The sequence below is a fragment of the Veillonella dispar genome, assembly GCF_937975875.1.
In the GTDB taxonomy this organism is placed as follows: domain Bacteria; phylum Bacillota; class Negativicutes; order Veillonellales; family Veillonellaceae; genus Veillonella; species Veillonella dispar_B.
On the sequence record NZ_CALJSP010000171.1, the window covers coordinates 1 to 42,881 of the forward strand.

General features: G+C 39.1%; 36 protein-coding genes and 1 pseudogene. 7 read left to right on the forward strand and 30 right to left on the reverse strand.

Annotated elements, in window-relative coordinates:
- Window positions 1–15 precede the first annotated feature (15 nt).
- A complete protein-coding gene (locus tag Q7P05_RS08375) occupies window positions 16–1,116 on the forward strand; it encodes a metal ABC transporter permease (RefSeq protein WP_303931601.1) in 1,101 nt (366 codons plus the stop codon).
- A gap of 209 nt (window positions 1,117–1,325) precedes the next feature.
- Here Q7P05_RS08375 and Q7P05_RS08380 read toward each other — a convergent pair whose 3' ends face one another.
- From Q7P05_RS08380 to Q7P05_RS08445, 14 genes and pseudogenes are all read right to left on the reverse strand, one after another.
- Window positions 1,326–1,814, reverse strand: coding sequence for a GNAT family N-acetyltransferase (locus tag Q7P05_RS08380; RefSeq protein WP_303931602.1), 489 nt, complete (start codon window positions 1,812–1,814; stop codon window positions 1,326–1,328).
- A gap of 135 nt (window positions 1,815–1,949) precedes the next feature.
- Window positions 1,950–2,369 (reverse strand): annotated as a pseudogene (locus Q7P05_RS08385) (GNAT family N-acetyltransferase).
- 14 nt (window positions 2,370–2,383) lie between these two features.
- Window positions 2,384–3,457 (reverse strand): hypothetical protein, encoded by a 1,074-nt coding sequence (locus Q7P05_RS08390; protein ID WP_303931603.1) that lies wholly within the window; start codon window positions 3,455–3,457, stop codon window positions 2,384–2,386.
- Window positions 3,458–3,497: 40 nt separating this feature from the next.
- Entirely contained in the window at window positions 3,498–3,959 is a 462-nt protein-coding gene (locus Q7P05_RS08395; RefSeq protein WP_303931605.1) for a GNAT family N-acetyltransferase, read from the reverse strand.
- Between the two features lie 20 nt (window positions 3,960–3,979).
- Window positions 3,980–4,282 (reverse strand): hypothetical protein, encoded by a 303-nt coding sequence (locus Q7P05_RS08400; RefSeq protein WP_303931607.1) that lies wholly within the window; start codon window positions 4,280–4,282, stop codon window positions 3,980–3,982.
- Window positions 4,283–4,284: 2 nt separating this feature from the next.
- Window positions 4,285–4,608, reverse strand: a complete 324-nt coding sequence (locus tag Q7P05_RS08405) for a hypothetical protein (protein WP_303931608.1) — start codon at window positions 4,606–4,608, stop codon at window positions 4,285–4,287.
- A 129-nt stretch (window positions 4,609–4,737) separates the two neighbouring features.
- Entirely contained in the window at window positions 4,738–5,247 is a 510-nt protein-coding gene (locus Q7P05_RS08410; RefSeq protein WP_303931609.1) for a hypothetical protein, read from the reverse strand.
- Between the two features lie 108 nt (window positions 5,248–5,355).
- Window positions 5,356–5,772 (reverse strand): hypothetical protein, encoded by a 417-nt coding sequence (locus Q7P05_RS08415; protein ID WP_303931611.1) that lies wholly within the window; start codon window positions 5,770–5,772, stop codon window positions 5,356–5,358.
- A 164-nt stretch (window positions 5,773–5,936) separates the two neighbouring features.
- Window positions 5,937–7,790 (reverse strand): ATP-binding protein, encoded by a 1,854-nt coding sequence (locus Q7P05_RS08420; RefSeq protein ID WP_303931612.1) that lies wholly within the window; start codon window positions 7,788–7,790, stop codon window positions 5,937–5,939.
- Window positions 7,790–8,926: an SIR2 family protein gene (locus Q7P05_RS08425; RefSeq protein WP_303931613.1), complete on the reverse strand. Its 1,137-nt coding sequence runs from the start codon at window positions 8,924–8,926 to the stop codon at window positions 7,790–7,792. The genes Q7P05_RS08420 and Q7P05_RS08425 overlap by 1 nt, the downstream gene beginning before the upstream one ends.
- A gap of 125 nt (window positions 8,927–9,051) precedes the next feature.
- Window positions 9,052–10,494 carry an NERD domain-containing protein gene (locus tag Q7P05_RS08430; RefSeq protein ID WP_303931615.1) on the reverse strand — a complete coding sequence of 481 codons (1,443 nt, stop codon included), beginning with the start codon at window positions 10,492–10,494 and terminating at the stop codon, window positions 9,052–9,054.
- A 230-nt stretch (window positions 10,495–10,724) separates the two neighbouring features.
- Window positions 10,725–12,260, reverse strand: a complete 1,536-nt coding sequence (gene guaA, locus Q7P05_RS08435; protein ID WP_295867676.1) for a glutamine-hydrolyzing GMP synthase — start codon at window positions 12,258–12,260, stop codon at window positions 10,725–10,727.
- Window positions 12,261–12,517: 257 nt separating this feature from the next.
- Complete coding sequence (locus Q7P05_RS08440) at window positions 12,518–12,715, reverse strand: DUF362 domain-containing protein (protein ID WP_178884269.1); 198 nt, start codon at window positions 12,713–12,715, stop codon at window positions 12,518–12,520.
- Window positions 12,716–13,054: 339 nt separating this feature from the next.
- Window positions 13,055–14,209 (reverse strand): Cof-type HAD-IIB family hydrolase, encoded by a 1,155-nt coding sequence (locus tag Q7P05_RS08445; RefSeq protein WP_303931618.1) that lies wholly within the window; start codon window positions 14,207–14,209, stop codon window positions 13,055–13,057.
- A gap of 149 nt (window positions 14,210–14,358) precedes the next feature.
- On the opposite strand from Q7P05_RS08445, the gene Q7P05_RS08450 reads away from it, so the two are divergent.
- Window positions 14,359–14,685 carry a hypothetical protein gene (locus Q7P05_RS08450; protein ID WP_303931620.1) on the forward strand — a complete coding sequence of 109 codons (327 nt, stop codon included), beginning with the start codon at window positions 14,359–14,361 and terminating at the stop codon, window positions 14,683–14,685.
- Here the strand turns inward: Q7P05_RS08450 and Q7P05_RS08455 are convergent.
- The gene (locus Q7P05_RS08455) at window positions 14,678–15,859 is read right to left on the reverse strand and encodes an amidohydrolase (RefSeq protein WP_178884263.1); all 1,182 of its coding nucleotides are present in this window, start codon (window positions 15,857–15,859) and stop codon (window positions 14,678–14,680) included. The genes Q7P05_RS08450 and Q7P05_RS08455 overlap by 8 nt on opposite strands.
- 173 nt (window positions 15,860–16,032) lie before the next feature.
- Here Q7P05_RS08455 and Q7P05_RS08460 point away from each other — a divergent pair, with 173 nt between their 5' ends.
- Together Q7P05_RS08460 and Q7P05_RS08465 are read left to right on the forward strand one after the other, a co-directional pair.
- Window positions 16,033–16,815 (forward strand): basic amino acid ABC transporter substrate-binding protein, encoded by a 783-nt coding sequence (locus Q7P05_RS08460; protein WP_039969510.1) that lies wholly within the window; start codon window positions 16,033–16,035, stop codon window positions 16,813–16,815.
- Window positions 16,816–16,999: 184 nt separating this feature from the next.
- Complete coding sequence (locus Q7P05_RS08465; protein ID WP_303931622.1) at window positions 17,000–19,369, forward strand: tetratricopeptide repeat protein; 2,370 nt, start codon at window positions 17,000–17,002, stop codon at window positions 19,367–19,369.
- A gap of 113 nt (window positions 19,370–19,482) precedes the next feature.
- Here Q7P05_RS08465 and Q7P05_RS08470 read toward each other — a convergent pair whose 3' ends face one another.
- The 7 genes from Q7P05_RS08470 to Q7P05_RS08500 form a co-directional block, all read right to left on the reverse strand.
- A complete protein-coding gene (locus Q7P05_RS08470; RefSeq protein ID WP_303931624.1) occupies window positions 19,483–20,739 on the reverse strand; it encodes an inverse autotransporter beta domain-containing protein in 1,257 nt (418 codons plus the stop codon).
- A 62-nt stretch (window positions 20,740–20,801) separates the two neighbouring features.
- Complete coding sequence (locus tag Q7P05_RS08475; protein WP_303881090.1) at window positions 20,802–22,067, reverse strand: inverse autotransporter beta domain-containing protein; 1,266 nt, start codon at window positions 22,065–22,067, stop codon at window positions 20,802–20,804.
- Between the two features lie 24 nt (window positions 22,068–22,091).
- Window positions 22,092–23,222 (reverse strand): inverse autotransporter beta domain-containing protein, encoded by a 1,131-nt coding sequence (locus tag Q7P05_RS08480; RefSeq protein ID WP_303931625.1) that lies wholly within the window; start codon window positions 23,220–23,222, stop codon window positions 22,092–22,094.
- Window positions 23,223–23,885: 663 nt separating this feature from the next.
- The gene (gene ileS, locus Q7P05_RS08485; protein ID WP_303931627.1) at window positions 23,886–26,720 is read right to left on the reverse strand and encodes an isoleucine--tRNA ligase; all 2,835 of its coding nucleotides are present in this window, start codon (window positions 26,718–26,720) and stop codon (window positions 23,886–23,888) included.
- Window positions 26,721–27,191: 471 nt separating this feature from the next.
- Complete coding sequence (locus tag Q7P05_RS08490; RefSeq protein WP_024066823.1) at window positions 27,192–27,827, reverse strand: DUF805 domain-containing protein; 636 nt, start codon at window positions 27,825–27,827, stop codon at window positions 27,192–27,194.
- Window positions 27,828–28,045: 218 nt separating this feature from the next.
- Window positions 28,046–28,615 carry a DUF805 domain-containing protein gene (locus tag Q7P05_RS08495; RefSeq protein ID WP_195186299.1) on the reverse strand — a complete coding sequence of 190 codons (570 nt, stop codon included), beginning with the start codon at window positions 28,613–28,615 and terminating at the stop codon, window positions 28,046–28,048.
- 1 nt (window position 28,616) lies between these two features.
- Window positions 28,617–29,540, reverse strand: a complete 924-nt coding sequence (locus tag Q7P05_RS08500) for a DUF805 domain-containing protein (RefSeq protein WP_195186300.1) — start codon at window positions 29,538–29,540, stop codon at window positions 28,617–28,619.
- A gap of 166 nt (window positions 29,541–29,706) precedes the next feature.
- Between Q7P05_RS08500 and Q7P05_RS08505 the strand changes: the two genes are divergently transcribed.
- Window positions 29,707–29,997, forward strand: coding sequence for a hypothetical protein (locus Q7P05_RS08505; RefSeq protein ID WP_302858127.1), 291 nt, complete (start codon window positions 29,707–29,709; stop codon window positions 29,995–29,997).
- 138 nt (window positions 29,998–30,135) lie between these two features.
- Here the strand turns inward: Q7P05_RS08505 and trpA are convergent, their stop codons facing one another.
- The 6 genes from trpA to Q7P05_RS08535 form a co-directional block, all read right to left on the reverse strand.
- The gene (gene trpA / locus Q7P05_RS08510) at window positions 30,136–30,927 is read right to left on the reverse strand and encodes a tryptophan synthase subunit alpha (RefSeq protein WP_156719401.1); all 792 of its coding nucleotides are present in this window, start codon (window positions 30,925–30,927) and stop codon (window positions 30,136–30,138) included.
- Window positions 30,920–32,113 carry a tryptophan synthase subunit beta gene (gene trpB / locus Q7P05_RS08515; RefSeq protein WP_303931630.1) on the reverse strand — a complete coding sequence of 398 codons (1,194 nt, stop codon included), beginning with the start codon at window positions 32,111–32,113 and terminating at the stop codon, window positions 30,920–30,922. Before trpB ends, trpA begins: the two co-directional genes overlap by 8 nt.
- A gap of 138 nt (window positions 32,114–32,251) precedes the next feature.
- Window positions 32,252–33,778 carry an indole-3-glycerol phosphate synthase TrpC gene (gene trpC, locus Q7P05_RS08520; RefSeq protein ID WP_303931632.1) on the reverse strand — a complete coding sequence of 509 codons (1,527 nt, stop codon included), beginning with the start codon at window positions 33,776–33,778 and terminating at the stop codon, window positions 32,252–32,254.
- Window positions 33,779–33,781: 3 nt separating this feature from the next.
- Complete coding sequence (gene trpD / locus Q7P05_RS08525; RefSeq protein ID WP_105089615.1) at window positions 33,782–34,792, reverse strand: anthranilate phosphoribosyltransferase; 1,011 nt, start codon at window positions 34,790–34,792, stop codon at window positions 33,782–33,784.
- A 15-nt stretch (window positions 34,793–34,807) separates the two neighbouring features.
- A complete protein-coding gene (locus Q7P05_RS08530; RefSeq protein ID WP_005387556.1) occupies window positions 34,808–35,374 on the reverse strand; it encodes an aminodeoxychorismate/anthranilate synthase component II in 567 nt (188 codons plus the stop codon).
- Window positions 35,374–36,843: an anthranilate synthase component I family protein gene (locus Q7P05_RS08535; RefSeq protein ID WP_303931636.1), complete on the reverse strand. Its 1,470-nt coding sequence runs from the start codon at window positions 36,841–36,843 to the stop codon at window positions 35,374–35,376. The genes Q7P05_RS08530 and Q7P05_RS08535 overlap by 1 nt, the downstream gene beginning before the upstream one ends.
- Before the next feature lie 590 nt (window positions 36,844–37,433).
- Between Q7P05_RS08535 and Q7P05_RS08540 the strand changes: the two genes are divergently transcribed.
- A complete protein-coding gene (locus Q7P05_RS08540) occupies window positions 37,434–39,647 on the forward strand; it encodes an SEL1-like repeat protein (protein WP_105089612.1) in 2,214 nt (737 codons plus the stop codon).
- 49 nt (window positions 39,648–39,696) lie between these two features.
- Window positions 39,697–40,875 (forward strand): MFS transporter, encoded by a 1,179-nt coding sequence (locus tag Q7P05_RS08545; RefSeq protein WP_105089611.1) that lies wholly within the window; start codon window positions 39,697–39,699, stop codon window positions 40,873–40,875.
- Window positions 40,876–41,038: 163 nt separating this feature from the next.
- Here Q7P05_RS08545 and dcuC read toward each other — a convergent pair whose 3' ends face one another.
- A complete protein-coding gene (gene dcuC / locus Q7P05_RS08550) occupies window positions 41,039–42,292 on the reverse strand; it encodes a C4-dicarboxylate transporter DcuC (RefSeq protein WP_105089610.1) in 1,254 nt (417 codons plus the stop codon).
- A gap of 108 nt (window positions 42,293–42,400) precedes the next feature.
- On the reverse strand, window positions 42,401–42,881 hold a 481-nt coding region (locus tag Q7P05_RS08555), incomplete at its 5' end, for a M20/M25/M40 family metallo-hydrolase (RefSeq protein WP_303931640.1).

A 42,881-nucleotide genomic window follows, 5' to 3' on the forward strand; every position in this document is an offset into this window, starting at 1 on the left:
CATAGGAGGTGCCCCATGACAGTACATACAGAGATTTTACTCATAGCCATCGCAGTATCCATCGCGTGTGCTATCCCTGGTGTATTCCTCGTGCTACGTCGCATGTCTATGATGGCCGACGCCATTACGCACACCGTATTCCTCGGCATCGTTCTCGCTTTCTTTGTAACGAAAGATTTAAACTCGCCCTTGCTATTAGTAGGGGCAACCGTAGTCGGCGTAGGAACGGTGTGGCTTACAGAGATGATTCATAACACGGGCCTCGTCAACGAAGACGCGTCCATTGGTATCATATTCCCGCTCCTCTTCTCCATTGCCATCATCCTCGTCAGTCTCTACAGCGGCAACGCACACCTTGACGTAGATACGGCGCTTCTAGGGGAAATCGCGTTCGCTCCATTCGACAGATGGATTGTAAACGGTACCGACTTAGGTCCCGTATCACTATGGATTTCCCTAGGGGTAGCGGTCATCAACCTCTTATTAGTTATGCTCTTCTACAAGGAATTGCAACTATCTACCTTCGATCCACTATTAGCAGGGCTCTTCGGCTTCATGCCTGCCCTCATCCATTACGTGCTGATGACCATGGTATCCCTTACCGTGGTGGCTTCATTCCAAGCGGTTGGTGCTATCCTCGTTATCGGCCTCATGATCGGACCTGCGGTTATCGCTTATTTATGGACGGACTCTGTGAAAGCCATGCTCACTAGCAGTATCATCATCGGCATTATCTGTGCCGTCATCGGTACTGAAGTCGCTTTCACCCTAGACGTATCCATTGCAGGCGCTATCGCAACAACGATCGGTCTCGCATTATTAATTGCCGTTATTGGCACGCCAAAGACAGGCTATATTGCAACCTATCTTCGCCAACGCCACTTGCGTCGTCACTATCGAGAAACGATGATGCTCTGCCACATCTATACCCATATGAATACACCTGTGGCGGCCATTGAAAATGGTATCGGCACCATTCACGAACACTTGAACTGGAAGCCAGACTATACACACCAAGCCGCATCACACCTTAAGAAACAAGGCTTGTTGTATGTAACAAATGGATACTATATGCTGACCGATAAAGGCGTGGCGCAAGTTAAAGAAATTATTTAATCAACCATATGGATTTTGGTATACACAATAATAGGCAAATCCATATAGTCTAATTAAAGTAATTGTAGAAACTTAATATTTTTCCCAACAAAAAAGAAGCTGAAATCAATGCTGTACTGCAAAGATTTCAGCTTCTTTTATATGGGAACTATTATATTCAGTTTTATTGTAAAACCACAAATAGTTAATCCCTACTTATTTCTAAGCACCTAAAATACGATTCGCATTTGGTACCATTTGGCACCGCCATGATCCGACTCTGATTCGCCTTCATTTACAAAACCAAACTTGGCATAATAGGGAATCTTTTCTTCCTTACAGGTTAAAATGACGCCCTTCCGTTTTTCCTCTCTCGCAAGGTCGATAAATTCCTCAATTAACTTACCACCTACACCGCGGTTACGGTATTCTGGCAATGTATTTAGACCAAATATCATTTGCCATGCACCATGGGGATTATGTAAGGAAGCATCGGCGAACATCTCATCCGTCAAGACTTCATCATCCGTTACAAAGCCATCGATAAAACCAATAGGAGTATCGCCGTCAAAAGCAATTAAAAACTGACCTGCATAATGATCTAATCGCTCCTTAAAAGCCTCACGAGGCGCCGCCTCAGCAGGCGGGAAACAAGTTGCTTCAATATGTGTCACTAAATCTAAATCAGCGGTTGTCGCTTTTCGTATTAAAATATCCATATTTTTCTCCATCGCATCTACATATCCGTTTTAGTATATACTGTTTACATAACAAAGGCTACACGTAACTCTATGTACGTGTAGCCTTTTATTAACAATTTGACCACTTACTTGCTATATAGATTATCCGACCACTTATCTTTTCGTATATTTAGGTACATTCCGATACTGCATCGGCAATGAATCTTCTTTAATTTTAAATCCATGCTTCTCGTAAAATGGTGTATTCTTGCTATCACCAATCATAACATTAATGTACAAGTAAGACTTGTAAGCCTCTTTCACCATTTCTAACAAATGACCAGCAATACCACGGCCATGATAATCAGGATGAACCAGCACATAATTGATGAAGCATACCAACTCGCTATCATCCATGACACGAATAAGACCAACTAAACGGTCACCATCCCATGCAGAAATCACACGAGAGGAATTCATGAGCGCCTTGTGTAATCAATCAGGATATTTACCTACCACCCAACGAACAGACAGAAACAAATCTGCTACTTGCTGGGAAGTAAAATTTTTTTCTTCAGTATACTTAATAGTCATAAAAAACCTTCACATTATCTAAACGTCCAAGGATTTCTTAAAGTAGCAGCCTTATTAAAGGTTAATGTGCATAGTGTAGGATTTTCACTATCTAAGTAAGCAATAAAAACAATTTTATCAATCATTTTTTCTTTTACCATCATCGCCTTTACAGCGTCTTGATGTATATATTGACGAAGCAATTCAGGAAGAGTAAACCGAATACTAAGGCTAGGACTCTCAGAATTATTAATAATTGGTACTATAATCCATTCATCGGGCTTTTCTGGATTAAAATGTATTGAAACGTCCTGATGTGGATTAGTTTTCAATAACTCATTAAATTCTGAATTAGCTAGTAGAGGAATCAAATATACACTATTTATTGTAGCCAAATATATAAATTGATTTTCAATATTATTCTTTAAATCCATTATCAGATTTTTCAAATCAATATCAAATAAAGACTCATCCCAACAATAAGAAGATCTCCTATGATATGCCACTTCATCACGAATTAATTCTGAAAACGCCATTTTAAAACTATTAAATTGAGTATCATCTATATCTGAATTATCCATCAATGCATCTATTATTTGTTGAATGAGGTCTATGATATCTTTATATACATCACTAGATAAATCAATTAAATGTATTTTATGAGCAATTGCATAACGTTGTGCAGGATCTGAAAAACCAGATGTAGAAAAGATAGCATAATGATATTGATAACGTTTAACAGATAATTGCTCTGTACTCAAATTTACAGTAGTGTAGTTAGTATTAATATCATTTAAAATACCAACGCCCACTCTAACTCTATCAATACCAACTTTTGTGTTTGCATAACACTTTGCTTCCACAAATAAGCGCAAAGGATATACAAAGGGAGGCGTCATTTTAAAAGTCCCCAATGTGTCAAACTGATGATAACCTCCACGTCCTCGAACATTTAAACCATTATGTTTACTTTCTATTTCTTGTTCGCCATGCGGTACACCAGGTTCATAAGGAATATTGCACTCTGTAATTACTTCATAACCATTCACTTCAATAAGTTTTGATAATACTATCTCTAAAAGGTATCCTTTTGCCTGCTGTTTATTCATGCTAAAGCTCTCCTAAATTATAAGTGCAAAACATATTTCGCTACAATATCTTGCTCATATAGATAACATCGTCCATAGGGTTATGATAATACGGCTCGCATTCAACAAAGCCATGCTTCTTATACAAATGGATCGCTGCTTGCAACGGTTCAATTGTATCTAGCACCATTTCTTTATATCCAGATGCCTTAGCATGGTCCATAATACTTTCAATCAGACGATCACCGAGAGCATGACCACGACCCTCGGGACGCACATAGAGGCGTTTCATTTCACAACTGGTATCACTATTCTGATAATACGCCACCATGCCTAGCACTATCTCATTTTCATCAATAGCTACCAATAACTCACCATTAGGCGCCGTATATTTATCAGCAATATCTGCCAATTCTTTATCTAAATTTTGAAAGGATAAATCGCGGCCAAGCCATTCTGTGTATTCTATAATTAACGCTTTTACCTGATCTAAATAGGGGTTTCCATCAACAATCTTAATCATTTCAACTCCAATAATAGTGATTACTTTAACTTTCGCATCTCACGGATAAACGCCTCTGCCTCTTGTAGGTTCTTAGGGAACTCAAAATAAATACATTGCTCAAGTCCACAATAAGGATTTCGGAAGTCATAGCCGCTCAACAACAAATACTCGATAATCTTCCATTCTTTCTCATTAGATTTTTTAGGAGCCTTGAACTTCTCGTTCACAAAGTACATTTTACATTTACAAGTAGGGCAGGTTTTATTTGTATTAAACAACTCGTAGTTTGTCCCCTCTGACAAGGAGATCCGGCAGTTTACACATACATTTTTATAGCCCATAGCTATTTACTCCCATACGGTTTATGTTGAAAGATTTCTTTTACAATCCCTTCACCAACAATATTTCCGCCTTCTATGATAAAGAACTCTGTACCTACTTGCAGGGCCGAATAATCTACAGTTTCATGCAGTGGCAACGCATTAGCTCCTATTTGTTTATCAAAAGTAACATCCTCACCGTCAATAAAGTTGATCTCAAGATGTTCATCAGTGCCTTTTATAACAATATGAGGACTATACTTTCCATTATTTAAATTTGGTGGACTCGTTTTCTTTTTGCTAAAAAAGGTAACAGTGCAACTAATCGTAAAATCTAAATTACTCATATTAGGCCTCATTGATTACATATACCATATTGACTGTAAAGTATATCCGAGTAAAAACTAAATTGCTCTATGTTAAGATTATCTAATCAATCTAGAACCTTTTTAAAATTTCCTTATCTTCTTTATATTTTAACTAAAAAGACTTTTATAAAGCGCCTTAATTTCTCGTCCGTATTTCACTGCACCGGGAATATGCAATCTTTTATAATAGTCTTCTAATATTTCTGGGTGATTTTTCAAAATATCAAATTCAATCATATACAAAGCAATACTTGTTATAGAATATTTTCCTATTTCAAGTATAGTTGATTTATCTTCTCTATCTAATTCTTCGCCTTTCGTAAAATCCCCATCAGGATATTCTTCACAAGTTTCATTACTGTATTGCCAAAAGGCTTTACTCCAAAGAATCAGTGCTTTACGATTGTATTCTATTAATTGCTCAAAAAACTGCATTAACTCTTTCTCAGAATATAACTGGCAATTAAACCCTTCTAATAAGAATTGCCTTTGATTCAATCGATTTCTTAGTTCTTGAATTTCTATACTTTGTAGTTCTTTATTAAAGTTATCAGGCCCTAATTCCTCTATAATATCTAAATATATAGGGCTATCTAAAATTTCTTTTAAAGCTTTCATATTCTTACGTCCTTACAGAATTAACTCCTTTCATGATAAAGAACTCCGTATCTCCTTTTAGAATAAAGTAATTTACAATTTCAAAAACTAACAACATATCAACTCATATTAGTCCTCATCTATTACATATACCATATCACCTGTAAAGTATATGTTCATTATACAGTGAACGGGATTACCTCCAGTCCATAACCATCCTTGAAATACAGCACGTCCCCAATTATAGGTCTCCGTAATGACCTCAAACTCACTTTCACTATACTCCTGTTGATACTGTGGCAACTCAATTCTTTTACCTGTGAAAGTATCTAATATTGTACTATTAAAGACGAGAATTTCTAGATCATCAATATCACATTTCTCAAATACAATCTTAGCCTTATGAGTCTGTTCATCACCATGCTCATAGAAAAAAATATAATCAAAGGTAAAAATTAAATTACCATCTGCGTATTCTATTTTCTGTGCTCTTGCATCGTGGAGAGAATACTTGGAATACTCGCCAAAAGATTTTATTGTTTTCATAGAACCTCGTTACACAACTAATCCTATCAACGCAAACTACTTACCCAATTAGCCAATTAAAAAATCTTTTTTCCTTTATCCAATAGCAGGTACATTGTAGTACTTGTTTTACAAAAATAAGGTGATAACCAAACAATATCACTACATTCTATAAGAATAAAAAATTATTCAATATACCATTTTTCTGATATTTTAGCATTACCACTATCAGTTGCAGGATTTGCTTGATCAAATTGCGTTAATGTTGGTAAATTAATCGCACTACCAAAAACCAGTGCATTACCTGTTTGAATGTATGTAAGTCTATCAATCATATTGTTATTTACATATGGAACCATCTTAGATAAGTATTGTAAATCATCCGGATTTTGTACACGATGTATAATAAAGTTACTACATTGAGATACAACTGTTTTTGACAACTCACTAGGGCGCTGAGAGGATATTCCCAAGAGCATTCCAAATTTACGACCTTCTTTTGCAATTCTCTCAAAAATATTATATCCAATCACACCATAATTTGTATCATTCTTTATAAATCTATGTGCTTCTTCAATTATAAAGTTAATTGGGGTTTCCGCCTTTACTTCACCCCCCTTTAAATAATCCAATATAAGCTTTGCTAAAACTTTCGTAACTACCTCCGCTGATGAATCATCTAAAGAACTAATATCAAGATCTACAATTTGATTTTCGCCCAACAAGCTTTTAATATACTCTTCAACAGTATTAAACTCTGTCTTTGAAAAAATACGCCCTTGAACTCCATCTTGTAAGCTTTGTAAGCGAGTCATTAGTGTCGATGTATATTCTTGTATTCTTTGTGAACTAATACTCCCTTCATATAAAGTTGCAAACTCAACAGCTTTAATAAAATCAGATAAACTATATGGAACCATAGCTTTCAGAATATTATCTGATATTTCTTGCGCATTTAAAAAAGTCATTAAAAAAGAAATAACCCCTGCTTCATCTATCATAGAACCATAATTAATACCAATTAAATCACCTAATGTTTTATCATCTTTTATAATTGAGCTCATACTAATATCATTTGTTTTAAATTTTGTAACTATAGCTTTAAGTTTATCGGACTTAGATGGTGAGGTATCTGAACTTTGAATAATACCAAGTAAAGTAGATGCTAATATATGATTTTTAATATTAACATCATCTACTTCACAATTATAAAATATTCGAGCAATATCAATTGCCCTTTTTAATACAGGTATTTGTGTTTTTTCTGAAGCATGTAACAAAGTAGCCCAATCATCAGCTGATAATGCCCATACGGGTATTTCAAACTTCTTTTCACCAACCTCATCAGTGCTCATAAGGGAATGTTTTATATTAGAATTAAGCTCATTTAATTTTGAAAAAGCTTTATTATACTCTCCATTCGAATCAATAATTACAAACTTAGCTCCTTTTGCAGAATAATTTTGTTTTTCAAAAATATTTTGTAAAATTTTTGCAATAGTATTTGACTTCCCAGATCCAGTATTTCCAAAAACAGCAAAATGAAAACCAAAGAATTTATCAATATTAACTTTAACTTCATAATCAGGGAAAACAACAGATTTCCCTATGGTAAGTAAAATTTTCCTTGTACTATCAGTTTCCTCCGATACTCTTATCTCTTCTTCACCAACTTCAAGCATAGTAATTAATTCTTTTTGAGAAATCATATAAACAGTTGAAAAAATTAATGGCATTTTAGAAACACCGAAGCAAAATTTGTCGCCTACTATTTCTCCTAATAAATTAAGATATATTTGCCTTTTACTATTAGGTCTAGCCAATTCATTAACATTAGCTGACTGAACTTTCTCATCCACACCAATGATTTCCGCAATAATAGTTCTGCCAATTTCATAAATTGATACATATGATCCTACTTCACCAATAAAAAGTATTCCATCAATAGTATTTATATAATTACCTAAGTCAGAGTTTACATCTACTACTACTCCATTAATCCCTACAGAAGTAATCCTACCAATTTCTCGACTACTCATTAATCCTCACCCTTATTAGCATTCAGTCTATTTAAAATATCATCTAAATCTATTTTTTCTTTAACATCTTCTTGAATTTCAGGCATGGCTTTTTCTACAAAATTTTTAAAGTAATGAATTTTATCATCTGAATTAATAACTATAATACGAGAATCATCCATCCCAATTAATCTTTTTATAGCATCACTTTTCCCGAAAACAACAAGTTTAAATGTTGGTATTGCCAATGAATTTAAAATAAGTCTATTAATATGATCATCTGCAAAACTATAACCTAACGTTATCAAAACACTATTTTTTCTTAATAATCCGGTTTCCATTGCTCTAAACAAATCTGAATATGGAGTCATTAAAGTTGATCTATCTTTTAAAGGAGTAGGATAAATCATAACAGTATCATTTTCACTTATATGCTTATAATCAATCTCTCTAATCTTATTATCTTCTTTAACCCAAGATATAGATCCATGAAGCTTATATAAGTTATAAAAATTGGGCACTCTTTCCCATATGTTTTTAGATAAATTCATATCCTCAACATACGCATACTTATAACTTGCAGGATTAAAGCTTCTTTTATATGTTCCAACAAACCCATTATTATATGGGAATGAAAGTGAATCTAATGCCTGCTCATTATATAGGTCATAATTTGTAGTAAAAATATTAATTGGGCTTTTTCTTCCTCGAAAAACTGTTTTGATATAGAAATTACGATAAAGCTGAAGTACTTCTGCCCCGTGTAACCCACTAATAATTTTATCTCTAATAAATTTCTGTACAATTTTAATTTTATCGCCTATATTCTCATCAATATTTTTTACTCTCCCAGCAGCAACAATACCTCCCATGGTTTCAAGCATGGACTCTAAATTACCGTCAAATTTAGATTGCACATCTTCTTCAGCAATTTTAAAATCTGAATGTTTTTTAAAAAAATCTTCATACAATTTGGCCATGCCGGGTATTCCCATTTCGTTATTATCAACCAAATGACTAGAGCAACCTGCTCCAATTAAAAAATTTAAATTGTCCATTTGTAAAAATTGAGCCAATTCTGTTCTGATTAAATCAATATCAACTTTTGTCTCATTTTTCCCTTTAAAATATGAAATCGTCTTATTATCTAAATCCATAATTAAATCTCAACCCCTTATAATATGTCCTCCAAGTACAAGTTACATTTTTCAATTAACCTAGTATTGCTTAAATATTTTATCCTTCTCCCCTAAAAGTTATAAAAAACCTTCCGATCTATAGTTTATAATTCAATCATATAATAATCCTTCAAAATTTGTTTAAATTTCTTTGATTCAATTTCTTTTGATTTATCTAACATTTTTTTAGAATCAATAAACTCTAATTTATATTTTTTGGGGTGTAGTTTTCTTAAATATTCAACAGCTTCATCTGTATATCCTCCTGTAGACCAATGTTCAAACACAAACTCTTTCTGCGCATAAGCCTCATTAGCATTCAACCAGTACCTTATTAAATATATTTTTTCACTTACCCACTGCTCCATTTCATCTTTACTTATTTTGCTTTTATACCCTTTGCATTCTGCAATTACAACTTTATTCTCATATACAGCTAATACATCAATTTCTCTTTGTTTACCTTGAAAATTGATGATTTTTCCTATATTTAAACTTTTACATTTTTGACCATGATAATATCCAACAGCCATCTCGAATAAATCCCCTCTTAAGTTATTTGTTTTTCCAATAGCCAAACTATTTATCGAGTCTATAAGATTTAAATAAGACTGAGGATTATTTTTTAAAATTGCACCAGCATTTGTAATAGAATTTATTAAGGCTTCTATTAATTCTTTATAACCATGACCAAACATCTTATCAACTAAAGCAATAATAATACCTTTTGCCTTTAACTTTCTAAATATATTCTCATTCAAATAGTCTGTTACCAAAAAAGGTAGAAATGTGGGCATTGTTGTAATACTTCTTAATACTTCAATTTTCTTTAAGAAAAAATCAATATCAACTTCATTCTTTGTATTACCAATCAAAACATCTGCTACAACAAATCCAGGAACTATATTTCCTTTATTATATTTTACAAGTGTTGATACATATGAAGGCGATACGTACGCCCATGAAAACTTTCCAAACTCGGAATAATATGTTGCAGTGTTATAGGATGTTAACCCTATACCTCTAGCCCAATCATTAAGTTGATTTAAAAGAAAATTCTCAACTATCTCTAAAGATTTAGAATGTTGATGATTTTCTTTTGGACAAATCTTAGAATTAAGTTCATAATTATTTCCATTATCATAAATAATTTCTAAATCAATTAACTCCCTTATCATAGTATCGATACGTTTATGTCCTTTTAGATTTTTAGTTGGACTAAACGAAAAAGCTGGCAATCGATCTTTATTAATAGAACCATAATGATATTGAATAGAGTTAATAATTGCATAATATTTTTTACCTGATAATTCAAGTGATTCAATTAAAGCATCATAAAATTCAGGTTTTTTATAAATTTTTTTATGATAAAAAAAGGTTTGATTATCAGAAAACAACCCTTTTATTCTATTTATTGGGTCCTTTAATCTAGACAAGCGTTTACGTGCAGTCTCTTCACTTACCTTATCATTTTCTACAATTAACGCTATTAACTCACTAGAAAGTTTAGGCCCTTCTATTTCTATTATTTTCTTTAAATCATACATATGTCACGACTCACTATTTATAATATAAAACTAATCAAGAGGATATATAATAAAATTTAGCAATTAAGCATTTTATCAACATTCCTTTATGTTCTAGTGTTTAAACATTACTTCATAAGCATGAATGAAAAGCCGTTCTAACACAAACATCTAAAACTATTCATATTTTTCTATTATATTTTCAAAAAAGGCTATAAACCCACGTTTATAGCCTTCTATTATAAAATATTTTATTCCCACTCAATTGTAGCAGGTGGTTTAGATGTAATATCGTATACGATACGGTTGATGTGTTGTACTTCGTTTACGATACGACGGGAGATTGTGTCCAATACGTCGTAAGGGATGCGCGCCCAGTCAGCAGTCATGAAGTCTGTTGTTGTTACGCCACGCAATGCCAATGTGTAATCGTATGTACGGAAGTCACCCATAACGCCTACAGTACGTGTAGATGTTAATACTGCAAAGTATTGGTTGATGCTACGATCAAGACCAGCTTTTGCAATTTCGTCACGGAAGATGTAGTCCGCATCACGCAAGATGTCGAGTTTGTCTTTCGTGATTTCGCCCATTACGCGGATTGCAAGACCAGGACCTGGGAATGGTTGACGCCATACGAGGTAGTCAGCCAAGCCTAATTCAGAACCAAGTTCACGCACTTCGTCTTTGAAGAGGTTGCGCAATGGTTCGATAAGGCCTTTAAAGTCTACAACTGCAGGCAAGCCGCCTACATTGTGGTGAGATTTGATAACTTCTGCTTCGCCAGTACCGGACTCAATAACGTCAGGGTAGATTGTACCTTGCGCCAAGAAGTCAACGGAGCCGATTTTACGACCTTCGTCTTCGAATACGCGGATGAATTCTTCGCCGATAGCTTTACGTTTAGCTTCTGGATCTTCAAGACCAGCCAATTTATCTAAGAAACGTTTTTCTGCATCGACGCGGATGAAATGCATGCCGGAATCTTTGAAAGCTGCTTCAACTTCGTCGCCTTCGTTTTTACGCATTAAACCATGGTCAACAAAGATACAAGTCAATTGGTCCCCAACAGCTTTAGAAATAAGAGCTGCCGCAACGGAGCTGTCTACACCGCCAGACAATGCTAACAATACTTTACCATCCCCTACAGTGTTACGGATTTCATCAATAGCAGTTTTTGCATAGTTTGCCATTGTCCATGTGCCTGTGAAACCACATACTTCATACAAGAAGTTGTGAAGCATTTCTTTACCATGTTCAGTGTGCAATACTTCTGCATGATATTGCATAGCGTATAATTTGCGTTCTTTATTTTGCATAGATGCAACAGGGCAGTCTTTTGTATGCGCAATGATTTCGAACCCTTCAGGAACTTTTGCTACATAGTCAACGTGGGACATCCACACAACTTGGTCTTCGTCCAAGCCTTTGAACAATGGAGATGTAGTGTCCACTTTAGTAGGTGTTTTACCAAACTCACGGTTGTCCGCAGATTTAACTTCGCCACCCAATGTATGCGCCATAAATTGCATACCATAGCACATGCCAAGAACTGGAATACCAAGTTCAAAAATCTCTTTTTCGATTTTTGGAGAGTTTTCTTCATACACGCTGTTAGGGCCACCTGTGAAGATGATACCTTGCGGTTTTAATTCTTTAATTTTGTCCAGCGCTTTGTTGTATGGATATACTTCGCAGTATACGTGATTTTCACGAACACGGCGCGCGATCAATTGATTATATTGACCACCAAAGTCAACAACAATAACAAATTCCTTGTTTTCCATGCCTTCCTCCATATGCATCTATTTGTGAAAGTATATTCACTATTTTTTAATACCCTTACATTTCTGTACTGGCGGTGCGTTTTCTCGAACAAAACGCTAAATTTCATTACATTTCATTATACCATACGAAGTATATGGACTCCATATATTCCGTATGAAATTTATGATTAATATTTTAATGTTCGGATTTTAGTTTTACTCTATACAAAACTCAATACAATGAGATGACCTATAAGAGGCTCTACCCTTTCAAGAGACTATTCTTTATCAGTCTCACGTTTAGACATCTTTACAGCTCCTACAGGACAGATGGAGTAACAATCGCCACATCCGATACAACCTTTACCTATATTAAACCGAGTCTCCCCTTGGGTAATGCATTGAACAGGACAATCTACCGCACATGCACCGCACTTAACACAAGTATCATCTATATTAAACTTTAGATTTCCCATTCCACATCACCTCCTATGGAGTTAATAAAACTAACTTAGCATCCGTTCTAATATCAGCTGAAACCATATATTCCCTTTAATCGCCTTTCAATCAATCCTATAACTATAAAACTGACTAGATGACTAACGGACAAACGAAAATATATAGTTTTTTCAGATACTACCAGTTAAAAGTATTTATTTTTAACTGGTGGTATCTCAAATACAGATATATCTAACCATATCAAAAATAATGTGATTTATTTTTAACTGGTAGTATCTCAGATTTGCACATATCGAGCACAATCCAGATTAGAAAGATTTACTTTTAACTGGTAGTATCTCTAATTTGAGATATGATTACTGTTTTTTTAGTAATTCATTGTTATATGCAATAGCTGAATAGATTGCTTTGGCTACGCCATGATGGTTATTATCCGTCGTCACATAACGCGCTGCTTCTTTAATATTTGGTTTCCCATTGCCCATAGCTACGCTAGCACCTGCAAAACGCAGCATGGATAGGTCGTTTTCACTATCCCCCATGGTCATGACTTCATCGGGACTAAATTTCCAATGATTTGCCAGTGCTTCTACAGCGGTCCCCTTTGTGGTATGTGGTAGTACGAATTCAAGATTACCTTCACTAGAGAGCAGTACATCATAAAAGCGTTCACGACCTGTACCATCATGAGACATACCTTGATATTCATCACGCAAATCTTGTAAGATTCTTTGGCGCATAGGCTCATCGCCGTAAAAGATTTGCATCTTCTCAGGGCCTTCGTCTAAGGATTCCATATGAGCTAGTAAATCAGGCACCATAGTTCGTGTTGCCAAAATAAATGGACGGATATTAGGTCTAAAGAAGAAATTAGACTGTTCTACTTCACATTCAGATAAGTTATCATTTGCTGCTTCATCACCTTCAGCTAAGGCATAGTGATCATGGGTTTCACCAGGTAGATGTTCCTCAGGTACACCAAGTTGAGGATGATTCATTAAGCTAGGTAGATGATTATCCATGAGTCCAACCGAACCTTTTGTATTAGGCGATTTACGTTCACTAGCACATGCGCTTAATCGTTCAGGCGTAATGCATCTGGACGGTGGATACATACCAAAGATTTTATCTTTCACATAAGCCTCTACATAAACACCATAGGTTAAAAGTTTGTGCAACAAATAGAGTGCTTGTTCTTTATCAAAGGTTACATGGAACAAACTACGGTTTTCTTCCTTGTCCATTACATAGGCCCCATTGGTACACATGAAATAGCGTAAACATGGTAGTTTCTCGATAACATCATTCATCTCATTCCAAGCGCGACCAGAAGCGATAGCTACGCGAATGCCACTTTCACGAGCGGCACGAATAGCCTCAATAGCCTCATCAGGAATTGTTTTTGCATCGTTAACTAATGTGCCATCAACATCAGAGGCTATGAATTTAATAGGCTGGTCACCCTTGAGACCTATGTAGTTTTTAATTTGTAATGTTTCAGTTGAGGACATGATGTCTCCTTTAATACGGTATATAAATGGATAGATATTATTGTAAATCAGTAGTACAGTAATAGTTACAAATATATCTGTTAAAAGAATACACAGATAGTATGTAAGACATAGATAGTATATAAGGCATAGATAGGAAGTGAAATCATATGCGTATCATAATTGATCGAGATGCAGTTTGTGCAGGCGATGATATAAATCATCATCGGGAGGAATTTGTCGTTCCAGATGATATCACTATCGCTGGTTTATTTGAATTCCTTGAGTTTAAGTACATTCCAGTCATCGCGGGAAATAACGTGGTCTGGACGCTCTATTATCACGACCGTGAGTTAGGTGCCTATTTCACCAAAATTCAGAGCTTTATAAACGGAAACATCTCATTATCATCCATCATTAATAAATCTGAAAAAGACCACGAATTCTATCTACACTATTACAGCCATCCTGATAGATATAGAAAGCACTTTATTTAGATGCATTAAATTCAGCTACAATCTCTTCTAATACTGCTGGGTTTTCTACCAAACTTAATAATGTACGACCAATAATATTGGCTCCATCAAGGATTGTTTGTTCAATGGTTGGTTCTAGCATAGCGGCTGCGAATTCTTTAGAGTGGCATACTTTATCGTCCCCAGCAAGTCGTAATTTAGGGTGGAACGCCGCACATTGATAGCTCACATTACCGATGTCGGAGCTACCGCCGAGGGCTGCTGGTCCTGGTTCAAAGTCTAGGCCCATATCTGCCATGACCGCTTCAATAAGAGCAGTACCACGGTGGTTTTGGTTCATATCATCATAGGGATTGCCGTAAAATTCTATATCCACTGTTGTTCCAGTACAAAGGGCAGCCCCTTCAAAGATTTTCTTAATCTGTTCAGATAAGCCATTCAAATAGTCCCGTTCTGTATGACGTACGGTTACTTCTAACTCGCCAAACTCAGGGATAACATTAGATGCAGTCCCACCGGCAATGATCCATGTGCCGATGCGCGTTTCAGGTCGCACTTGTTGGCGCATCATATCCATCGCGTGAATAGCAAGTTGTACGCCGTTTACCGCATTAATGCCGTTCCAAGGCTCACCTGCTGCATGGGCTGGTTTACCATGATAGCGTGCACGGAAACAGTCTAGTGCCAAGAATTGTGAATTAGGTCGTGTTTCTTCACCATCGAGGTGAACCATGATAGCTAAATCATAGTCTTTAAACACGCCTGCATTACACATATCCACCTTGCAACCTGTGGCTTCTTCATCTGGTGTACCGATAATATCAATGTCCATATTGAAAGCAACGCCGTCTTGTTGCATTTTGCGTAGCGTTAATGCTGCGAGTACACTCAGGGAGCCGCTCGCACAGTGACCGCATGCATGCCCTACTTCAGGCAACGCATCATATTCACAGAGGATAGCCAAACGGCCTTTAGGGTTATCTACTTTTACAGGAGATGCCTTAAATGCTGTTGGTAGATTACAAAATTCATAAGTTACATCCATACCATATTTTTCAAGAACAGCACCAATCGTTTTTACGGTCTCAAATTCATGACTAGAAAGCTCTGGGTTCTTAGCTAATGTATAGTTAATAGCAAACGCATCAGGTGCAAAGCTTTTACAAAGATCTGAAAAGGTATTCGTAAGGGACATATTACCTCCATGTATATATCCAAATTATTGTAAAGAATTTTAGTACTCTACAATAAAGAATAGAAAACTCATTTACTCTTAATTATACAATGTTATTGCCTATTATTGTAAAATTCCGTACAATATAAACAGAATTTGATAAACCATGTATATGGATGTTTGAGGAGGTTTCTATGTTTAAGTTCAAAAAGTTGACAGCCATCGCCCTCGTAGCGGTAGCAGCAATGGGTTTATTGGCTGGTTGTGGTAATGACAAACCAAAAATGACACAACAAGAAGGTGTATTGCGTGTAGGTTCTGAAACTACATTCCCACCATTCGAATTTACTGAAGGCGACAAATACGTTGGTTTCGACGTTGATTTGTCCGAAGCAATTGCTAAAAAACTTGGTTTAAAAATGGAATTCAAATCCATGGGCTTCGATGCTTTGATTCCAGCAGTTCAATCTGGCGATATCGACATGATCGCAGCAGGTATCAATGCTACACCTGAACGTGAAAAAGCATTGGACTTCTCCGATGTATACTTCGACCAAGGTGGTTTCATCACAGTTGTTCGTAAAGACAACACAACAATCCACAATATGGATGAATTAGCAGGTCATACTGTAGGTGCTCAAATCGGTACAATCCCTGTTGAAATGGCTCAAAAAATCCCTAACACAACAGTAAAACAAATCGATTCCAATGCTAATATCTTCATGGAATTGAAAGCTGGTACAATCGACGGTGCTATCATCGATAATGCAGTGGCTATGTACTACCTCAAACAAGGTGCTGATCAAGACCTTAAACTCGTAGGCGAACCTACTAAAGCTGAAGGTACAGTTCTTGGCGTTAAAAAAGGCAACAAAGCTTTACAAGAAGCTGTTAACAAAGCTCTTAAAGAACTTAAAGAAGACGGCACTTACCAAAAAATCTACGACAAATGGTTCGGCGATTACAACAAAAAATAATATCTATCCCTATGAACTAGGATAAATATGACCCCTCTAAAAGGCTTCAAGGCTCACATATATTGTGACACTGAAGTGCTTTTAGAGGGGATTTTTTATTCTAATCCCTCTTTTACGGTCCCTCGCGTTCGTTATATAATAAATACGTATTCTATAGTAAACGTAACTAATTAAAGGAGGCCTTATGGCACAGTACTTTACGGAACGCCTACAAAAGGTCTTCCACATGATTTTTAAATCCTACAATCAAGAAATGGCCCAAGAAGGTTTGCGCCAATTAGAGCTGATTGTAAATAATCAACATACTCCTGAGCAGCCGAATCATCGAGCGTTGAGAAACGATATGACTACCTCTCTGGAAAACGAAATCGACACCAAAGAGGACGCATTAAAAATAGCTAATGATCCAGAGGCTCGCGAGATAGCTGATGCGTATGCTTTGTTGGCTCGTATCTACGCAGGTCCACGCTTTACATGGGAGGAATCAAACTTCCCGGAAAACAACATGCGTACTTATCAATGCTTGCATGACAGCATTCGCCGTTGTAGTCCTATTGGTACCTTACAAGCATTGCGTATCAATGGAACTATTACACCTACGGTTGAAAAGGATATGTTAATATCCTTTGACGATGCGTTTCGTATTGTTTATGACTACGCGGAGCAAGGTGATGCCTTCTGCCAATACATTATAGGCAATGTCTTTTTCTGGCGTGATGATGACCGTATTAGACTTGCAAGGGATATGATTACACCACCGCGCCTAAGTTTGGCGAAACGTATCCAACAAAGCTTCCAAAAAGGTTCTATACAGGAACGCCTTATAGCCTTACAAGGTACTATTTCCAACGAAACATTACAGGAAAATGCGACTAAACTAGCCAAGGAATGGTTTAACAAAGCGCTCGATAACGGGCTCGCCATGTTCCAAGGCAATTTACGCAACATCTATATCGACGAAGGTGATTTTAATAATGCGCGTCGCGTAGCCTTAACTGCTGCTGAACTAGGTAATCCTACGATGATGCTCTACACCGGTCTAGACTGTCATGAAAACGGAAAATTTGGGGATGCTTTCACATGGTTTACGAAAGGTGCCTCCCTAGGTCAAGCTGAAAGCACCGCTGAATTAGCGGATTATTACTATCATTTCTATGATGCCAAAGAGCTACGCAGAGTCATTCCTTATGATCCGGTAAAAGCAATTGGACTCTACCGCCGTGCAGCTACTAAATATTTCAGTGATGCCGGCTATGCCGCCTTACAAGCTGCCTTTGGCTATATTTTTCACATCGGTCACCTACCGCTCGACTGGGGCCTCATTGCAGACTTAACCCATATGGCAGCCACAAAAGAGCGCTTTATGTTCTCCTTGCCATATATTGGTTATATGCGCATCCACGGCTTCGGTGTAACGAAAAATATACGCTTTGGTGTACAATCCTTAACACGTGTACTAGAAGAAGAAAAACGCGCCCTAGAAGAGGAAGCCCGCGTTCTCTTTTACGATATTACACGGGCTTTAACGCGCGTTGCCTTAGGGTACGCCTATGAAAAAGGGTATGTCACAGGAAAACCTGATTTGGATTCTGCAGTAGCCTATTACGAAGAATCCCATCAATACATACTATCTCATAAAGCAAACCTCGATGAAGAGTTAAAAGATATCCCTATCGATGATGAAGCAGAGGAACGCTTAGCAGCCTTTGAAGAGGTCGATGGCCATTGGCGTTATAAGGAAGGTATTACAGAGTCTACTACAACAGTACGTCCTGGTCATACGGAATGGCCTCAAAATGCAGCTCGCTTATCTGTAAACATGGATGACTTCTTATGGGACACCACCTTATATGATTGGCAAACCATTGAGCACGCCTTAGCATCACAAGACGAAATGAAGCTAAGCTTTTACAATCATTTCCTATCCGTTCCAGATAAATTACGCAACATCTTTAAACTAGATGTAAAGCGTATGCCACGTGATACGTACCAAGTCAGAATACATGGTTATGACCCATCAGAAGGTCAAGAGACCATTTACCGAGCACCGCTCAAGAAAGAGAATGCCATTCAGCTATTAAAAGACCTCTATGATACGCACCAATTACCTGCATTAGGTGATAACTGGTCTATTGAAAAGAACGAAGAAAAACCAACGTGGCACTATGTACTCGACGTAGATCAACAAGCGTTCTTGCTTGAAGAATACGACGATGCGAATGCCATGATACAAACCGCATTACAAGGCTTAAAAGACAAAAAGTACGAACAAATTAATGTCCGTACCCATGACTTTATTGGCCCCTCCTATTTTATTTTCAGAGGCAATCACGCAAATCCTTTTAGGGTGCAACTCTATCTGAAAGAATCCATGCGCCACTCCATCGACAAGGATGGTAAACCTCTCGATACACCAGGCAATACCTATTTATTTGAACAACAATTAGGTAACGAAGTATCCTTAAACTACTGGATTCAAAAAACAATCAACACCTTGGAAATACCTGAGCTAGACAATTGGAAAAAACTCAGTGTGCCTAAGGCATTACAATAAAAATGACCCAGAACATAAAAGGAGCTAGTACAGAAAGTACTAGCTCCTTTTTATAACCTATAAATAGACTAAACTATTATAAATGATCATGAGGGTAATGAATACGGAAATTCCTATAAACCAACATCAACAAACTGCTGCTCATAAATATTTTCCACAGTTTCTTGTACAACCATATCGCTACGATGTACCTTATCAAGCATCTTGGAACGAGCCGTTGTAATCACGCTTTCACTATGTTTACCACCACGCCAAGCAAACTTAGATGTGCCGATGGTATATTTCAAGGTCGCATAAGGACCACTCAAATGATGAGATGCTGTTTTGTAACCCGCATCAAGAGTAAGATGTGGTGTAATATGGAATTCTGCACCCACGTTAAACCCTTTAATAGCATCGCGCTTATTTAATTTATAATAGCCTACTCTTACAGCCTCTCTACCACGCCAATTATAATAGTCTGCATAGACACGAGCCCAACGAGCATTTTTGAAAGTTCGTGAGTATCCTACATCAAATCCACTGGCAGCAACCTTTTCTGATAGCATCCAATGATTTTCATAAGCAGCTATACCATAATTATAAAGACTTTGATCAGGATCCATACCATATGGATACAATCCTGCAGGATCACCTAATACAACACTACGGCCATGGAGACCTATATATTTTCTATCATCAGTCCCTAGATTTCGGTACAGATTAGCATGAAATTCATTAAGGCCTGCCACATATTCTACACCGCCACTAACACGCTTATAGCCACCTTTAAACACATGGTCATAGAACGCATTAACACCAACATAAGCATGTTCACCTTTGCTAAGACGACGATAGCCAATGCCAATATTAGCATTCATTCCTAATGATTCTTCCGTATCTGTTTGCTTATCATGTGTTATAAACGTCCCTGCAGGTCTGGCTGGCTCCAAATAACTATCTAATTTATAAGATGAAATCTTTTCTCCACTGCGCCCAATACGACCTTGTACAAAGACAACGCTTTTAGCGTTTTCATCATAATGGGTTATAGGTTGCAAGGTCTCAATATACAATTTATTGATTGCAGTAGATTTTGAATTTTTCGAAGTTACAGTATTTAGATCATCATGTCTCATCGATGATTCACCAACATAATGGTGCTGACTATGCGTCTCTTTCGAATCTTTCATACCAATGCCAACTACGATATCTGTACGCTCCATCCAATTAGAACGAACAGCTTCATGTTTAGCCGCATTCACTTCTGTAGTAGAAACTGCAATACCTTGTCCATGCCCATTTTGTACATCTGCTGCAAAACCTGTAGCACTAAACGCACATGCTACAGCACCTAAAACCATTGCTTTTATCATTAATGTCTTACTCATATAAATTACTTCCCTATTATTACATGTCTTATTTAATATCTATAATCTAAACTACAGAGGTATTATAGATGATCGATTGGCGCTAAATAATCATATTCAATGTCATCAAAGGACTCTACAATCATGTCTTGACGACGTACCTTATCTAGCATTTTAGAGCGAGCTGTAGTAATCGTATCATCACTATGCTTACCACCCCAGAAGGCAAATTTAGATGTGCCTAATGTATATTTAAGAGTGCCATACATACCTTTCGACATGTTATTAGCATTGTTATACCCAATATCTAAAGATATATGTGGTGTCAACTGTAATTCAGCACCAATTTTAATGCCTTTATAATGGTTAGCATTTCGTGCAGTAAACCATGGCACGGACCAATGACCTGGACGTCCCCAATTATATTCTTGTCTATGGCTAAATCCATTGCCGTTCCAACGATAACCATTTACATAGGCACGAGCCCAACGTGCATTTTTAAAGGATCTTACAATCCCTATTTCATAGCCATCTAACACGCCACCACCTACATAGGTATTATAATTTTCACTAGGAATGGTATTATATGGGAATGTATCTGGATAGCCATTAGGATACAACCGTTTAGGATATGGATTACCGCCACCGCCTTTTACGGGTTCCTTATCACCAAGGCCTCTATACACATTGGCATACACTTCGTTGAGACCATTCACATACTCTACACCACCGCTGATACGATTGTAATTTCCTGTGAAAGCACGATCTACAAAAGCGTTAACACCTACATAGGCATGTTCATTTCGGCTAAGACGTCGGTAGCCAATACCAACAGTACCAATAATTCCTAATGTTTCGGATGATTTTTCATCCGTATTTATTTTTGTATAAGAAGTTTGTCCATAGCGATTAATTGTTAATTCAGGAAGAAGATAACCACGCATTTCTTTCGACGCTATTTTCTCACCGCCGCGCCCAATGCGCCCCTGTACAAACAGAACACTTTTACTGTTCTCATCATAATGGGAAATAGGCTGCAATGTTTCTATATAGGCCTTCGTTAGATTGCCGTAATCAGATTGCTTATTATAAATGGTATTCAGATCATCTGTTAAAAAATAACCTTTATCTAATTTGGAATGACCTCCAGACTGTACACCTACCGCAATATCCGTACGATCCATCCAATTGGAACGAACCGCTTCATGCTTAGCCCCATTTACTTCTGTAGTAGAGTCTGCAATACCTTGGCCATGTCCATTTTGTACATCTGCTGCAAAACCTGTAGCACTAAATGCACATGCTACAGCCCCTAAAACCATAGCTCTAAATACTAACTTGCTTATCATATATTACTGTCTCCCCACTAGCCTTTATAAGTGATCATAAGGTACAACCATCCAGAATTCTTCATAGGTATTACCTACTCGCATTGGGCTGCGATCTACTTTATCTAACATTCTAGCCCGTGCATTGGTAATAGTATCATCACTATGCTTACCACCATGCCAAGCAAACTTGGATGTACCTAAGGTGTATTTAACAAAGCCATAAGCCCCACTAGAGTTGTTATTGTCTGATGTATACCCTACATCTAGAGAAATATGTGGTGTAAGTTGTAATGTAGTACCAGCTTGCCAGCCGTGGCTTTTACCAACATTAAGAGTTAAGGCAGGACCTTCACCATGTGTTGTGGCGCCTAAGCCATTCCAATGATAAGCTCCTACATAAGCACGTGCCCAACGAGCATTCTTAAAGGTGCGTGCATAGCTTACATCATATCCGGACAATGCTTTTTGAGACTTGTAAACTGTATAGCCTGCAGTACCACCATCTAGCAAGAATTCAAAATAACCTTCATATAAAGGTACATTATAAGGTTCAGATTTTGTACTATTTAATCCCTTATAGATATTAGCGCGAACTTCGTTAAAGCCAGATACATATTCCAAGCCACCGCTAATACGGTTATATTTTTTCGAGAAGGAATGATCATAAAACGTATTCACACCTACATACGCATGTTCATGTTTACTGAGAATCCGATAGCCTAACCCTACATTAGCAACAGTTCCTAATGATTTAGTATTATGATGTTCTTCAGGTCTATACCGTTGTTCGCCTTTTTTAGTAACTGGATTGTATGGATACCAATATCCCCCATTGCCACCAGAGAAATAGCTAGCTTGATCCTCTTGTCCGCCTTTACCGATGCCACCTTGTACGAATAGAACTGATTTAGAGTTTTCATCATAATGGGTTAATGGTTGTAATGTTTCTACCGAAACTTGAGCCCCTACCTTAGATTGGGTACCGACTATAATATCTGTACGATCCATCCAACTAGAGCGAACCGCTTCATTCTTAGCCCCATTTACTTCTGTAGTAGAATCTGTAATACCTTGGCCATGTCCATTTTGTACATTTGCTGCAAAACCTGTAGCACTAAACGCACATCCTATAGTCCCTAACACCAACGCCTTAATAATTATGTTTCTTCTCATGACTTATACGCTCCCCTCGTTTTGCATAAGAAATAAAACCACACAACACTGCCCGTTCTTCACGTTCATTTCATGGTTAATTCATCTTCATTATAGGTATGCTTGTTTCTATAGTCAATATAACTCCTTATAGTTAAACGACACTTAAAGATTCTCTAAATCATTATGTTACAAATTGATTTCTATTTTCAGGCATAAGAAAAAGACCACCCGCAAGCTGGGTGGTCTTTTTTCTGGGGAATGAAATTGTTATTTGAATAAAGGCAAGATTGCGTTTGCTAAACCAGTAAGTGCAGCCAAAATTGCTTTAACGATAGTTGCTACCATTGCTCTTCCTCCTTCTCATATAAGCACAATAACTAAACTAACTATAAACATCTTAAACTAGGATATTAAGTTTAATATGAAATGAGTAAATTTTTACACATTAATTTTTCATGAGGAAAATAATAAAGTACTAATTATGATAGATAGTTTTATGAGAAAGATAGCATACAATGAATTCATAATTCTATATATTTTCTTAATATTTTGTAAACTAGCATAAATATGACTTAGAAACTCAGCTATAATAGAAAAACCCTTCTCTACATTCCCAGTTCAAACCGAACTAAAGAATATTAGAGAAGGGTTTCTATAAATTATCTTGTTTCCTATCTATAATTATAGGGATTTAACAACCTCTGCACAACGGTGGCAAAGTGTAGGATGTTCGCTATCTTGACCTACTGTATCGCGGTGGATCCAGCAACGTTCACATTTTTCAAGTTCAGATGGAGCAACTACTGTCGCAACGCCTGTTTCTTCGTCTTTTACAGCCTCTGCTGGTGCAGCGCCATTTACGATGTGAGCTTCGGATACGATAACGAGTTTAGCTAAGCCGTCTTCACCAAGAGCGTTCAATGCGTCGAATGCAGCACCTTCAGCATATACTGTAACGGACGCATCCAATGGGTGACCGATTGTTTTGTTTTGACGAGCCAATTCCAATGCTTTTTGTACGGATGTACGCAAGTCTAACAATTGGTTCCATTTATCAGCCAATTCTTGGTTGAAGTGTTCAGGATGACCTTGTGGCCAATCTTGAAGCATAACGGATTCAGGCATGCCTTCTTCTTTAGGCATGTATTTCCAAACTTCTTCTGCTGTGAAGGAAAGTACAGGAGATACCATTGCTACCAATGTTTTCAAGATTTCGTACATTGCTGTTTGCGCAGAACGACGAGCTACGTTGTTTTTGCTTTCAGCATACATAGTATCTTTCATTACATCAAGGTAGATGGAGCTCAAGTCTACTGTGCAGAAGTTATGAATTGCATGGTACAACATGTGGAATTCATAGTTTTCGTACGCTTCAGTAACCTTTTGGCGTACCTCTTCTAAGCGCAACAATGCCCATTTATCGAATTCAGACATATCTGCGTAAGCCACTTTGTCAGTGTTTGGATTGAAGTCATCCAAGTTGCCTAATAAGAAGCGGAATGTATTACGGATCTTACGGTATACTTCGGATAATTGTTTTACGATGTCTTTGGACAAACGTACGTCTGCTTGGTAGTCTGCGGAGGATACCCACAAACGCATAACATCAGCGCCGTATACGTCGATGATGTCGCTAGGAGCTACTGTATTACCTACAGATTTAGACATTTTGCGACCTTCGCCGTCCACAACGAAGCCGTGAGTCAATACGGAGTTGTATGGTGCTTTACCTGTTGTTGCTACTGCAGTTAACAAGGAAGAGTTGAACCAACCGCGATGTTGGTCAGAACCTTCAAGGTACATAGCACATGGTACATCTAAGCCGTTAACTTCAAGTACGCCAGCCCAAGAGGAACCGGAGTCGAACCATACGTCCATGATATCAGTTTCTTTTTTGAACTCATCATGACCGCAATGAGGACATTTGAAGCCTTCTGGTAACAATTCTTTTGCACTGTGAGCCCACCAAGCATCGGAGCCTTCTACAGCTACTTTTTCTTGTAATGCTTTGATAGTATCATCGTTGATGATGTGCTCGCCGCAGCTTTCACAATAGTAAATAGGAATTGGCACGCCCCAAATACGTTGACGGGAAATTACCCAGTCACCACGGTCGCGAACCATGTTGAAGATACGGTCATGGCCCCATTTAGGAATCCATTGTACTTGATTGTCGATCGCATCTAGAGCTTGTTGACGGTAACCATCTACAGAGGAGAACCATTGCTCTGTGGCACGGTAGATTACAGGGTTTTTACAACGCCAGCAGTGAGCGTATTGGTGACGCAAGCTAGATTTGTGAAGCAATGCATTGTTGTGCGCCAAGATTTTGATTACAGGCACTTCTGCATCGTGAATTTCTACGCCAGCCAATGGGAATTCAGTATCGCCATAACGGTTGTCATCTACTTGTTTAGTGTAGTTACCAGTTTCATTAACAAGGGATACGATAGGAAGTTCAGTTTTACCTTCCTTGTTATAACGCATAACGATGTTAAAGTCGTCTTCACCGTGTGCAGGAGCTGTATGTACGCAACCAGTACCTGCTTCAAGTGTTACATGATCGCCACACAATACAGTGGATGTGCGTTCTACGAATGGATGTTTGAATTCAGCCAATTCTAAGTCTGCGCCAGAGAAACGATTTACGATTTCGTAGTCTTCGATGCCGATATCTTTCATAGCTGCATCAACGAGTTCAGTGGCCATCAAGTAGTATTCGTCGCCTACTTTTACCCAGCCGTATTCAAGGTCAGGGTTAACGGAAATAGCTACGTTGGCAGGCATTGTCCAAGGAGTAGTTGTCCAAATAACGGAGTATGCTTGTTTTGGATCTACGCCAGCTGGCAATGTAACCTTTTTCTCAGATACGTAAGGGAATTTTACGTAGATGGAGAAGGATTTTTTCTCAGCATATTCGATTTCTGCTTCTGCCAATGCAGTTTCACAGTGTGTACACCAGTATACAGTTTTAAGCCCTTTGTAGATATGGCCGCGTTTTGCCATTTCGCCGAAGATACCAAGTTGTTTTACTTCGAACTCAGGGCGCAATGTCAAATAAGGGCGATCCCATTCACCTAATACGCCAAAGCGAATGAAGTCTTGTTTTTGAGTTTCTACGCATTCCAATGCATATTCCTTACATTTGTTGCGCAAGTCCAATGGAGCCATTTCATGACGGTTAAGACCAGTATTTTTAATAACCGCATGCTCGATTGGCAAACCGTGTGTATCCCAACCTGGGATATAACGTGTATAGTGACCAGTCATAGTCTTGTATTTCATGATGATGTCCTTCAACGTTTTGTTGAGGGCATGACCGATGTGCAATTTACCGTTCGCATATGGAGGGCCATCATGCAAAATGAAAGGTTTTGCGTCTTTACGCAATTCCAAACGTTTTTGATAAATTTTGTTGTCTTCCCAGAATTTTAAGATTTCTGGTTCGCGCTTAGGCAAATTGCCGCGCATTGGGAATTCTGTTTCAGGCAAATGTAACGTCTTACCGTAATCCATGATGTGCTCCTTTTACATAAAAAAATCGCCCGTCCCCGAAGGGACGGACGTAATATCCGTGGTACCACCCTACTGACCTTCTGTGAAAGCTAGCGCCACCGCATATTCTGCAATCGTCACACCATGCGCCTGCATGATGGTAACTTATAGGACGCAACTCATCACATAACTATGAAAGCCACTTAAACATATAACGGTGTTCACCGGCGGCGTTGCCGCTTGCTCCAAAGTGATCCGCAAATCTCTAGATTTCCAAACCTTTCAGCCCATGAGTTTGGTCTCTACTAAATCCGTCTGAGACGTGCCGTCTTTTTCAACGCAATATTCATATAATAGATAATTATAGGGCTCTCGAGGGTAGATTGTCAAATATTTCATTACCTAATTTTACAAAGATTTTAAAGTCTTAATAACTAAAACAGCCTCTTTCACCATGCAAGAAGCTGTTATTTGTATATATATTTTATTTTTTTACATCACACTTGTCGTTAACAATCGATCTACCAGGAACCACAGCACAAAGATTGCACATAGTAATCCTGCTGTAAGGCCTGTGGTAGGTGTAGCATCAATCAAACCAATTTCATGAGCCATTTGTTTTGTAAGAATAACATGCCCTGTTGGTAATCCAAAACGGTTTGTATGGCTTTCACCAGGAAGAGCCATTAACACTAACAATATAATTGTACCAATAACAGGAACGAGTCCCACAAAGACAAGTCCACCAGAGCGCCCTTGATCGTGCAAGCGTCGTACTGCAACAGCTACGCTAGGGATGACCATAACGACGGACATAAGCACAAGAATGACTAGCCCGAAGCCAACGCCAACCACACTAGAGAGCGGACTGATATAGCTCAAGAATGCACAGGTGAATAGAATAGCTACAAATAGCAATTGATACACCAAAAAGAAATTCCAATATTCGCTACGGCTAGCACGCCCTTCAAAGTCAGCGTATTTATAAACAAAACATTGTTTAAAGTTTTCAATCATGCCTAGACTATATTTATCTAACGAAATGGGTGCTTTACGAATACGTCCACAGTTTGGACAGTATCGTTCACTTTTTAACACCTCGTGTCCACAATAGGGACAAGGTCTCATACTAAACTCCTTCCATTCACAGCAGGAAACAGTGAAGCTCATAAAGTCCTGTTGTTCTTAACACATATAGTAACTTAGATATGTTGTAACGTAACCATATCTATATTTTTAAATTCATCTTTATTTCATTTTACTACAAAGTGTTATATTGTCTATAAAGGAGTTGTTAAACTTTTATAAAATAAAATAATAAGTATGCTATTTGATACAGGTTATTACTATATATAGCCATTGGCATTAATGCCATACCATAATATATCACCGATAGTATCACCAAAGACGATGGATTGAAGAACAAAGATGGTAATGCCCATAACCCAGTCTTGTTTTCGAGATGGAGTTGCTTCAAGCCCTGTAGATTCACTTATATTCCTAGTAATAGGTATATAGGCAGTTCTTTCACCGTAACCATTCTCTCCTTCATCGCCTCGTTTCAATTCATAGTTCAAGAATATAAAGAAGCCTATAATGGGAATAAAGGAAAGCAGTTGAGTCCAGCCGCTACGGCCAATATCATGCATACGTCGCGTTGTGATGGCGATATTGGGAAGCACGAAAAATAAAGTGACTAACAACCTAATTGTATCAATAATAGACTCGAAGTTATAAAGACCAATACCTTTACAAAGAATGGCTACAACCCCTAGTGTTCCTTGAACCATCATCATTCCAGCCATGAATCGCCAGTATTCACTACGGCTCACACGACCTTTAAAATTGGCGTAGTTTTTGATGCCTAGCACGAAGGCATCGGTATAGTTTAAATCATATACATTTACAGATGCCATACTAGTCCTCCTCAAACTCTTCAAAACCTACGATTTTCCAACCGTTACCCACACTATATAAACGTACTAACATAGATGGTCTTTTATCTACAAAGTCCACTCTATATCCGATATAATCCACAATTACATCATCATCAATATCTTGAGATACATAGTCTAATTGTATAGATTCCACAGCAGAACGTTGTTCCTTTACCTTAGCTTGTTGCCAAAGATCAAAGGTGCCATATCGTTCCATTTCACGACTGCTCAACTCTCGATACGCACTATGATAATCCCCATTCGCAAGTGCTTGGTAATACTCTTTCACAACTAGATAACCTTCTGTTGTAGCAGAATCACTACGTAGTAAACGGTTTGCTTTTTTGGTAAAAGCACCTTGTCCTAAATTACCAAAGGCTGTTTCTTCTACCATATAATTATGCCCCATCATAGAGGTCCCTACACTGCTAGCAACCCAACCTAAAACAAGGATAGCCACGGTGAATACACCAGAAATTGATTTCTTTTCCTTTATACTTGGTTCTGCAGATATCTGTTCATTAGTTACGTTTACTTCTTGTGTTGGAGCCGACCGCTTACATAATAGGTAGAGCAAAACCAACCATCCTAAAATAGGAACGAAGATGAGAATCATCAAGGTTGGATCATTATTAGAATCACGCAACCGTCTTGCTACTAGCATAATAGTCGGCAATGTTAATAATACCGTCAATGCAGTCAATACGCCTCCCCCTAAAGATATAGCATATAGAAATCCATAAGGTATGAAGGTAGCAAGACCTGTTATGAATGTAACTAGACCGTATACAAAGGTCATAGCGCTTATGGTAAGCCAAAAATCGGCTGTCGTTGTTCGTCCTTTACCATTTGCATAGTTTTCTACTAGCTCGCGATAGAGGATTTCATATACTCTCTGTTTCATAAAACTCCTACTATATTTAGATATTATACAAACTTAGCTATTACTATTATACTATGCTTTACCAAGGCTTACATTTCATTTTTTCTTCATTGATTTTGCCTATACTAATAATATATTTTTTACAACTAAAATTCGTGCAATTAAGTTTGTATAGGAGATAATACTTATGAACGCTAAATTGACTAAAGTAGTAGCTATGGCCAGCTTGGCAGCATTCTTAACAGTAGGCATTGGTGCTAATGTAGCGCAAGCCAAAGATTACCACTTCCAAATTGGTGAAAACCATCGCATGGTAAAGAACGATGATAGCACAGTGGACAGCAGTGCTCATCCATGGTTCAAACCAGATCAAAAGAAATATAGAAAACATAAAATTTCTGAACGTGAAAAACATGATAAAAATGCCACTGCTAAACGTAGTGAACAACATCAACGTTCCGAATCTACAAACGGCTAATCATTCCCCTTTCATAACTGGTTATCCAGTCATATAACACATAACTAAACTAACTAACCTAAAAAGGACGCTATACACATGTATAACGTCCTTTTTAGTATGTATTGTATTATCTATTTTATTATGCAGTAGCTGTTATTATGCGTCAGCTTTTAGTACAGCTTGTTTCATAGATTGTACGTAGTCAAATAATGCTTGGTCTGCATGTTCACCATGTTCTGCCACGATTTTAACGATAGCAGAGCCTACGATGGCACCATCAGATACGCGCGCCATTGCTTCCGCTTGTTCTGGCTTAGAAATACCAAAGCCAACGGCTACAGGAATATCTGTATATTTACGAATCGTCTCAACGATGGATTTAATATCTGTCTTGATTTCGCTACGCATGCCTGTAACACCGAGGGAAGACACGCAGTACACAAAGCCTTCTGCGTCTTTTGCGATCATTTCGATGCGGTTTTCGGATGTTGGCGCAATCAAGGATACCACTTCAACGCCATGTTTATTAGCTACACTCCCGAGTTCTCCTTTTTCTTCAAAGGGCATATCTGGCACGATAACACCAGAGATACCAACCTCTTCGCAGAGGGTAAAGAATTTTTCACGACCGAATACATAGATAGGGTTCAAGTAGGTCATGAACACGAGTGGTACTGTCACTGCATCATCACCACTGCGCAAACGACGCACCATATCAAAGATATCGTGAATTTTTACGCCTGTAGATAATGCACGTGTGCTCGCTTCCTGGATAACTGGACCTTCCGCTGTTGGATCAGAGAAAGGAATACCAATTTCCACCATGTCGGCGCCGGCTTTCACCATGACGCGAATATAACGTTCTGTATTCTCAATGCCATGATCACCAGCGCTGATGAATGGGATGAATGCCTTACCCTTTGTGAAAGCGTCTTTAATTTTACTCATGAAGATCCACCCCTCTATATTTCGCCATAGCCGCTACGTCTTTGTCACCGCGACCAGATAAACAAATAATAATGATATCATCCTTGCTCATGGTAGGAGCAATTTTACGAGCATGTGCCACTGCATGAGCACTTTCAATAGCTGGAATAATACCTTCTAAACGAGATAAGTATTCGAATGCATCCACTGCTTCATCATCCGTTACAGGCACGTATTCAGCACGACCACTATCGTGCAAGTACGCATGTTCAGGTCCAATGCCAGGGTAATCAAGGCCTGCAGAGATAGAATATACTGGAGCAATTTGGCCGTCTTCGTCTTGGCAGAAGTAAGATTTCATGCCATGGAAGATACCCACAGAGCCTTTTGCGATTGTTGCTGCATGTTCCTCTGTATCAACACCACGACCAGCGGCTTCACAACCGATGAGGCGAACCTCTTCATCAGGAATGAAGTGATAGAACATGCCCATCGCATTGGATCCCCCGCCTACGCAAGCCATAACAGCTGTTGGCAATTTGCCTTCTGCTTCAAGGATTTGCTCACGCGCTTCGCGGCTGATGATAGATTGGAAATCACGAACGATCATCGGGAATGGATGCGCCCCCATAACAGAACCCAATACATAGTGTGTATCAGACATGCGGTTTGTCCATTCGCGCATCGCTTCAGATACAGCATCTTTTAATGTACTTGTACCAGTTGTTACAGGATGTACCTTAGCGCCCAATAATTCCATACGATATACATTAAGTGCTTGACGTTCACAGTCTTCAGCACCCATGTATACTTCACATTCCATGCCCATCAACGCTGCAATTGTAGCTGTTGCTACACCGTGTTGACCGGCCCCAGTTTCAGCAATAACGCGAGTTTTACCCATCCGTTTTGCCAATAACATTTGACCGATTACGTTATTCAATTTGTGAGAACCAGTATGGTTCAAATCTTCACGTTTTAAGTAGATTTTAGCGCCCCCAAGGTCCTTTGTCATGCGTTCTGCATAGTATAAAAGGGATGGACGACCTGTATATTTTTTATGTAAATCCTCAAGTTCGCGTACGAAATCAGGATCATCTTTGTACTTGTTGTATGCCTCTTCCAATTCGATGACTGCATTCATCAATGTTTCTGGCATAAATTGGCCACCGAAGAAACCAAAATAACCATGTCTTTGTTCACTCATATAACTTACCTTTCCATATGCCATTCCCACTAACACGCCTGTATAGCGTTACTATTGGCATCTATCTCAACAATCGATGAATTCCATCGGATGTGTCTAAAATATTATTATATCTTAGATTTATGTATTTTTTGTGATTTAGTGAGCTATTGTTCTCACAATGTTGGTGAAAGCTTTAATTTTCTCATCGTCCTTCACGCCATCTGTTTCAATACCGCTACTAATATCTATACCGTAAGGGCGAACTGTGCGAATAGCACGCGCCACGTTAGTACTGTCGATACCACCTGCAAGCATAAATGGACGTTCAAACTCATCTAAGCAAGACCAGTCGAACACTTCGCCCGTACCACCTCGTTCATCCTTATGATACGCATCAAATAATAGCATATCGGCACTGCTATCGATCCACGCCTCTGCATCTGCAGCGCTTCGGATTTGAACAGCCTTCCAAACCTCTACATCTGTTTTCTCCTTGAAAGCTTGGATGAAAGCCTCATCTTCATCGCCGTGCAATTGCACCGCATCAAGATGGGCTTTTTGTGCAATCATAACGAGGTTTTCTAGAGTTTCATTGACGAAGACACCTACCGTTTTAATAGCGTCAGAATTAGTATTTTCTTCAAAGATCTGCACGTTTTCTGATGCTTTAATCCCTACTGTTCCAGCTTGTACTGTATCATCATTGCATTGTGTTACATCTGTATCGTATTTATCTGCATATTGCTTATGTAGTTCTTCCACTAATGTTTTAGCTTGGTCTACCGTCACTTGCCGTTTACTTGGTGCGAATACAAGGCCCATGTAATCTGGTTTTGCCTCTACTACTGCAGGGATTGTTTCCACCTTAGAAATACCGCACATCTTAACCTTTGGTGTGTAGTATGTGGGCCCATAGAGATATGCCAACTTTTCAACCTTGTTAGGAGAACGCATAAACGTTTCCCCCATCAAGGCTACTCCAATATTGTTATCCCGCAACACTTGGATATCCTCTGGCGTTTCTAGACCGCTTTCAGATACAAAGATCACATCGTCTTGAACGAGATTGCGCAAGCGTACACTATTTTGTACATCTACAGTAAAGTCTTTCAAATTACGGTTGTTAACGCCAATAATACGGGCACCGCAATCAATAGCCATTTGTACTTCTTTTTCGTCATGAGCCTCAACCAAAGAAGATAAGCCAAGAGAGTCCGCTAACTTACGGAACTTGGTCAATGTTGGTACATCGAGGCATGCACAGATTAAGAGGATTGCACTAGCGCCCCATACCTTTGCTTGGTAGATTTGGTATTCATCGATAATGAAATCCTTGCGTAATACAGGAATTTTTACAGTGCTAGCAATTTCTTGTAAGTATTTTTTATCACCTTTAAAGAAGTCTGGCTCTGTCAGTACAGAAATGGCTGCTGCACCAGCAACCTCATATTCTTTGGCGATGTCTAAATACGGGAAGTGCTCTGCTATGATGCCTTTTGATGGAGATGCCTTCTTTACTTCACAAATGAAGTTAAAGTCTTGCTGACGAAGTGCTGCTTCAAAAGGAAATCCTGTATCCGATGGTAACGCTAAGGCCGCTACTTTCACAGCCTCAGGCGTGTCCACCTCTTTTTCTTTGGCCACTCGAACTTTAGTAGCCTCTACAATTTTATCTAAAATCAATGGTTATACCTCTTGTGTTGCTTTCACAAACTGTTCCATTGTAGCAAGCGCCTTGCCAGAGTCGATCATGTTTTTCGCCTCTTCAATGCCCTCTGCTAATGTAAGGCCCTCTTTTGCAAGGTAAATCGCCATACCAGCATTGAGAAGAACTGCGGTGCGTTTACCGCCTTGCTCACCACCGAGAACGCGGCGTGTAATCTCAGCATTTGCTGTTGCGTCGCCACCTTCAAGCTCAGTTTTATCAGCGTATTCGAAACCATAGTCCTTAGGATCGAATTCGTAGCTTGTGAAAGTACCATTATTAATTTCGCATACGTACGTTTTGTTGGTAGCTGTAATTTCATCAAGGCCATCGAAGCCGTGTACCACAGCACCGCGTTTAACGCCAAGATTAGCCAATACACGAGCCAATGGTTCTACCAAAGATTTATCGTACACGCCCATCAACTCCACAGTAGCACCTGCTGGGTTCGCCAATGGTCCAAGAATGTTGAATACAGTACGAACGCCTAACGCTTTACGTACAGGGCCTGCATATTTCATAGCTTGGTGGTATACAGGAGCAAACATGAAGCACATATTTGCTTTGTTGAGGACTGCCTCATTTTGTTCACCATTAAGCTCTAATTTAGCGCCTAATGCTTCGATTAAATCAGCAGCACCACATTTACTGGATACACTGCGGTTACCATGTTTTGCTACAGGAATACCTGCTGCAGAAATGATGAAACCAGATGTAGTAGAAATGTTGAACGTATTCGCTTCGTCCCCGCCAGTACCTACGATTTCTACAACAGTACCTTCATGAGGTACAGAACCTGCCTTCTCACGCATAACCTCAGCAAAGGCTGTAACCTCATCTACAGTAGGGCCTTTCGCTGCCAAAGCGCACAAGAAGCCAGCCATAGGAACCTCGGCTACCTCGCCGCTCATAATCTTGTTCATTGTATCTTTAGCAAGGTCGTAGGATAAATCTTGACCATGCGTTACTGCATATAATGCGTCTTTAATCATTTTATAGCTCCTCGTTTATTTTTCTAGGAAATTGCGAATCATTTGTTCCCCGTTCGGCGTCATGATAGATTCCGGATGGAATTGCACGCCATAGATTGGGTAGTCTTTGTGTTCTACGCTCATTACTTCGCCGTCGTCGGTAATGGATGTAACGATGAGTTCGCTTGGCATGGTTTCGTCAATAATCGCCAAGGAGTGGTAGCGTGCTACTTCAAATTGTTCAGGTACATCTTTAAGGATTTTGGATGGGTGCACTTGTTTGGCTACGCTTTGTTTGCCGTGCATAACTTGTTTTGCATAGGAAACGGTGCCACCGAATACTTCGCCGATGGCTTGGTGACCAAGGCATACGCCGAGGATTGGGAACTCACCTTTGCATTCGCGCAATAGATCTTCGTATACGCCCGCATCAGCTGGTCTGCCAGGTCCTGGTGAAAGTATCACGTAATCTGGTTTCAACGCGCGGATTTCTTCAACTGTTAATTCATCGCTGCGGATGACTTTAATATCTGGATCGATAGAGCCTACTAATTGGTATAAATTGAAGGAGAAGCTATCGTAATTATCTATAAGGAGTACCATTATTCTACCTCCTGTGCATCTGTAGTTGCGGAAATCATGGATTGGCCTTTCATCAAAGTTTCATTGTATTCGCTTGCAGGTACGCTATCACGAACGATACCTGCACCAGCGCGAACATAAACCTTACCGCCTTTATTCATAGCCATACGGATGCCGATACATACGTCCATGTTACCAGAGAAGTCGATGTAACCTACAGCGCCGCCGTATACACCGCGCGGGCTTTTTTCTAGTTCGTGTAAGATTTCAATAGCGCGAATTTTAGGAGCCCCGGACAATGTGCCAGCTGGCAATGTAGCCCCGATAGCATCGAGAGCATCTTTACCGTCTTGAATGTCACCGCTTACAGTAGATGTAATGTGAATAACATGAGAGAAACGTTGCAACATATGTAACGCCTCTACTTGTACGGAACCGAATTTAGCAATTTTACCTAAATCGTTACGGCCAAGGTCAACGAGCATGTTATGTTCAGCCAACTCTTTCTCGTCGTTAATGAGTTTTTCTTCAATAGCGATGTCCTCTGCTTCGGTTTTACCGCGGCGCATAGTACCTGCAATTGGGAAGGTGTACATTTTACCATCCGTCAATTTTACCAATGTTTCTGGAGAGGCACCTGTAAGCTCTACATCGCCACCAGATAGGTAGAACATGTATGGAGATGGGTTCAACGTACGCAATACGCGGTATGCATTTAACAAGCTGCCATCGAACTCAGCTTCACGGCGGTTAGATACAACACATTGGAAGATATCCCCTTCCTTAATGTAATGCTGTGTCTTTTTAACAACTGCTTCAAACTCGTCCTTTGTAAATTCAGAAGTGAACTCTGTTTTAAGGATGCCTTTTGGAATGTCCGCCTCTTTGCCGTTTACTACGAGATCAGCTAATGCTTTAAGTTCAAGCTCAGCCTTGTTGTAGTTACGTTCCAAATCATTTGTGCTGATGTTAGCAATCAGGTAGATTTTGTTTTTGTAATGGTCGAATGCGATTACCTTATCGAAGAGCATAAGGTCTACATCGTTGACCATAGCAGGGTCATCATCTGGTGTTGGGAAATCGAGGGTTGGCTCGATATAGCGGATATATTCGCAAGCAAAGTAACCTACAAAGCCGCCTGTGAATGTTGGTAATTCTTCTAAGCGAGGGCTTTTATATTGGCTCAAAATATTGCGAATCTCTGCAGCTGGGTCTGAACAATCAAAGGTACGTGTTGTACCGTCTTTGATAGTCATTTGATGATTTTTGCAGAAGAGCTCAATCTTAGGATCATAGCCCAAGAAGGAGTAACGGCCCCAATGATTACTATTATCCGCACTTTCAAGCAAGTACGTATGACTGCTCACTTGTTTTAACGCTTTCAACACGCTAATCGGTGTGCGTACGTCGGATAAAATTTCCATATATACAGGCACGATATCGTAGCCCGGTGCGATAGCTTTCACACGGTCAAGACTAGGAAAAATCATGAGAACCTCCATCTGGCGTTGGCCAATAAAAAAACTCGCCCATGACAATATAACGTCAAGGACGAGTCTATAGTTCTATTTTTACAAGAGTATTAGAAAATACTTGTATTATGCTATAAATCGCGGTACCACCTTGTTTGAATGCAGCGCATTCCTCTTTCGCAGGATACTAACATATCCCTCACGACTAACGCTCGTGTGACGTCGCACCATACTAGGAATGAAATTCATTCTGTTCCATGCGCCCTCGGTGGTCCATTTAATAAGCTGCGTACTACGGGTTCTCAGCTAATCCCGCTCTCTGTGAGTGCATTTCCTATTTTTATCTCCACCTCATCGGTTTCTTTTAGGCGAGTATAAAATTATAATCTGATTATAATATTTCTATAGAATGAAAGTCAAGAAAAATCTCAACTTTCACCTTATCCTTACATTCGTTCATCACCTAATACCCATATATAATCCAATTACTGATTTCCCTAGTCCCCTCCAAATTCAGAATATTTATATTGTGTTCCTCTAAATACTAATAGTATACTGAAACTACATATGTTATCAGGTTTTACTGATTATTATGCGGAGGAGAGAGCATGAGTTTTTATTTCACTGATCAAATACAACAGTCTTTCAATAAAATATTCCACCAGTGTAATAAAGATATAGCTTGGGCGGGCAAAGCTGAGCTTGACGCACTTGTGAAACTTGACGAGGAAGGCCAAAAGATTCCTGGTATTGGCGATGTGTACGCTATTTTGGCACGCGTCTATTCTGGCCCTCAGTTCACCTGGATTGAAGCAGGCTTTCCTGAGGATGACACAAAGGCGTATAGTTATTTACATACGGCTATTCGCAAAGGCAGTGCCATCGCTATTTTACAAGCTATGCGTACCTCTGGTGCCCTCACGCCAACTATTGAAAAAGAGTTGCCTATGACGAAGGACCAAGCATTCCAGCGCGTCTATGAGGGCGCCCAAAAAGGTTGTTCCTACTGTGCCTACGCCATTGCCAATGTATTCCAATGGGGCGATTACCGCCTCTTGCCATCTGCACGAAAGATAGTTAATGAAGGTGAACCATCTGGTGTTGTCCATTTTTTAAAATCTTTATTTGTACAAGTAGATCAACGTAGATTGGCAAATAAAGTAACGGCCATTGCGCAGCAATGGTTACATAAATCTGCAGCGGCAGGTCTTGTCATTGCGTACCGCAACTTGCGCCTTACCTATGCCGAGCAAAATAATAGGGCAATGGAAGAACAAGTCATTTTTGAAGGGGCTGCAGCAGGTTTGCCACTCATGATGTATTTAGCAGGCGATATATGTAAGTCGCGTGGAGAGCATGAACGAGCTCTCGAGTATTTTGAGCGCGGCGCAGCCATGAATAATGGCCTGTGCTTGCGTGAAGCTGCTGAATATTATGCGAAACCAGGTGAGTCTCACAAAAGAATCCCTCAAGATATTCAAAAGGCCCTCAAATACTATGAACGTGCCGCTATAAGCCCAGATTATTTAGACTTTAATGACCACGCTTATGTTACAATGCAAGCCATCATTCTTCGTACATTGAACATCGATGGGCAATCCCAAGACTGGTCTCGCATTGCTCACTTATTGCAACATCCAGCTATTTACAGTCTCGATAGCCTTTGGCCATATCTCGCTTATGTATTTACGTTCAAAAAAGGTAATACCCCTGCCATAGAAACCGCCGTAGAGTGCGTTGATCAGTCTAGCAAATGTTACGATAGATACGGCAGTTATGACTATGCGGACCATCTATGGCAACTGGCAGCGGGCTATTGCTACGAAACTGGTGCCATTACCAAAAAGCCGGAGTTAGACCTAGCCGTTACCTTCTACGAGCATGCTCGTGAAAGCATCAACCGTCTCAACACAAGAACTGATAATTGTTTTGGTACTGGTGAACCGTTGGTAATTCCTGACGAAGCATCTGAACGATTAGACGCCTTTGAACTCGTTAACGGACATTATCAGTACAAAGAAGGTGTCACACAATCTTCTACAACGTGCAATCCTATGCCACCTGCTTGGCCGCAAAACTCTGTTGACGTCTTAGAAATCTTTGAGGACTCTACAACTGGTTGGCGCACGAATAAATACGACTGGAATTTCATTCAACGGGAATGGGATACACAAAAATATCTCAGCTTTATCATCTATGATAATCGCCAATCCATAGGAAACGTTATTCACGATGTGTACAGCATCGTTATGTTCCACAATGAAGATAAAAATGCTTGTACCATCTATCTATATGGCTATATTGACAATCCAACGGAACGCGATGAAACCTTGGAGCCTACGGTATACGAAATACGATACTTCAAGGAGATGTCCATTCCTGAAGGTCTCGCTTTAATTAAGGAATTCTATGATCATGCTACATTGCCTGTTATTGATGAAAGTTGGGAGAAAGAGTACAAAAACACTACGCCTCCTCGGGAATACGTATTAACTTGCGACAACGATATTTTCTACCTCAATCAATATGAATTTTCAAATCAAATGATTAAGGATGCCTTAGAAGGCGTAGCGAATGGTAAGTATGATATGATTTCGGTTCGCCCTTCTAGCATTGATGATCAATGCATTAGCTATTATATCGAGCGCAAAAAAGGTAAAAACTTACGCATTCAACTCTATGCCACTGTAGACGAGGACAACGAATATGTCTTCGAACGAGAATCTTGCAACTTAACCTCCATTAACTACTGGATTCAGGAATCTATAACAAGCAACAAACTACCGGATTTAAGTGATTGGGATGAAATAAAACAAAAATAAGAGTATTATTTTATTAAGAACATACTACGACTAAGAAAGGAGGAATACGTTGGAAACGTGGAAACGAACGGTATACATCAGTTTAGTCTGTGTATTCTGTACAGCCTTTGGTGTAAGTCAGCTAGCTCCAATCCTGCCTTTATACTTTCACGATTTAGGCGTCCAAACACCAGAAGCAATGTCCTTATGGTCTGGTTTAGCAACCGGTGCAACCTACATAATCGTTTGCTTAGCAGCACCATTTTGGGGGCGTGTGGCGGACAAAAAAGGTCGAAAAATTACATTAATACGATCTAGCTTTGGCATGGCCTTATGTAATGCTTTGATTGCCTTTCAAACAACCCCAGAGGGAGTCGTACTAATTCGTTTAATCCAAGGTCTTGTGAGTGGCTTTTACTCTGCATCAATCACCTTGATTGCGTCGGAAACTCCTATTGAACGAACAGGTTGGGCCTTAGGTTTATTAGCCTCTGCCAATCTTGCAGGTTCACTAATAGGGCCTTTATTGGGTGGATATATTGCAGATACAGTAGGCATTCGTAATGACTTCATCATCGTCGGTACGCTCATGGGTTTAGCTGGTGTGCTAGCTACTATATTCATCCATGAAAATTATGTACCAAAGCCTAATCCTGAAAAACTTTCCATCCGCAAGTTAAAAGAGCAAATACCAGAATTTAATAGCATTGTCGCATTATGTGTAGCCTCCTTTATCTACGCAATATGTATTATGTCCTTACAACCTGTTATCTCCGTATATATTAAAGGAATCGTTCCTAGCGACACAGAAAATCTCGCATTTATTGCAGGTGCCGTATTCTCCGCTATGGGTATTGCTCAACTTATGAGTAGCTCTCCACTAGGTAAATTAGTCGATAAAATTGGCCCCCGTAAAGTGTTAGTAGTCTCTCTTATCTATGTAGGGGTTTTAAATATCCCTCAAGCCTATGTTTCTGATGTATATCAACTTGCCATCATCAGATTCCTACAAGGTTTTGGTTTAGGTGGTATGCTTCCAGCTTTAAACACCTACCTATCTTCCAAAACACCTCGAGAATTTACAGGCCAAGTATTCTCCTATAATCAATCCTGTCTATTCTTTGGCTATTTCTTAGGATCTGTCGGCGGTGCTAGCCTTATGGCATGGCTAGGCTTTACTACACTATTCTGGGTTAGTGGTGGCTTATTTATTATTTCCGCTCTATGGATTGGTTTCAAACTAAAATAATAGAAATTTACAATATAAATAGAACCACATAACTCTACAATATAAAGAGAACCCCTTCATGATGTTAATCATAATGGGGTTCTTTTCTTATGCATTTTAAATTTAAAAGCTTTAAGCTGTTTAACTTTATATCATTATAGTTGCACAACTACATGTTATCTAATTATAGTAACAATAGCATAATCACTACTGTAGCAATAATACATGGTACAGCATTACGTTTTGCCATTTCCATAGGATTGATACCAGCAAGGCCGGCAATGATGATACCTGCACCTGCTACTGGACTCATACTACGACCGATACCAGCACCTAATTGGGCCATGGAGCCCAGTTGCATAATGCCATAGCCAAAGTCAGCTGCATGAGGTGTTACCGCACCGTTAAACGCAAGGGCTGCTGCATTACCAGAACCAGAAATAACAGCTAATAAGAATGGACCAAAGGCAGCACCGATTTGAGCAATTTGTTGAGAGTTCTTCATGCCATCAATGAGTGCACTTGTAAGGCCGATGTATTGCATACCTGCTGTAAAGCACGCTGCTGCAGCCATAAGACCAACTACATCGCACATGCCATCGCCAGTACCACGGAAGAATTTCTTAACTGCATCTGTTACATTAGGTCGTACTGCAATAATACCGATAGCCGTACCAATTAACATGGACACAGGAACGGAAATCTCTGGAATCACTGCTACTTGTTTACTACCAAGTACGAGTAATACAAGAGGAATGATTGGGATGATGGCATATAAGTAATTTACCTTGAATTCTTTGCCTTCTTCTTCGTTAGCATCTTTCAATACATACCCTGTATGTTCCTTCTTAACGATAGCTACGATATTGAGCAAGATCGCCGCTACTACAATGCCGATTATAGCTTGCATAGAGAAGCTAGCAATAACGGTCATTACGTCTTCACCGGCTAGTTGTGCTACTTGTGGGTTAAACATAAGGCCTGGGCTCAATGCACTACCCCAAGTTCCTAAGAAAATAGCAGAGCCTGCCATGGCAGGATGCACACCAGAGCGAATCAATGCAGGAATTAGCAATGCGCCCACAGCAGCTGCACAGCCTGCTGCAGTAGGCAACGCAATGTTGATCAAGAACGTAATAATAACAGCACCAGGGATGATGATTTTAGTCATCTTTTTAAGGCCTGCAGAGATGAAATATACCATGTGCTCTGTACATTTTGTATATTCCATAACATAACTAAAACCAAGTACTGTACAAATGGTTGGTACAAGACCTGGATTTGTAAGTTCTTTTACAAAGGCTGTCGTACCAGCACCAAGTTGCCCACCAATAAAGCACATTAATAAGCCCGATAGCAATAAAACGAGCCGTGTTTCAAACTGTTTAATAATGGCAATAAACGTCGCCACTACGATAACAATACCAGCAATAACCATATTCTCTCCAATCCGTGTACTTTCAACTTAAAACGGCTAACAATACTCTATTACATCTTAAATTTGAAATACACTTTTACACAATCTGATATCAACGGATATCTCTACTTACACAAGTTTTGTAGTTTCTAAACTAAGTTTTCTAAGCACTGTATCCAATACCTTAGCGCCTGTAACGATGTCATCCATTTCCGCAAATTCAGCTGGATTATGACTAATACCTTCGCGGCATGGGATAAAAATCATCCCAGTTGGAACATCATCGGCCCAGTGCATAGCATCATGACCAGCACCGCTTGGCATGGTCATATAGTCTACACCTACAGACTTAACAGCCTCTTCGATTTCTCGAATCATGGCCGGATGCATCGCTACAGGATGATCCTGTGCGATAGGCTCAATCGTATAGGATAAGCCTCGTTTCTCTGCAATAACATCAATAAATTCCTTAATGAGGGTAACTACAGAATCACGGGCCACCTTAGAAATACTGCGAATATCTATTCCTAGCTTCACCGCTCCAGGAATGACGTTCATCGCTCCTGGCATAACCTCAACAACACCGGTACGGTAGAGCCTGTAAATATTT

Excerpts from the sequence above, each read along its gene's own strand:
- Q7P05_RS08375 (WP_303931601.1), top strand. The coding sequence starts at position 16 with ATGACAGTACATACAGAGATTTTACTCATAGCCATCGCAGTATCCATC.
- Q7P05_RS08380 (WP_303931602.1), bottom strand. The coding sequence starts at position 1,814 with ATGGATATTTTAATACGAAAAGCGACAACCGCTGATTTAGATTTAGTG.
- Q7P05_RS08390 (WP_303931603.1), bottom strand. The coding sequence starts at position 3,457 with ATGAATAAACAGCAGGCAAAAGGATACCTTTTAGAGATAGTATTATCA.
- Q7P05_RS08395 (WP_303931605.1), bottom strand. The coding sequence starts at position 3,959 with ATGATTAAGATTGTTGATGGAAACCCCTATTTAGATCAGGTAAAAGCG.
- Q7P05_RS08400 (WP_303931607.1), bottom strand. The coding sequence starts at position 4,282 with ATGGGCTATAAAAATGTATGTGTAAACTGCCGGATCTCCTTGTCAGAG.
- Q7P05_RS08405 (WP_303931608.1), bottom strand. The coding sequence starts at position 4,608 with ATGAGTAATTTAGATTTTACGATTAGTTGCACTGTTACCTTTTTTAGC.
- Q7P05_RS08410 (WP_303931609.1), bottom strand. The coding sequence starts at position 5,247 with ATGAAAGCTTTAAAAGAAATTTTAGATAGCCCTATATATTTAGATATT.
- Q7P05_RS08415 (WP_303931611.1), bottom strand. The coding sequence starts at position 5,772 with ATGAAAACAATAAAATCTTTTGGCGAGTATTCCAAGTATTCTCTCCAC.
- Q7P05_RS08420 (WP_303931612.1), bottom strand. The coding sequence starts at position 7,790 with ATGAGTAGTCGAGAAATTGGTAGGATTACTTCTGTAGGGATTAATGGA.
- Q7P05_RS08425 (WP_303931613.1), bottom strand. The coding sequence starts at position 8,926 with ATGGATTTAGATAATAAGACGATTTCATATTTTAAAGGGAAAAATGAG.
- Q7P05_RS08430 (WP_303931615.1), bottom strand. The coding sequence starts at position 10,494 with ATGTATGATTTAAAGAAAATAATAGAAATAGAAGGGCCTAAACTTTCT.
- guaA (WP_295867676.1), bottom strand. The coding sequence starts at position 12,260 with ATGGAAAACAAGGAATTTGTTATTGTTGTTGACTTTGGTGGTCAATAT.
- Q7P05_RS08440 (WP_178884269.1), bottom strand. The coding sequence starts at position 12,715 with ATGGGAAATCTAAAGTTTAATATAGATGATACTTGTGTTAAGTGCGGT.
- Q7P05_RS08445 (WP_303931618.1), bottom strand. The coding sequence starts at position 14,209 with ATGTCCTCAACTGAAACATTACAAATTAAAAACTACATAGGTCTCAAG.
- Q7P05_RS08450 (WP_303931620.1), top strand. The coding sequence starts at position 14,359 with ATGCGTATCATAATTGATCGAGATGCAGTTTGTGCAGGCGATGATATA.
- Q7P05_RS08455 (WP_178884263.1), bottom strand. The coding sequence starts at position 15,859 with ATGTCCCTTACGAATACCTTTTCAGATCTTTGTAAAAGCTTTGCACCT.
- Q7P05_RS08460 (WP_039969510.1), top strand. The coding sequence starts at position 16,033 with ATGTTTAAGTTCAAAAAGTTGACAGCCATCGCCCTCGTAGCGGTAGCA.
- Q7P05_RS08465 (WP_303931622.1), top strand. The coding sequence starts at position 17,000 with ATGGCACAGTACTTTACGGAACGCCTACAAAAGGTCTTCCACATGATT.
- Q7P05_RS08470 (WP_303931624.1), bottom strand. The coding sequence starts at position 20,739 with ATGAGTAAGACATTAATGATAAAAGCAATGGTTTTAGGTGCTGTAGCA.
- Q7P05_RS08475 (WP_303881090.1), bottom strand. The coding sequence starts at position 22,067 with ATGATAAGCAAGTTAGTATTTAGAGCTATGGTTTTAGGGGCTGTAGCA.
- Q7P05_RS08480 (WP_303931625.1), bottom strand. The coding sequence starts at position 23,222 with ATGAGAAGAAACATAATTATTAAGGCGTTGGTGTTAGGGACTATAGGA.
- ileS (WP_303931627.1), bottom strand. The coding sequence starts at position 26,720 with ATGGATTACGGTAAGACGTTACATTTGCCTGAAACAGAATTCCCAATG.
- Q7P05_RS08490 (WP_024066823.1), bottom strand. The coding sequence starts at position 27,827 with ATGAGACCTTGTCCCTATTGTGGACACGAGGTGTTAAAAAGTGAACGA.
- Q7P05_RS08495 (WP_195186299.1), bottom strand. The coding sequence starts at position 28,615 with ATGGCATCTGTAAATGTATATGATTTAAACTATACCGATGCCTTCGTG.
- Q7P05_RS08500 (WP_195186300.1), bottom strand. The coding sequence starts at position 29,540 with ATGAAACAGAGAGTATATGAAATCCTCTATCGCGAGCTAGTAGAAAAC.
- Q7P05_RS08505 (WP_302858127.1), top strand. The coding sequence starts at position 29,707 with ATGAACGCTAAATTGACTAAAGTAGTAGCTATGGCCAGCTTGGCAGCA.
- trpA (WP_156719401.1), bottom strand. The coding sequence starts at position 30,927 with ATGAGTAAAATTAAAGACGCTTTCACAAAGGGTAAGGCATTCATCCCA.
- trpB (WP_303931630.1), bottom strand. The coding sequence starts at position 32,113 with ATGAGTGAACAAAGACATGGTTATTTTGGTTTCTTCGGTGGCCAATTT.
- trpD (WP_105089615.1), bottom strand. The coding sequence starts at position 34,792 with ATGATTAAAGACGCATTATATGCAGTAACGCATGGTCAAGATTTATCC.
- Q7P05_RS08530 (WP_005387556.1), bottom strand. The coding sequence starts at position 35,374 with ATGGTACTCCTTATAGATAATTACGATAGCTTCTCCTTCAATTTATAC.
- Q7P05_RS08535 (WP_303931636.1), bottom strand. The coding sequence starts at position 36,843 with ATGATTTTTCCTAGTCTTGACCGTGTGAAAGCTATCGCACCGGGCTAC.
- Q7P05_RS08540 (WP_105089612.1), top strand. The coding sequence starts at position 37,434 with ATGAGTTTTTATTTCACTGATCAAATACAACAGTCTTTCAATAAAATA.
- dcuC (WP_105089610.1), bottom strand. The coding sequence starts at position 42,292 with ATGGTTATTGCTGGTATTGTTATCGTAGTGGCGACGTTTATTGCCATT.